This window comes from Burkholderia sp. MSMB1459WGS (assembly GCF_001534535.1).
Lineage (GTDB): Bacteria > Pseudomonadota > Gammaproteobacteria > Burkholderiales > Burkholderiaceae > Burkholderia.
Map to the genome: position 1 here is coordinate 166272 of NZ_LPMU01000064.1, position 55603 is coordinate 221874.

Genomic DNA, 55603 nt, shown 5'->3' on the forward strand with positions numbered 1-55603 from the left:
TGTGCCGCCGCTGGCAGCCCGCCATCTACAAGGGTTTCCAGAAGCGGGCGATGCACACCGCGCTCGCCGACATCCACGAGTCGATCGACGAGCTGAAGTACTATCGCGAGCATTTCCTGATTCCGGCCGCATCGGCGCCGGCAGGCGACTCCGTGCCGGCCGCCTGAGCGGGCCGGCACGCGCGCGGCGCGCGAGCCACGTTCAGCGCCGCGCGCTTTTCGGCCGGAACGCCGCGACCACTGCGGCGTCGGTCTCGATATACGGGCCGCCGATCAGGTCGATGCAGTAGGGCACCGCGGCGAAGATGCCGGGCACGGTCGATTTGCCGTCGGCATCGCGCAGCCCTTCCAGCGTCTCGCGGATCGACTTCGGCTGGCCGGGCAGGTTGATGATCAGCGCCGCATGGTCGGCCGTTTCGCGGATCACCGCGACCTGCCGCGACAGGATCGCGGTCGGGACGAAATTCAGGCTGATCTGCCGCATCTGTTCGCCGAATCCCGGCATTTCCTTCGTCGCCACGGCCAGCGTGGCTTCCGGCGTCACGTCGCGGCGCGCGGGACCGGTGCCGCCCGTCGTCAGCACGAGATCGCAGCCGGCGACGTCGACCAGTTCGGTCAGCGTGGCCGAGATCGTCGGCGCGTCGTCCTGGATCAGGCGCGTTTGCGCGCGCCACGGCGAGACGAGCGCGCCGGCGAGCCATTCCTGCAGCGCCGGGATGCCCTTGTCCTCGTAGACGCCCGTACTCGCGCGGTCGCTGATCGACACGAGGCCGACCACGAGCTCGTCCGGATGGTTACGCTTCGTCGTCATGGTCGTCTCCGGTGGCGTCGTCCCCTTCGTCATCGCCGCCGGGCGTGCCGCTCGCGGTCTTGATCCACTGGAACAGCTCGCGGAAATAGCGCGGGGGCTTGCCTTGCTGGGCTTCCTTGCGCGCGTTGCGGATCAGCGTACGGCCTTCCTGGATGTCGGCGTCGGGGTGCTGGCGCAGGAATTCGGTCAGCGCGTCGTCGCTCGCGAGCAGTTGCTCGCGCGTGCGCTCGATCCAGTGCAGCCGGGCCGTCGCGGCCTTGTTCACGCCGCGTTGCGCGTCGAGCGCGGTGCGCAGCGCGGCCGTTTCGTCGTCGGTTAGCGAGCGCATCACGCGGCCGACGTACTGGAGCTGGCGGCGCTTGCCTTCGTGATCGGTGATCCGGCGGGCCTCGCGCACGGCGTCCGCGAGATCTTCGGGCATCGGCATGCGCTTGAGCGCGTCCTTCGGCAGATCGACGAGTGCCTGGCCGAGTTCCTGCAGCGCGTGCATTTCGCGCTTCAACTGGGATTTGCTGGGGCGATCGTAGCCATTGTCGTCGTCCTCGACGGCATGTTCGATCGGCTGGATTCGGGTTTTGCGTGTCATGGACCGCATTGTATCGCGGCGCGGATACCCCAAGCTTGTCTGTGTCCGGCCCCGGACCTTGCTATGATCGCGGGATACGCAACATTTTGACCATGCGGGCGCCCGCCCGCCACCGGATACCAAGACGATGGCAGCCAATCTCGACGTACAAGCGCGCTATTTCCCGCACACGCAGGACCAGCTCAAAGAAATCGCATCGGACATCCTTCGCCATGCGAAGGCGCTCGGCGCGACGGACGCCGCGACCGAAATCTCCGAGGGCGACGGCCTGTCGGTGTCGGTGCGCCGTGGCGAGGTCGAAACGATCGAGCACAACCGCGACAAGATGGTCGGCGTCACCGTGTTCATCGGCAAGAAACGCGGCAACGCGAGCACGTCGGATTTCTCGCCGGCCGCGATCAAGGATACCGTCGCCGCCGCCTACAACATCGCGCGCTTCACGGCCGAGGACGAAGCGGCCGGTCTCGCCGAAGCCGAGCTGCTCGAAACCGACCCGCAGGACCTCGATCTGTACCATCCGTGGGCGCTGACGGCCGACGACGCAGTCGAGCTTGCCCGCCGCGCGGAAGACGCCGCGTTTGCGGTCAGCCCGCAAATTCGCAATTCGGAAGGTGCGAGCGTGTCGGCGCAGCACTCGCAGTTCGTGCTCGCGACGTCGCGCGGCTTCCTGGCCGGCTATCCGTACTCGCGCCACTACATCGCATGCGCGCCGATCGCGGGCAGCGGCCGCCACATGCAGCGCGACGACTGGTATTCGTCGAAGCGCAGCGCGATCGATCTCGCCGCGCCCGAAGCGGTGGGCCGTTACGCGGCCGAACGCGCGCTCGCGCGGATGGGCGCGCGTCGTCTCGACACGCGCAAGGTGCCCGTGCTGTTCGAGGCGCCGCTCGCGGCCGGCCTGCTCGGCGCATTCGTACAGGCGGTGAGCGGCGGCGCACTGTATCGCAAGACGTCGTTCCTCGTCGACAGCCTCGGCAAGCCGGTGTTCGCACCGCACATCCAGATCGTCGAGGATCCGCACGTGCCGCGCGCGATGGGCAGCGCGCCGTTCGACGAGGAAGGCGTGCGCACGCGTGCGCGCAGCGTCGTGAAGGACGGTGTCGTCGAAGGCTATTTCCTGTCGACCTATTCGGCACGCAAGCTCGGCACGCAAACCACCGGCAACGCGGGCGGCTCGCACAATCTCGCGCTGCGCAGCGCGAACACGCAGGCGGGCGACGACTTCGACGCGATGCTGAAGAAGCTCGGCACGGGGCTGCTGCTGACCGAGTTGATGGGGCAGGGCGTGAACTACGTGACGGGCGACTATTCGCGCGGTGCTGCGGGTTTCTGGGTGGAGAACGGCGTGATCCAGTATCCGGTCGAGGAAATCACCGTTGCCAGCACGCTGCAGGAGATGTTCCGCCATATCGTCGCGATCGGTGCGGATTCGATCGTGCGCGGTACGAAGGAAACCGGCTCGGTGCTGATCGAGCAGATGACGATCGCAGGGCAGTAAGCCGCACGCGGCGCAGGCCGCCAGAAAACGAAAGCCCGACCGGCGCGCGAAGCCGGTCGGGCTTTTTTCATCGTGCGGAAGAAGACGTCAGCCGCGCTTGCGTTCGTAGACGACGAACGCATAGCCGAACGTGTTCGGCGCGGCAGCCTGATGCGCGTCGCGCGAGATTTCCTGCCAGTGCGCGGCGTCGGGCGCCGGGAACGACGCGTCGCCGTCGAAGTCGGCGTCGATCTCGGTGACGACCAGCCTGTCGGCGAGCGTGAGACCTTCCGCGTAGAGTTGCGCACCGCCGATCAGGAATACCTCCGGCGCGCCGTCGCGCTCGGCGAGCGCCAGTGCGTCGGCGAGCGACGTGACCGTATCGCAGCCGTCGAAACGGCGCGTGGCATCGCGCGTGACGACGATATTGCGGCGGCCGGGCAGCGGCCGGCCGATCGATTCGTGGGTCTTGCGGCCCATCACGATCGGCGCGCCCATCGTCGTGCGCTTGAAGAACGCGAGATCCTCGGGAAGTTTCCAGGGCAACTGGTTGTCGCGGCCGATGATGCCGTTGCGGGCACGCGCGACGATCAGGGTCAACGTCGTCATGAAAGTCGGGAAAGAGGGGAACGGGGCCGATTTTACCGGAACGACGGCGTGCGCCGGATTCCGCCCGCCCGCACGGGGACCGGCGTTTCCGGCGTCGTGCGCCGCGACGCGCGATGCCCCGCGTCGCGGCGGCCCGTCCGAATAAAAAGAGTGCCCGCCGGGGGACGGAGCACCAAAACGTTTTATGTCGCGAGATCGGCGAAGCCGGTTCCGCTCGACGGCATCCCGTTCGACCGGCTCGTCAGTTCAATACGTTATCCTGATCGAATTGAAGAGGCACATGCATCAGGGATGCGTATTGCCTCGCGCATTGCCTTCCATCGCATGCCGGATGTCGCCCGGTTGCGGCGCCGGCAGCGGCATCGGCAACTGGGGCGGTGGCGGGATCTCGTCCCACAGCGTCACGGAGGCGCTGGCGGCCGGCAGCGATTGCGGTGCCGACACGGTCAGGATGCCGAACCCGTTGCCGTGCTGCCTGCTCGACGTGTTTTCGGCAAGCAGCATGGCGCGATCCGGCTGCATGCCATCGTCCGCGCATGCCGGAGCAGGCGGGCCGGCGGTCGAGAGCGCGAGCGCCATCGGCACGAAAGAAAGTAAACGAGGTTTTCGCATGGCGGATGTCTCCGATCGTGTACGTATTCAGCGAAATACATGCCACCGTACCGGGGCCATTGCCGCCATTGCGACTCGCGCTCGAGCGTTGCGAACGGTGGCCGAAAACGCCTGAAAATGTTTCAGGCCTGAAACGATGGGGCTCGGGAATACTGCTGATTCAATCGACACGCTTCAAGGATGAAAATCGGCGCGTGTGTCGATGACGAAACCGTTCCTGCGCATGTGCTATGTGCAGAGGATTGATCTGCATCGACTCCCGAGCGATTCGGCCGTGTCGCCATCGGCAATGAAACGGATTTGTCGTATTCGGTGCCTATAACCGGGTTGTCTCGATCAAAAAATTACTGGACGCGAGACAAGCGCCATCATGCGAGGCTGTGTCGTTGCCGCGCATCGGCATGGCGAATCGAGCCACCTCTGGCTGACCCGATTCGATCCTTTTGCACGCAATCCGACGTGTGCAGCAATCGTTGGACGGTTGATGAACGGGGTGAGCATATGGGAGCCGATCAGCGGCACGTGGTCTACTATTCGCGCGAACCGAACGACGCGTTGCGCGGCCATTTCGACGAATGCGGCTGGCGCGTCGACTTGGCCGAGACCGTGCGCGATGTGCGGCGCGTCGTGCAGCACGGCGTGGCCACCGCCGGCCTGCTCGATTTCTCGCCGGGCTTCAAGCCGTCGGACCTGCGCGAACTCGAATCCTGCCTGAGCATCCAGCACATCGGCTGGATCGCGGCGACGCGGCGCGGCCAGTTGCAGGACGCGACGCTGCGCCATCTCATTCGCGACTATTGCTTCGACTACGTGACGATGCCGTACGAAACGGCGCGGATCGTCGAAACTGTCGGTCATGCGCACGGCATGGTCGCATTGACCGATCCCGTTTCGCCGCCCGTCGGCGCGGGGCGCAGCGAAGGCGAGATGGTCGGCACCTGCGATGCGATGCTCGGGCTCTTCAGGACGATCCGCCGTGTCGCGGCGACCGACGCACCGGTGTTCATCTCCGGCGAGTCGGGCACGGGCAAGGAATTGACGGCGGTCGCGATTCACGAGCGCTCGGCGCGCGCGCAGGCGCCGTTCATCGCGATCAATTGCGGTGCGATACCGTCGACGCTGCTGCAGGCCGAACTGTTCGGCTATGAGCGCGGCGCGTTCACCGGCGCGAACCAGCGCAAGATCGGCCGCGTCGAGGCAGCCAACGGCGGCACGCTGTTTCTCGACGAGATCGGCGATCTGCCGCTCGAAAGCCAGGCGAGCCTGCTGCGCTTCCTGCAGGAAGGCAAGATCGAGCGGCTCGGCGCGCATGCGTCGATGCCGGTCGATGTACGCGTGATCTGCGCGACGCACGTGAACATGGAGGCGGCGCTGCGTGAAGGGCGCTTTCGCGAGGACCTGTTTCACCGGCTGTGCGTGCTGAAGATCGAGGAGCCGCCGCTGCGCGCGCGCGGCAAGGACATCGAGGTGCTCGCGCGCCACATGCTCGAGCGCTTCAAGGGCGATGCGCATCGGCGCCTGCGCGGTTTTTCCCCGGATGCGGTCGCGTCGCTGTACGGCTATTCGTGGCCCGGCAACGTGCGCGAGCTGATCAACCGTGTGCGCCGTGCGATCGTGATGTCCGAAGGCCGGATGATCACCGCCGCCGATCTCGAGCTGAACGACTATGCGACGCTCGCGCCGGTGTCGCTGCTGGAGGCGCGCGAGGCGGCCGAACGGCAGGCGATCGAGCAGGCGCTGCTGCGCCATCGCGGCCGTTTTGCGGATGCCGCGCGCGAGCTCGGCGTGTCGCGCGTCACGCTCTACCGGCTGATGTGCGCGCACGGCATGCGCGATCGTGGCGACACGCTGGCAGGGTTTTCGGCGCCGTTGCCGGAGCTTCCGCGCCACGCTTGTTAAAATCGGCGGGTACGGTCGCCTCTCGCGGCCGAAGGAACCCGCATGAAACAGTATCTCGATCTCGTTCGTACCATTCTCGATACCGGCGCCTGGCAGGAGAACCGCACGGGGATCCGTACCATCAGCATGCCGGGCGCGATGCTGCGCTTCGACCTGCAGCAAGGCTTTCCGGCCGTGACGACCAAGAAGCTGGCGTTCAAGTCGGCGATCGGCGAACTGGTCGGCTTCCTGCGTGCGTCGCGCAGCGCGGCCGATTTCCGCGCGCTCGGCTGCAAGGTGTGGGATGCGAACGCGAACGAGAACGCGCAGTGGCTCGCGAACCCGTATCGCCAGGGCGTCGACGATCTCGGCGACGTATACGGCGTGCAATGGCGCCAGTGGTCTGGCTACAAGGTGCTCGATGCGAGCGCCGACGCGCAGATCGCCGATGCGACACGCCGCGGCTTCCGGATCGTCACGCGTTTCGACGAGGATGGCGCGCCGAAGGTGCTGCTGTACAAGGCGATCGACCAGTTGCGCCAGTGCCTGGACACGATCATGGAGAACCCGTCCGATCGTCGTATCCTGTTTCACGCGTGGAATCCGGCCGTGCTCGACCAGATCGCGCTGCCCGCGTGCCATCTGCTGTACCAGTTCCTGCCGAACGCGACGAAGCGCGAGATCTCGCTGTGCTTGTACATCCGCAGCAACGACGTCGGTCTCGGCACGCCGTTCAACCTGACGGAAGGGGCCGCGCTGCTGTCGCTCGTCGGCCGGCTGACGGGCTACACGCCGCGCTGGTTCACGTATTTCATCGGCGACGCCCACATCTACGAGAACCAGCTCGACATGCTGCAGCAGCAGCTCACGCGCGAGCCGTACGAAAGCCCGCGGCTCGAGATTGCCGAGCGCGTGCCCGAGTACGCGAAAACGGGCGTCTATGCGCCCGAATGGCTGGAGCAGGTCGAGCCGTCCGATTTCTCGCTCGTCGGCTATCGCCACCACGAGCCGCTGACCGCACCGATGGCGGTCTGATCGCGCGGGCGAGCCCGCACGGTTTCATCGATCCGTACCCTGCAAAAAGGCTCGACCGGTATTAGCCGGTCGAGCCTTTTTGTTTCATCTTTGCTGCACTTACTGGCGATGCCGCTCGTCGTGGCCGCCCTGCGGCGGCGGATTGCCCGGATGCGGCGCCTCGACGTGCGGCGCCGGCTGCGGCCGCGGTTCCATCCGGGGAGCAGGCATCGACGGGCGCGGTTCCATGCGGGGCGCCGGCTGCGGTCGCGGCTCCATGTGCGGCGCCTGCGGCTGCGGACGCGGCACGTCGTGCACCGCGGGCGCGGGCGGACGGTACTCGTTCACGCGCGGCGGCGCGACCTCGCGATGCGGCGCCGGTTGAGCGAAGTCCGGGCGTGGTTGCGGCGCGGGGGCGGCCCGTTCCGGTTGCGGCTGCGCATGCCGGGCCGGCGTCTGGAAATCAGGGTGCGGACGCGGTTGCTGAATCTGCGCGGTATTGTCGACCCGCGGTTGCGGCCGCGCGCGCGGCGCTTCGTTGCGGCCGCCGGGCTGTACGCCTTGCGGCGCCGGCACGCCGTTCGGATGCGGCACCGCGGCGCTGCGCACGGGGGGCAGCGCATTCTCTCCTGCCGCATGCAGTGCGGTGGGTGAATCGGGGCGTTGACGCGCCATCGGCGTGTGCGGCTGCATCCACACGGGGGACGGCGCGTTCGCCGCGTGCGCGTTGCCGGTCCCTGCCGGAGCGTTGTTCGCGCCCGGTGGATGCGGGACGCCGTTGCCGGGCGCGAACGCCTGATGCGGCATCGGGTTGCCGGGTGCCGGCAGCGTGCCGCCGTTGGCGAATCGCGGTGCGTTGGGGCTTTCGCCGTTCGGCGGCCGCGCGACATTCGACATGCCCGGCGTCGGCGCGCCAGGCCGCGCGGCCTGCTCGCCGGCCGGCGGGCCTTCGCGCGACGCACGGGGCGGCTGCACGACGGGGCCGTGCGGATTCACGAGCTGCACGTTGTGCATCGCCCATGCGCCGCCGCCCTGCGACTGACCCGGAACGCGGACCGGGCGAGCCGTATAGTCGGCTGGCACGTTCGTCTTCACGACGGGCGCGCCGGCGCCCGGTACGCGCCCGCCTTGCTGCGCGAGGTGGGCGGCGGCCTGGTCGCGATACGCGGGCGGCACGGCCGGATTGCGCGTCGCGACGTACGGGTGCTGCGCGATCGCCGCCGGCGGGCGGTAGCTGGCATTGCGCAGCCCGCCGGTGAAGCTCTGGCGCACCGGCGCGATGCCGGGCGTGCCCGGCGTGACGTGCGCGTTGCGCCATTGCTGCGGATCGACGTGCTGCGAGAAATGCGCGACCGGCTGGCCGTGCACGAACGCGGTGGCCGGCACGGCCGTGATCGCGTGCGGTGCACGGAAGTTCACATATGTCTTGTTGATGTTGGTGATATTGGTGATGTTCGTCACGTTCACGGTCTTGTTCACGTTGACGTTGTTCACCACGATGTTGCGGTTGACGCGGTCGTAGTAGTGCGGGCTCCAGCCGCCCCAGCCCGGATGCCACGGTTCGCCGGGGCCGAGCGCGAACCATGCGCAACCGGCCGCGGCGACGCCGCCGACCGTGAGCGCAACGCTCCAGTCGGAACCGCCGCCGCCACCGCCGCCCACGAACGCGACGAGCGCCGGCGCATAGGCGGGCGGCTGGCTGACGACCATCGGGCCGGGCACCCATGCCCAGTTGTCGTCCACGTACGCCCAGCGGCCGTAGTGATACGGCGCGAAGCCCCACGGCGCGTCGTCGACCCAGGTCCAGCCCCACGGCGCCTGCCAGATCCAGTGGCCGTCGTGATACGGCGCCCAATCGGCCGGCGTGTCGTTCGGCACCCATACCGCGCCGTAATTCGGGGTTTCGCGCCACGTGCCGTTCGCGTCGAGATCCTGGTAGCCGGGAATGTCGCGGGACACGTAGCGGGCGGACACCGAGCGCGTTTCGGCCGCGTCGCGGCTGGCGGCCCACTGGTCGAGCGCGTCGGGGCCGGGTGCACCCGATTGCTGCGCGACCTGCAGGTCGGTGCCGGTGAACACCACCTGCTGCCCCGGCGACAGCGGATACTGCCCGTTGCTGCCGTACACGGTTGCGCTCCCGCTACGTACCGTCACCGTCGTGCTCGCGCCGTTCGGCGCCACATCGACGCGATAGTCGCCGGGGCCGGCGATGCCGAGCGCGAGGTTCGGCGTGTCGATTTCGTACGATCCGCCGGCCGGCAAGTCGCGCACGTGTGTCGACACGGTGCCGAGCCCTACCTTCAATTGCGTCGTCGTGTCGTCGAGGTTCAGCACCGACAGGCTCGTCGATTCGCCGAGCCGCACCGCGGTCGAGCCGATGTGCAGTTCCGAGCGCGCGCCGGCATCGTTCCAGAGCTGATCGCCGGTCGTCAGCGGCCGGTTCACCGCCGCATACGACCACGTATCGGTGCCGGCCGGTTCGGTCGTCACGGCACCCGACAGGTAATTGAGCCGCGCGACGCGGCCGGGCGGATCGCCGGCCGGTTGCCGTGCCGCGGCGACATTCGGCGGCGCATCGGCCGATTGCGCGAAGGCGGGCGGCAGCGTCGCCAGCGCGACGAACGCGAGCAGCGTGTAGCGGGCGGTGCGCTTGAGCGTGAAGAGGGAGGCCATGGTGAGCGTCATCGTTGTGATCGCGGCGCGTCGATTCGTGCCGTCCAGTTCACGATATCCGCTTGGCCTGTTTCAAGGCACGGTGTTTTGTAAGTCGAATGGCACGCGATGTAACAAAACCTGTCCATCGCGCGCTGTTGTCGTGCGGCTGCAATGCCGGCGTCAAGCGGACGTAAGCCACGCGTCGAAAACCTGCTGTCCGGGAACCGTGACGCGCAGCACGCGCGGTCGGGCAGCGCGCTCGATCCAGCCGTGCGCGCAGAAGCTTTCGAGCAGTGCCGCGCCGAGCGCGCCGCCGAGATGCGAGCGCCGCTCGCTCCAGTCGAGGCAGCCGCACGCGAAGCGTCGCCGGCGCGTGCGTTGCTGCGCGACGTCGATGCCCCATTGCGCGAGCGCCTGCGTGCCGAGCTCGGTGGTCTCGATCGCGTCGCCGTTCGCGAACAGCCAGCGGCGCGCGGTGAGGCCGTCGAAGATCCGTACCGCGAGCTCGCCGGCCATGTGGTCGTAGCAGGTGCGTGCATAGCGCAGTTCGGCCGGGACCGTGCGCGACGGCGGCGGGACCGGGCGATGCGGCGCGGCCGCGCGGGCGACGTTCGCCAGCGCTTCGAGCGAGGCCGCGATGTCGGCCGACGCAATGCGGTAGTAACGATGCCGGCCGCGCACGTCGAGGGCCAGCAGGCCGCCCTCGGTCAAGCGCGCGAGGTGCGCGCTGGCCGCGGACGGCGACAGCCCCGCGATCATCGTCAGTTCGCCGGCCGGTCGCGCGCTGCCGTCCATCAGCACCCATAGCATCGCGGCGCGGCCGGGATCGGCGATCAGCGCGCCGATGCGGCTCAGGCCCGGAAAATGGTGGTCGTCTTGATCGGTCATCGTCGTGTCTCGTCGAGCGGGATGAAGGCAGTGTAGTCCGTGCGCGCATTCGACGTTTCGCTTTCGGATGAAATGTCGGATGCAGCGACGGTGCCGCCGCGCGGGCCGGCCTGCAGCCCGTTGCAGGGCACGCGTAGAATGGCCGGACGCGGCGGCAGCGGGCCGCCGCATGAGACGCGATGCAACGATGAAGACGATTTTCTGTGTGTTGGCGGCGGCGCTCGTGTGCGCCGCCTGTGCACCCGGCGGCACCGGCGCGACCGGCGAGCGCGGCGGCAGTATCGAGATGTACGGAACGATCGACCAGGGTGTCACGGTACGCCGCTGAGCGGCGCTGGTCCGGCGCGAGCCGGCATGGTCGCCGCAGCCCCGCCACGCGGGGCTTGCCGCGCCGCGTTGCCGCAGTGCAACGTATAATGGCCCGATGACGGCGCCCCTGCCGCCTGGAGCCAGAACAATGCCTCAACCGTCCCCCGTGCCGGCTGCCCTCGACCGCACCGAAACCGTATTCCGCTTCCTTGCCGAGCCTTCGTCCGTGAATTTCGGCGGCAAGGTGCACGGCGGCGCGCTGATGAAGTGGATCGACGAGGTCGCGTATGCGTGCGCGGCCGTCTGGTCGAGCCGCTATTGCGTGACGGTCAGCGTCGGCAACATCCGTTTCCAGCGTCCGATCCTGGTCGGCAATCTGGTCGAGTTGAAGGCGCGCGTCGTCGCGACGGGCCGTACCAGCATGCACATCCATGTGTCGGTGCACGCCGGCGATCCGAAGGGCGGCGTGCTGCGTCAGACGACCGATTGCCTCGTCGTGTTCGTCGCGGTCGACGAGAACGGCAACCCGGTGCCGGTGCCGCCGTTCGTGCCCGAAACCGACGAGCAGCGGGTGCTGGCGAAATACGCGGCCGACGTGCGGGCCGCGCTCGACAAGATCGTCGAGATGAAGCCGGAAGAAGTCGCGAAGGGCACCGTCTGAGTGCCGCGGGCGCCGCGCCTTCCGCGCCGCGCCCGCCGTCCTGCCGTTACCGCGTGCCGATCATCTGCTCGGGACGCACCCATGCATCGAATTCCGCCTCGGTCAGGTAGCCGAGCGCGAGCGCGGCCGCCTTCAGCGTCGTGCCTTCCTTGTGCGCCTTCTTCGCGATCTGTGCGGACTTGTCGTAGCCGATGTGCGGATTGAGCGCCGTCACGAGCATCAGCGATTCGTTCAGCAACAGGTCGATCCGCGCGCGGTTCGGCTCGATGCCCACCGCACAGTGATCGTTGAAGCTCTGCGCGCCGTCGGCGAGGAGACGCACCGACTGCAGCACGTTGTGCGCGATCATCGGCCGGAACACGTTCAACTCGAAATTGCCGCTCGCGCCGCCGAAGTTGACCGCGACGTCGTTGCCGAACACCTGGCAGCACAGCATCGTCACGGCTTCCGACTGTGTCGGGTTCACCTTGCCCGGCATGATCGAACTGCCCGGCTCGTTTTCCGGAATCGACAGCTCGCCGAGCCCGCAGCGCGGGCCGCTCGCGAGCCAGCGCACGTCGTTCGCGATCTTCATCAGGCTGGCCGCCACCGTCTTCAGCGCGCCGTGCGCGAAGACCAGCGCGTCGGCGGCGGCCATCACCTCGAACTTGCTCGGCGCGGTCACGAACGGCAGCTTCGTCAGCCGGCCGATCTCGTCGGCCACGCGCACCGCGAACTCCGGATGCGCGTTCAGCCCCGTGCCGACCGCGGTGCCGCCGAGCGCGAGCTCGTACAGGTGCGGCAGCGACGATTCGACGTGACGGATGCCGTGGTCGAGCTGCGCGACATAGCCGGAGAACTCCTGGCCGAGCGTGAGCGGCGTGGCGTCCTGCAGGTGCGTGCGGCCGATCTTCACGATGTCGGCGAACGCCTTCGACTTCGCGTCGAGCGTCGCGCGCAGCGTGCGCAGCGCCGGCAGCAGGTGATTGACGATCGCGTACGCGGCCGCGACGTGCATCGCGGTCGGGAACACGTCGTTCGACGACTGGCCGCGGTTCACGTCGTCGTTCGGATGAACCTTGCGCGCTTCGCCGCGCTCGCCGCCCATCAGCTCGCTCGCGCGGTTCGCGATCACCTCGTTGAGGTTCATGTTGGTCTGCGTGCCGGAGCCCGTCTGCCACACCGCGAGCGGGAACTCGCGCGGATGCCGGCCGGCGATGATCTCGTCGGCGGCTTCGATGATCGCGCGCGCCTTGTCGTCGGCGAGTACGCCGAGCGACTGGTTGACGGCCGCCGCGGCACGCTTGACGATCGCGAGCGCGTGGATCAGCTCGGGCGACTGCTTCTCCGTCGAAATCCGGAAATTCTGCAGCGAGCGCTCGGTCTGCGCGCCCCAGAGCCGGTCGGCGGGCACGGCGATCTCGCCGAACGTGTCGCGTTCCATCCGAACTGCTTCGTTCATGATGCACTCCTCCAGGAAAGGGGAAAGGCCGCGCGTCGTCGCGCGGCGTCAGGCGTAATCAGACGTATCGTGAGGCAGTCGCGCCGCTGGCGCGGCGTCTCGAGGGGTTCCGATGGACAAGCATAGCGCCGGCTGCGATTTTGCGTCGTGTCGCGCCTAGCGGGCCGTCACGATGAGCGACGTGGTCTTGCGGTGAAAGCGCCATGCCATCAGCGCGGCGACACTCGCGAGCCCGGCCGCGAGCCCCCACCACAGGCCGCGCGCGCCCATGCCCGCGTGGAATGCGAACCAGTAGCCGGTCGGGAAGCCGATGCCCCAGTAGCCGAAGGTCGCGGCGAGCATCGGGATGCGCGTGTCCTTCAGGCCGCGCAGCGCCCCCGACGCGACGGTCTGCATGCCGTCGACGATCTGGAATACCGCGGCGATGCCGAGCAGCGACGCGGCGAGCGACACCGTGGCCGCGTTGGCCGGGTCGTCGAGGTGCAGGTACAGGCCGACGATCGTATGCGGCGCGACGATCATCACGAGGCCCGACAGCGACATGAAGCCGACGCCGAGCGCGAGCGCGACGAAGCCCGCGTGCCGTGCGGCGACGGGCGAGCCCGCGCCGATCCAGTAGCCGACGCGGACGTTGGCCGCCTGGCCGATCGCGAGCGGCACCATGAACGACACCGACGCGACATTCAGCGCGATCTGGTGCGCGGCGAGCGACGTCGCGCCCAGCACGCCGACCGTGAGGCCGGTGGCGAGGAACAGCATCGATTCGACCCCGTACGTGATCGCGACCGGCCAGCCGATGCCGATCAACTCGCCCATCACGGGCAGCTTCGGGCGCGCCGCGGTCACGAAATGGCGGAAGCGCTGCCGGCCGTGCAGCAGCCAGATCAGCGCGAGCGCGGTGAGCCAGATCGTGATCGTCGTCGCGACGGCCGAACCGAGAAAGCCGAGGCGCGGCAACCCGAAGGCGCCGTGGATCAGCCCGTAGTTCAGCACGCCGTTGACGCCGACGCCGCCGATCGACACCCACAGGAGCCGCCGCGCGGCACCGATCGCCGGCAGGAACGCGCGCATCAGCCCGACGCCGATCAGGCTGCCGAGCGCCGCGAAGCGCAGGATGCCCGTGTATTCGCCGACATGATGCGCGAGCAGCGGTGGCTCGTGGAACATCAGCAGGATCGGTTCGGCAAGCGACAGCGCGACGATGGCCGGAATCGCGAGCAGCACGGACAGCGCGAAGCCTGTCCAGTAGATGTGCGGCACGCGATCCTCGGCCTGGGCGCCGCGCGCATGCGCGACGCTCACGCTGACCGACGACAGCACGCCTTGCAGGATCGTCACGATGACGAAGAAGAAGTTCGCGCCGAGCCCGCCCGCCGCGAGCGAATCGGGGCCGAGCGAACCGAGCAGCACCGTGTCGGTGACGCTCATCGCCATCTGGGAAAGTTGCGCGATCGCGAGCGGCGCGGCGAGGCGCGCGGTATCGGCGGCATGACTGGATAGGGACGGCGGCGCGGCGGCCGTCCTCGTAAGACCGGAATGCGACATGGAATGGGCGCTCGCGCGGGTGCGGGCCCGCGCTATATGTATTTATTTTGAGAGACGGCTAGCTTACGGCTTTATTCGTACCGTGTCGAACGCGCGCGCCGATGGCCATGTCGCGGGCAGGGGGAACCCGCGCGGGCGCTAGGCCTCGCGCACCGCGATGCGCGTGTCGCCGAGCAGCACGACCTGGCCCGCGCGGATCTTGCAGGTCTTGCGAAGCTCGATCGCGCCGTCGACTTTCACGGCGCCGGACGCGACGATCAGCTTCGCGGTGCCGCCGCTGTCCGCGAGGCCGGTGATCTTGAGAAGGTTGTGCAGCTCGACGTATTCGCCGGTCAGCGTGAAATCCAGATTGGGCATAACGAGGAAGGTGCGCGACGCGCGGGAGGAAACGCTCCGCATCATACGGCACCGCGCGCCCGCACGCGAGCGCGGGCGGCCGCCGGCGGATGTAAAGGACTGTGAGCGATTCGTCAGCAAATGAAACGGTGGGTAACAGTCTGAGAGATTCGCGAACCGGCCGCGCGGGCGGCCGGTCTTCTGTCGTACCTGCTGCGCGTTGCGGCGGGGAACGCGCCGGACCGCTTCGCTGCGGCCCGGGCGCACAACTTCTTGAGGAGAATTGCCATGTCCAAGATTCGTACGATGCTGATCGGTGCCGCGCTGACGGCGTTCGCCACTTCGGCCGCATTCGCCCAGACGGGCACGACGGCGCAAGGCGCGGCCGGTGCCGGCGTGCAGGCGCAGACGCCGGCGGCAGGTGTCGGTGCGGGCGCGCAGGGCGGTGCCGGCGCGAACATGTCGGGCAATGCGACGGGCGGTGCGACCGATGCAGTCGGCGCGGCGGCCGATGGCGCGAAGGATACGACGTCGTCGGCCGTTCATTCGGCCAAGAAGCACACGAAGCATGCGGCGAAGTCGGCCAAGGGCCATGCGGGCTCGGCCAAGGCGAAGGCCGACGAGGCGACCGAAGGCGGCGCATCGGTCGGCGCGCAGGGCGGTGCATCGGCCCAGGGCGCCACGCAGTAAGCGTGCGCGACGCCGTCGCGACGCTTGCCTGGAACGGCGCGGCGCGACGGCAATCGTCAGGCGGCCCGGTTCGCTTCGCGCGACCGGGCCGTTTTCGTGGGGTGATGCGTTGCGCGGGACGAGCGCGCTCAGGGCCGGCGCTGGCCTTGCCCCTGTCCCTGGGCCGGCCGTACGGCGGCCGGCGTGAACACGCTGCGAAGCCACGCGGCCAGGCGCGCGAAGACGTCGTACGGTTCCTCGACGAAGATCTCCGGCTTCAGCAGCCGCAGGTATTCCATGATCTGCTGCGCTTCCTGCTTCTGGAACGAGCCGTGCGCGAGCCCGAGCCGCAGCAGCCCGCGCAGTTCGCCGAGCTTGTCGCGCGCGGTGCTGCCGACGCTCATCTCGCACGCGAGCTTGGCCTCGTAGATCCGCTGCCGCAGCGATTCCGCGAGCCGCCATGCAGGCGTCTGCATCTGTTCCTCGAGCGTCTGGATGTCCTGCGCCGCGCTCTTGATCTGCGACGCGAGCGGGTCGATCAGCGACGCGTCGCCCTGCGCTTCGGCGACGATCGCCTTCGCCCAGTCGCGGCATGCCTTCGCGAGTTCGTCGGGGGTCCATTCCGAGCGCGACGCGAAGCCGAAGCCGAATTCGCTCGCCTGCCGCATCAGGATCGCGACGACGTCCGGAAATTCCTTGTCGAGCGTGCGCTTGGCCCACGCGTACTGGCCGCCCTGCAGCATCCGCTGCACGGCGTGTTCGGTCAGCGGCACCATGTTGTCGAGCAGCTTGGCGCGCAGGAAATCCTCGAACGACGGCGTCGCGAATTGCGGGTCGAGTTTCAGCGACACGCGGACGAACGCATCGTAGTCCTTGCGCAGGGACTCGAGCGTGTCGTCCTTGAGGGAAAGGGTGATCTGGCCCATGAATCGTCTCGATGGCGGCCCGCGCAAGCCGGCGCCGGCGCGGTGCACCGGGGACGGGGCACGGCGTCGACTGACCGATGCGCGCCGGGGCCGGTGGCGGGTCTTCATCTCCTATATCGGCGCACCGGGCGGAAACTTGAGCGTGCGCGACGGAGCCTGCGCTCAGGCGGGCAGCCAGTGCGGCAGTACGACCCCTTGCCACAGGAAGAACACCGCGAGCCCGGCGGCGATCGTCACGAGCGGGCGGCGGGTCGCGGCCGATACGAGCACGGCCGCGAGCGCGCCGACGAGCTGCGGGTTTCGCCAGGTCAGCTCGGCCGTGCCGCCGTGCGGCGAGACGGTCATCGGCACGATGATCGCGGTCAGTACGGTGACCGGCACGAAGCCGAGCGCGGTCCGCACGAGCGGCGGGAACGTCAGCCGCTCGCCGAACAGGAACAGCGTCGAACGGATCGCATACGTGATGACGGCCATCCCGAGGATCAGCAGCGCGTAACTCACGACGCAGCCTCCGGGCGGGAGCCGGCGCGCGTGCGATCGTGCAGCAGCGTGAGCACGACGCCGATCGCGACGCCGGCGGCGACCGCGCCGAGCAGCCCGAGCTTGTACGGCCAGCCCTGCCAGAAGTACGCGAGCGTGCCGGCCGTGGCGGCCGCCGCGAAGTAGCGCAGCGTGCCGAGTTGCGGGACGACGATCGCGATGAAGGTCGCCGCCATCGCGAAATCGAGGCCGAGCGACTGCAGGCCCGGGAATGCCGTGCCGAAGCCGATGCCCGCGAGCGTCCAGACCTGCCAGTTCAGGTACATCGCGAGCCCGGAGCCGAAAAAGTAGTGGGGGCCGATCGTACCGGGCGGGTAGTGCCGGTAGTGTCCGTAGGCGACCGCGAACACCTCGTCGGTCATCAACGCGCCAAGCGTCGCGCGCCAGCGCAGCGGCAGGTGTGCGACATAGGGCGCGAGCGTCGCGCTGTACAGCAGGTGGCGCAGGTTTACGATCAGCGTCGTGGCGAGCACGACGGCGAAACCCGCGCTGCCGGCGATCAGGCCGAGCGCGATGAACTGCGCGGAGCCCGCGAACACTGCGAGCGACATCAGCGCGCCGTGCCATGCGGCGAGCGGGCCGCCGCCGACGAGCGTGCCGAAAATCACGCCGAACGGTGCCGCGCCGATCATCATCGGAATCGTGTCGCGTGCGCCGTCGAGCCATTCGTTGAGCGGGCGGCGCGGGGGCGATGCGGGTGTCTTGTTCAAGAAGCGCTCCTCCATGAGGGGGAGGATAGCGGGCCGGTGGCGAGCCGGCTTGTATGTTCTTGCGCTCGCCGGAGCGGCGCCGGTTCGCGTGCCGGCCGGCGCGGGTCGCGGCGCGGCCGACGGCCGCGGGAAGCCGCGCGTCAGCTTGCCTGCCAGCGCCCGGGCGGCACGCCGAACATCCGTTTGAAATGCCGCGTGAAATGGCTCTGGTCGACGAAGCCGCTGGCCGCCGCGACATCGGCGACGGGGATGCCCGCGCGCAGCGGCGCCAGCGCCCGCTGCAGCCGCAGCTGATTGCGCCACGCATGCGGCGGCATGTCGACCGTACGGGTGAACAGGCGCGCCGCGTGAAACGGCGACAGGCCGGCCGCCTGCGCGACATCGTCGAGCGTCACCGTGCACGTCAGATCGGCGGCGAGCCGCTCGCGCATCGCGTCGACGCGCGGTTCGTCGGCCGCGAGCGGCGCCGGCTGCGGCCGCACGACGGCGTGGCGCGCGATCAGCGTCGACAGCGCGTCGAGCATCGCGGTTTCGGCGGCGAGCGGATCGTAGATGCGCGGCGCGCCGGTGGCCGGACCGCCGGCCGCCGGCGCGTCGGCCGACTGCACGGGCGCATGCGACGACAGCGCTTGCTCGCTGCCGGCTTCCAGCATCCGGTGCGCGAGCGTGAGCCGGGCCGCGAGATCGGCGTCGCGGATCACGTCGGGCGCAAACCACGGCGCATCCTGCGGGCGGCCCGCGATCGAACTGGCGAGTTCGCGGATGAATTCGACCGGCATGTAGCTGACGCGATAGCACCAGCCCTCGTCTGCGGCACGCGACCCCGTATGGACTTCGCCGGGATTGATCACGGGCACGGTGCCCGTTTCGGCGACATGGCCGGTGCCGCGATAGGTGAAGCGTTCCGCGCCTTCGAGAATCACGGGGATCGTGTATGCGTCGTGCCAGTGAGGCGCGAACGCGTGATCGCGATAGGTGGCCGTGAGGAGATCCGCGTCCGGCACGAGCGGCGTGCGCCAGTAGCGTGCGGAATCGGGAAGGCGGGTGGCGGACATGAGCGGGCGCGGGAGCGGTCGAACCGACAGTGTATCGCTCGCGCGCCCGGCGGGAGCGGGCTTACTTGACCGGAATCGTCGTGCCGGCCGGCATCGGCACCGCGGTGACGGCGTTCTTCGGGCTGCCGCTGACGATGCGGTCGCTGTAGGTCAGGTAGACGATCGTGTTGCGTTTCTTGTCGACCACGCGCACGACGTGCAGCGTCTTGAAGATGAACGACATGCGTTCGCTGAACACGTCGGTCTGCTGCTTGAGCGGTTCCTTGAAGCTGATCGGGCCGACCTGCCGGCACGCGATCGATGCCTCGCTCGGATCCTCGGCCACGCCGAGCGTGCCCTTGATCCCGCCGGTGCGGGCGCGCGACACGTAGCAGGTCACGCCGTTCACGATCGGATCGTCATAGGCCTCGACGACCACGCGATCGGAGCCCGTGACGCGGAAATGGGTATTGACGCTGCCGACTTCCTCCGCCTGCGCGAACGGCGCTGCAGCGAACGCGGAGAGCAGGAGGGCGAGAGGGGCGGAGAGCAGTAGGCGATGCTTCATCGACGGAACCGGATGCGAATGCGGGACAGAGACTCTAGCATGCGCGTGACCGGGCCACGAAAAGCGGAAGGGCGGAACGGCGGCCGGAAAAAACAAAAGGCCCGTCGAATGACGGGCCTTTCGCTATTTGGCTCCCCGACCTGGGCTCGAACCAGGGACCTACGGATTAACAGTCCGGCGCTCTACCGACTGAGCTATCGGGGAATAAATCGGTACATCTGCGTGTTGCTTCGTTCAACAAAAAACCCGTCCACTTTCAACGGGCCTTTGCGTTTTTGGCTCCCCGACCTGGGCTCGAACCAGGGACCTACGGATTAACAGTCCGGCGCTCTACCGACTGAGCTATCGGGGAACAAACAACAACAGCAGAGAAACGAGATTGTATGGAGTGTTCGCTAACCTGTCAATACTTTGGAGCCGCAGCGAATAAAATTTTTTCAGTCGCCGTCGTGCGATCAGCGTTCGAGCAGGTGCAGCTTGTCCTGCACGTCCTTCCACTCGTCCGCGTCGGCGGGCGCCGGCTTGGTCTTCGTGATCGACGGCCAGTTCTTCGCCAGCTCCGCGTTCAGCGCGGTGAACTGCTGCTGGTCGCCCGGAACGTCTTCTTCGGCATAGATCGCATTGGTCGGGCATTCTGCGACGCACACGGCGCAGTCGATGCACTCGTCCGGATCGATGGCGAGAAAGTTGGGACCTTCACGGAAGCAATCCACCGGGCACACATCCACGCAATCCGTGTATTTGCACTTGATGCAGCCTTCGGTCACAACGTGAGTCATTAAAACGCTCCTGCTTGGCGGTATATATGGGGTGGCGTTTGCGCCAAAAGCGGCATTGTAACTGAAGCGCAAAACCCGCATGGCGTGGTCGGCTATCCGGCTTATATCGTTTCGTGATTAGTTTATGGTGGGCGCAAGACGGACACAACCGCGCGCCGGGCACGAGCGCGATGCGGCGTGGCGGGGGGCGGTTTCGCGATGGTCCGGCACGCATTCGGGTAACATGGTCGATAAACCGGGCGGCGCGCGGTGCGTCGGGGCCGGTCACGCTATTGGCGCTGCCGTCATCATGATCATCACTTCGCTGCTCGACACGGATCTCTACAAGTTCACGATGATGCAGGTCGTCCTGCATCACTTTCCCGCTGCAAACGTCGAATACCGTTTCCGGTGCCGCACGCCCGGCGTCGATCTCGTGCCGTACATCGACGAGATTCGCGACGAGGTGCGCGGCCTGTGCTCGCTGCGCTTTTCCGACGTCGAACTCGACTATCTGCGGCGGATGCGCTTCATCAAGAGCGACTTCGTCGACTTCCTCGCGCTGTTCCACCTGAACGAGAAGTACATCTCGATCACGCCGTCGCCGAAAGGCAACGGCGAGATCGACATCGTGATCGAGGGGCCGTGGCTGCATACGATCCTGTTCGAGATCCCGGTGCTCGCGATCGTCAACGAAGTCTATTTCCGCAACACGCAGCGCGAGCCCGACTATCGCGAAGGCCGCGAACGGCTGCGCGAGAAGATCAAGCTGCTCGGCGCGAAGCCCGAATTCGCCGACTGCAAGATCGCCGACTACGGCACGCGCCGGCGCTTCTCGAAGGTCTGGCACGAGGAAGTCGCGCTCACGCTGCGCGACGGGCTCGGCCCGCAGTTCGCGGGCACCAGCAACGTGCTGTACGCGATGAAGCACGGCATCACGCCGCTCGGCACGATGGCGCACGAATACCTGCAGGCGTGCCAGGCGCTCGGCCCGCGGTTGCGCGATTCGCAGATCTACGGCTTCGAGATGTGGGCGAAGGAGTATCGCGGCGACCTCGGGATCGCGCTGTCGGACGTCTACGGCATGGACGCGTTCCTGAACGACTTCGACATGTACTTCTGCAAGCTGTTCGACGGCGCGCGCCACGATTCGGGCGATCCGTTCGACTGGGGCGAGCGGATGCTGCGTCATTACGAGGCGAACCGGTGCGACCCGCGCACCAAGGTGCTCGTGTTCTCGGACGCGCTCGACATTCCGAAGGTCATGCAGCTGTACGAACGGTTCCGCGGCCGCTGCAAGCTTGCGTTCGGCGTCGGCACCAACCTCACCAACGATCTCGGCTACGTGCCGCTGCAGATCGTGATCAAGATGGTTCGCTGCAACGGCCAGCCGGTCGCGAAGCTGTCGGATTCGCCGGGCAAGAGCATGTGCGACGACAAGGCGTATCTCGCGTACCTGCGCCAGGTGTTCGGCATCGCGCAGCCGGTCGAGGAAGACGCGTCGAAGTAGGCGCCGGCCGTTCGGCCGAAGGTGTGTCGCAGCAGGGGTGGCCGGTATAATCCGACGTATTGCACGCAACGTCACGAGGACCGTTCATGGACACTTCCGCTGCCCGTCGCCAGATCCTCGCGCGCATCCGCGCGGCGCAGGGGCGCGCGGCCGAATCCGATGCAGCGGAGCGCGACGGCGTCGCCGACTACCTTGCCCGTCATCCGCAAGGCCCGCGCCCGCCGGTGCCGGCCGACCTCGTCGCCGCTTTCGTCGACGAAGCGCAGCGCCTGTCGACCACGGTCGACGAAGTCGCGACGCTGGCCGACGTGCCTGCCGCCGCCGCCCGCTATCTTGCCGCTCACGGCCTGCCGGCTCAGGCCATCGCATGGCGCACGCTGGCCGATCTCGACTGGGCCGCCGCCGGCCTGTCGGTCGAGTGCCGCAAGCCGCGCGACGGCGATCTCGTCGGCCTGACCGGCTGCTTTTGCGCGACCGCCGAAACGGGGTCGCTGGTATTGCTGTCCGGCCCCGACACTTACGCATCGGCTGGCCTGCTGCCGGAAACCCACATCGCGATCGTGCCGGCGTCGCGCATCGTCGCCGGTCATGAAGACGCGTTCGCGCTGATTCGCGCGGAGCGCGGCGAACTGCCGCGCGCGGTCAATTTCGTGTCGGGCCCGTCGCGCACCGGCGACATCGAGCAAACGATCATTCTGGGTGCACACGGTCCGTACCGCGTGCACGCGATCGTCGTACGGGGCGCATGACGCGCCCGCTGCCTTCACCCTTATTTCGAACAAGGAAGTTTCGCATGAAACGACATGCCGCCTGGGCGGGCATGGCGTCGGGAATCGCGCTTGGCGCCGCTCCCGCGCTCGCATCGGCCGCCACGCTCGACGGTGCCACGCTGTCGGCGCTCTGGGGGATCCCATTCGCCGGGATCCTGCTGTCCATCGCGCTGTTTCCGCTCGTCGCCCCCGTGTTCTGGCATCACCACTTCGGCAAGATCGCCGCCGGCTGGGCGATCGTGTTCCTCGCGCCGTTCGCGGTCGCGTTCGGCGCCGGCACCGCGTTCGGCACGCTCGTGCATGCGCTGCTCGAGGAATACATTCCGTTCATCGTGCTGCTCACCGCGCTCTATACGGTCGCGGGCGGCATCTGCGTGAACGGCAACCTGCATGGGTCGCCGAAACTGAATACCGCGATCCTCGCGCTCGGCACGCTGCTCGCGAGCGTGATGGGCACGACGGGTGCCGCGATGCTGTTGATCCGGCCGCTCCTGCGCGCCAACGACAACCGCAAGCATGTCGTGCACGTCGTGATCTTCTTCATCTTCCTCGTCGCGAACGCGGGCGGCTCGCTGTCGCCGCTCGGCGATCCGCCGCTGTTCCTCGGCTTCCTGAACGGCGTGAGCTTCTTCTGGACGACCACGCATCTCGCGCTGCCGATGCTGTTCATCTGCGTGGTGCTGCTGACGCTGTTCTTCGCGCTCGATACGTATTTCTACCGGAAGGGCGGCGAGGAGCGGCCGGCCGCGCTCGATCCGACGCCCGACGGTGCGGCGCTGTCGATCGACGGCAAGATCAACTTCGTGCTGCTGGCGGCCGTGATCGCGCTCGTGCTGATGAGCGGCGTGTGGAAGCCGGGCATCTCGTTCGACGTGTGGGGCACGCACGTCGCGTTGCAGAATCTCGTACGCGACGTCGCGCTCGTGGCGGTGACGCTCGTGTCGCTCGCGCTGACGCCGCGTTCCGCGCGCGAGGGCAACGCGTTCAACTGGGCGCCGATCGAGGAGGTCGCGAAGCTGTTCGCCGGCATCTTCGTGACGATCGCGCCGGTGATCGTGATCCTGCGCGCGGGGGCGGACGGCGCGTTCGCGCAGATCGTCCATCTCGTCACGGGGCCCGACGGCAAGCCGATCGATGCGATGTACTTCTGGGCGACGGGCATCCTGTCGTCGTTCCTCGACAATGCGCCGACCTATCTCGTGTTCTTCAACCTCGCGGGCGGCGATGCGCAGACGCTGATGACGACCGGCGCATCGACGCTCGCCGCGATTTCCGCCGGCGCGGTGTTCATGGGCGCGAACAGCTATATCGGCAACGCGCCGAACTTCATGGTGAAGGCGATCGCCGAATCGCGCGGCGTGAAGATGCCGAGTTTCTTTGCGTACCTCGGCTGGGCGCTCGTCGTGCTGATACCGGTATTCCTGCTGACGTCGTGGCTTTTCTTCCCGGCGTAAGCTGACGATTTTCAACCCCGAGCGGGCGGTCCCGGCGGCGCACGGCGCTACGACCCGTCCGCGGCATGCGGAGATGGCGATGCAGAAGATCCTGGTCGCGCGTCCGATCTTTCCGGACGTGATCGAACGGCTCGAGCAGTATTTCGAAGTCGACTGGAACGACGGCGACGTGCTCACGCCCGACGCGCTCGCCGCGCGTCTGGCCGACAAGGACGGCGCGCTGACGGCCGGCGACCCGGTCGGCGCGGCGACGCTCGCGGCCGCGCCGCGCCTGCGCGTCGTGGCGAACATGGCGGTCGGCTACAACAACTTCGACATGGCCGCGTTCAACGCCGCGAACGTGCTCGGCACCAACACGCCCGACGTGCTGAACGAGTCGACCGCCGATTTCGGCTGGGCGCTGATGATGGCCGCCGCGCGTCGGATCGCCGAATCCGAACACTGGCTGCGCGCCGGTCACTGGCAGAAGTGGGCGTACGACGGCTTCCTGGGTGCCGACATCTACGGCTCGACGCTCGGCGTCATCGGGATGGGCCGCATCGGCCAGGCGCTCGCGCGCCGCGCGCGCGGCTTCGGGATGCAGGTGATCTATCACAACCGGTCGCGAGTCGCGCCCGAGATCGAAGCCGAGCTCGATGCCGAATACGTGTCGAAGGATGCGCTGCTCGCGCGCGCCGATCATGTCGTGCTCGTGCTGCCGTACACGAAAGAGAACCATCACACGATCGGCGCGGCCGAGCTCGCGAAGATGAAACCCACGGCGACGCTGACCAACATCGCGCGCGGCGGGATCGTCGACGATGCGGCGCTGGCCGCCGCGTTGCGCGACGGGACGATCGCCGCGGCCGGCCTCGACGTGTACGAGGGCGAGCCGAGCGTGCATCCGGCGCTGCTCGAAGTGCCGAACGTCGTGCTGACGCCGCATATCGCGAGCGCGACCGAAAAGACGCGCCGCGCGATGGCGAATCTCGCCGCCGACAACCTGATCGCCGCGCTGGGCGAGGGGCCGCGTGCGGGGCAGCCGCCGAATCCGATCAACCCTGACGTGATCGGGAAGCCGCGCGCATGACGATGACGTTGTTGCTTGCGGCGGTCGTCGTGCTGGCCGTCGCGCTCGCGGTGGCGATCGTCGCGCTCGTGCGCGGCGGCGGCCGCCACGACGACGCGGCCGTGCTCGGCGACCGGATCGAGGATGCCGCGCATGCGCAGGCGCGCGCGGTCGAGCGGCTCGAACGCGAATTACGCGGCGAGATCGTCGAAAATGCGCGCGGGTCGCGTACCGAGCTGGCTGGCAGCTTTGCCCAGTTGCAGCAGACGCTCGCCGCGCAACTGACGAGCGTGGCGACCGTGCAGAACAGCCAGATCGAGGGGTTCGCGCAGCAGCTCGGCAAGCTCGTCGCCGGCAATGTGCAGCAGTTCGATGCGATGCGCGAGAGCGTGCAGCGCCAGGCCCAGCAGGCGCGCGACGAACAGACGGGCGCGCTGCGGCTGTTCGGCGACACGTTGAACCGGCAGCTCACGCAACTGACCGAGGCGAACGACCGCCGGATCGGCGAAGTGCGTGCGACGCTCGAACAGCGGCTGAAGGAAATCGAGACGAACAACGCGGCGAAGCTCGAGGAGATGCGCCGCACCGTCGACGAGAAGCTGCACGCGACGCTCGAGCAGCGGCTCGGCGAATCGTTCAAGCTCGTGTCGGACCGGCTCGAACAGGTGCATCGCGGGCTCGGCGAGATGCAGACGCTCGCGGCCGGCGTCGGCGACCTGAAGAAGGTACTGACCAACGTGAAGACGCGCGGCACCTGGGGCGAAGTGCAGCTCGAGGCGCTGCTGGAACAGATGCTGACGCCCGACCAGTACGCGAAGAACGTCGCGACGGTGCCGAAGAGTACCGAGCGCGTGGAATTCGCGATCCGGCTGCCGGGCCGCGCTGCCGGCACGCGCGACGCGCCGCCGGTGTGGCTGCCGATCGACGCGAAATTCCCGCGCGAAGACTACGAGCGGTTGATCGACGCGCAGGAGCGCGCCGATGCGGTGGCCGTCGAGGAGGCGGCGCGTGCGCTCGAGGCGCGGGTGCGGATGGAAGCGCGCACGATCGCCGAGAAGTACGTCGCGCCGCCGCACACGACCGATTTCGCGCTGCTGTTCCTGCCGACCGAGGGGCTCTATGCGGAGATCCTGCGCCGCCCGGGGCTGACCGACCTGCTGCAGCGCGACTATCGTGTGACGGTCGCCGGGCCGACCACGCTCACCGCCCTGTTGAACAGCCTGCAGATGGGGTTCCGCACGCTCGCGATCGAGCAGCGCTCGAGCGAGGTGTGGCAGGTGCTCGGTGCGGTCAAGACGGAGTTCGGCAAGTTCGGCGACGTGCTCGCGCGCACGAAGGCGCAGCTCGAAACGGTCACGCGTTCGATCGAGTCTGCCGAGCAGCGCACGCGTGTGATGAGCCGCAAGCTGAAGCAGGTCGAGGCGCTGCCGGGCGATGCGGCGGCCGGCCTGCTCGGCGCGGAAGGGGCCGAAGGCGCCGATGCGGACGACGCGTGACGCGCGTTGGCGGCTGATCTGCCCTAGCATTCCTGAACCGTCCAACTTCTGGGGTTCAGTTTACGCGGCGCCCGTTTTCGTTGGCGGCGGTCGCCGGCGCGGCCGGCTCGCGCTCAATGCGCGGCGAGCGTGCCCAGCGCGTCGCCCGTCACGCGCACGATGCGCCACTCCGGCAGCACGGTTGCCCCCATTTTTTCGTAGAAATCGATCGCCGGCTGGTTCCAGTCGAGGACCGACCATTCGAAGCGCGCGCAACGGCGCTCGACGGCGAGTGCCGCGAGATGACGCAGCATCGCGGTGCCGAGGCCCGTGCCGCGCTGCGACGGCTGCACGTACAGATCCTCGAGATAGAGCCCGCGGCGGCCGAGGAACGTCGAATAGTTGTGGAAGAACAGCGCGTACGCGACGATCGCGCCGTCGCGCTCGGCCACCAGCGCTTCGGCAGCGGGGTGCTCGCCGAACAGCGCGTCGGCGAGATCGGCTTCGGCCGCGACGAACAGATGCGCGAGCTTCTCGAACTCGGCCAGCTCGCGCATCAGCGCGAGGATCGCGCCGATGTCGCGCGGGTCGGCCGCGCGGATCAGCGGCGTGCCGCTCACGCTTCCTCCGGCGGATCGGACAGCACGATCTCGATGCCGCCGAAGCGCGACGCGACCCAGTTGTACGCATGGCACGCGATCCACAGCAGCACGAAACCGAGGATCGCGTTCAGCAGCAGTGCGCTCAGGATCGTGCTCAACTCGACCATCCCGTAACGGATATACGCGACGAGAATGCCGAGCAGCACGATCGGCACGCTGAACGTCAGGTAGACGAGGATCAGCGCCTTTGCGGTCTGCCCCGCGGCGATCGACGAGATTTGTTTCTTCATGTGCGGATTGCCCCCGTAGTGATATACCGATTGGAATTCAGACCAGGCCGTCGAGCGGCAGGATGTCGACCGGGGCGCCCGCGTCGACTGCCGCGGTATCGTGGCCCAGGACGATGAAACAGTTGGCGGCTGCGAGACCGCTCAGCGACGCGGAGCTTTGCGATCCGGCCGGTGCGACGTGCCATTGGCCGTCGGCGGCGCGCGTCGCGATGCCGCGCAGGTATTCGGTGCGGCCGGGACGCGTCTTCAACGGCTGCGTACTGAGCGCCGTGTACATGGCCGGCGGCGGCGTCTGCGCGCCGGCCAGCGTCAGAAGTGCGGGGCGCACGATCGCGTAAAACGTCACGGCGGAGGCGACCGGATTGCCGGGCAGCCCGAAGAACAGCGCGTGGCCGGCGCTGTCGCCCTCGCGTGCGAGCGTGCCGCACGCGAGCGGCCGGCCGGGCCGCAGCGCGAGACTGGCGAACGTCACGTCGCCGAGCCGCGCCATCACGTCGCGCGTGAAGTCGGCTTCGCCGACCGACACGCCGCCCGACGTGATGACCGTATCGGCCTGCGCGGCGATGGCGTCGCGCAATGCGGCCTCGAGCGCGGCCGGGTCGTCGCGGACGATTCCGAGATCGATCGTGTCCACGTGCAGCCGTTCGAGCATCGCGATCAGCATCCCGCGATTGCTGTCGTACAGCGCGCCGCGGCCGAGCGGTTCGCCGGGCTCGCGCAGCTCGTCACCGGTCGAGAACACGGCGACGCGCACACGCCGGCGCACCGTGACGTCGGTGACGCCGAACGACGCGAGCAGGCCCAGATCCGATGGCCGCAGGATACGGCCGGCGGCCAGCGCGCAGGCGCCGCGTGCGAGATCCTCGCCGGCCTTGCGGCAGTTCGCGCCGCGCGCGACGTCGCGCGCGGCGAAGCGAATCGTGTCGCCATCGACGCGTACGCGTTCCTGCGGAATCACCGTGTCGCATCCGGCCGGCATCGGCGCGCCCGTCATGATCCGCACGCAGGCATGGGCCGCCACGCCGCCGTCGAACGGATGGCCGGCGAACGCGGTGCCGGCGACCGTCATCGCGACCTCGCCCTGCGCCGATGCGAATGCTGCGCTGCTGCCGTCGAACGCATAGCCGTCCATTGCCGAGTTGTCGTACGCGGGAATGTCGAACGGTGCGCTCACGTCGGCCGCGAGCACGCGGTCGAGCGCATCGCGCAGCGTCACCGTGTCGTATGCGTCGACCGGCGCCGCGAAGCGGCACGCGAGCGCCTGTGCGTCGGCGAGCGACAGCGGGGCATCGGGGCCGGGTGCGGTTCGGGAAGCGGGCGAGGATTGCGTGATCATCAGTCGGACTGCGCCGCAAGGCGTATCGGGTTCGTGGCCGGTGGCGCGAGGAGGGTGCCTGGGCGCGGGTTTCGCGTGCGGCGGGCGCCGGGCGGGAACGGCGCGAGCCGTCAGCGGCGGGCTAGCGCGGCGAGTTCCTGCCAGGAGTTGGCATTGTAAAACGCACGCTCGTCGCGAAACTCGACTTCGACCGTCTTGTGGCGTGCGTACCACGCACGCACCTTGCGGTCGCCTGCCGCGAGCCGGGTGGCCAGGTCGTCGGCCAGCGACGTGCGCAGCAGTGCGAACGTCGGCTGCGGCGAGCGCATCTGCTGCGCGTCGACGGTAACCGCCATCGCGATGTCGGCCTGCTGCGCGTCGAGTGCCGCATGCAGCCGCGCGACGAGGTCGGCGGGCAGATAGGGCGTATCGCATGGCGAGCACGCGAGCAGCGGCGCGCGCGCCGCGCGCATGCCGGCAAGCAGGCCCGCGAGCGGCCCGGGGAAGTCGGAGGTTTCGTCGGCGACGATGCGCGCGTCGAACGGCGCACCGAGTTCGGCATAGCGATCGGCATGGCGATTCGCGCTGATCAGCGTCTCGTCGACCTGCGGCGACAGCCGGCGCAGCACGTGCAGCGCGAGCGGCGTACCGTCGAGCAGTTGCAGGCCCTTGTCGACGCCGTCCATGCGGGTCGCGCGCCCGCCTGCGAGCAGCAGGCCGGCGATCGACGGAGAGGCGGACGCGGGAGCGGACATCGGGCGCGGGCGGAAAGAGCGGCGTGCGTCAGCCGCCGATATACGACATTTCGACGCGCTTGCCGGCGCCTTCGGGCGCGGCGTCGGACGAGGCGCTGCCGCGCAGCTGCGAATAGCGGTCGGTGCGCGCCTGCCAGATGCGGGCGATCGCGGTCGCGATCTCGGCATCGCTTGCGCCGCCGCGCACGAGCGCACGCAGGTCGTGGCCGGTCGACGCGAACAGGCACAGGTACAACTTGCCTTCGGTCGACAGTCGCGCGCGCGTGCAGTCGCCGCAGAAGGCTTGCGTGACGCTCGAGATCACGCCGATCTCGCCGCTGCCGTCCGCATAGCCCCAGCGCTGCGCGGTTTCGGCCGCCGTGTGCGGCTCGAGCGGCACGAGCGGGAAGTGTTCGGCGATACGTGCGACGACGTCCGCCGACGGCAGCACCTCGGTCATGTTCCAGCCGTTCGACGTGCCGACGTCCATGTATTCGATGAAACGCAGGATCACGCCGGTGCCGCGGAACCGCTCGGCCATCGGCAGGATCTCGCCGTCGTTGGTGCCGCGCTTCACGACCATGTTGACCTTGACCGGCGCGAGGCCCGCGGCCTGCGCGGCGAAGATGCCGTCGAGCACGTCGGCGCTGGCGAACTCGGCATCGTTCATGCGCTTGAACAGCGTATCGTCGAGCGCATCGAGGCTGACCGTGACGCGCGTGAGCCCGGCGTCCTTCAGCGCGCGCGCCTTGCGGGCGAGCAGCGAGCCGTTGGTCGTCAGCGTCAGGTCGAGCGGGCGGCCGGCGTGCGTCGTCAGACGCGCGAGCCGCTCGATCAGGAATTCGAGGTTCTTGCGCAGCAGCGGCTCGCCGCCCGTGATGCGGATCTTCTCGACACCGTGTGCGACGAAGAGCCGCGCCACGCGCTCGATTTCCTCGTGCGTGAGCAGCGCGCTGTGCGGCAGGAACGGGTAGTCCTTGTCGAAGACCGCGCGCGGCATGCAGTACACGCAGCGGAAATTGCAGCGATCCGTCACCGAAATGCGCAGGTCGCGCAGCGGCCTGGCGAACGTGTCGGCCAGCGTGCCGTCGGGGGCATGCGCGACGCCGGAGACGTCCGGCATCCCGCTGACGTTGGCGAGAGGAATGATGCGTCGGGACATGTTGGAAGAAGTGCAGACCAGACTGCTATTTTAGCCGCAACCGGCCGGCGGGTCCGGTGGGCGGAAACCCGCAGCGCGGACATGAAAAAGCCCGCCGGAGGCGGGCTTTTCCTGGTCGTGCGATGCGCCGTTCAGTGGTGCGTCGTTTCGACTTGCTGCATCGGGGCCGTATCGACCGGCGGCAGCACCTTGCGCTCGCGCGGCACGCGGGCCGGGCGCGGGAGTCGCGACGCGGCTTCCTGCGCGGCCGCGAACTTGTCGGCGTCCGTGTTCACCCAGACGAGACCGGCCTGCTCCAGCACGGCATCCAGGCTCGCCGAAGCGGGCGCGGCTGCCGGTTGCGCGGGAGCGGCAGCCGGTGTCGGGGCGGGAGCCGGTGCCGGTGCAGCGACGGCCTCGGCCGGTGCTGCCTCGACCGGCGCCTCGACCGCCACCGGAGCGGCTTCGGTCGCGACGGCCGGTGCGGCTGGCTCGATGGGCGCGGCTTGCGGCGCTTCGACAGCGGCCGGTGCGGCTGCCGGCACTTCGAACGCATCGGTCGGCGACACCGCGACCGGCGCCGGGCCGGCTTCCGGGACCGCCGGTGCGACCGGTGCCGGTTCGGCTGCCTCGACGGCGACGACAGGCTCGGCCGGCGCGGCCGGTGCCGCTTCGGCTGCCGGTGCCGGCTGCGCTTCGACGGCGGCCGGAGCGGCATGCTGCTCGGCGACGGCTTCCGCGGCGACCGCACTTGCAACGGCCGCGGCGACTGCCGGTGCGGCCGTGTGGGCCGGCTCGGCTGCGACCGGTGCGTTCGGCGTCACGGCTTGCGCTGCGACTTCGCCTTCGGCGCCTTGCTCGGCCTGGTCGACTGCGCCATCTTCCTCGCGCTCGCGACGACCGCCGCGGCGGCCGCGACGGCGACGGCGGCGTTCTTCGCCGTCACGTGCGCCAGCTTCCGCATCGGCTGCCGGTTCCGCGCCGGGCAGGGCTTCTGCGACGGCCTTGTCGGTTTCCGGTTCCGGGTGGTTTTCGCCGCGGGTGACGGTTTCGAGCGTGGCCGCATGCTGGGTCGGCTTACGGCGTTCGCCGCGCTCGCGACGCTCGCCGCGTTCCTGTCGCTCGCCACGGCCGGCTGCTTCGACGCCTTCCGGCTGTTCGACACGCTCGCGCGGTTCGCGGTTTTCACGCGGTTCGCGCGGCTCACGGCCTTCGCGCGGCTCGCGGCCTTCGCGCGGGCCACGGCCCTCGCGACCCTCGCGGTTTTCCCGGCCTTCGCGCAGTTCACGACCCTCGCGCGGCTCACGGCCTTCACGCGGTTCGCGCACTTCCTTGCCTTCGCGTTCCTGGCGTTGCGGCTGGCCACGGCCCGCCGCTGCCTGATCGCGGCCGCCCTGCGCCTGCTGGGCGCCGCCGCGACGGTTGCGATTGCGATCGCCGCCGCGCTGCTCGGTCTTTTCGGTGCGCTCGCGAGCCGGACGGGCTGCCTGCTCCTTCGCCGGTGCCGGCGCGACCGGTGCGGGTGCCGGTGCCGGCGACACGCCGAACAGACCTTTCAGCCAGCCGATGAAGCCACCGCTTGCCGAGGCGACGGGCGCCGCCGGGGCCGCAACGGGCTCGACCGGACGCTGCGGGGCCGGGCTCGGCGCCGGACGCTCGGGCGTGATGCCCTTCACCGCGGCTTCCTGCTTCGGCTTCACTTCGGCCGCACGCTTGCTGTAGCCGGTTTCCGACTCGAGCTCGCGGGCCGCTTCCTCGGCCATCTTCCAGGACGCGCGCGGATCGTCGAGGCGCGCGTCGTCGTGACGCAGGCGCTCGAGCTTGTAGTGCGGCGTATCGAGGTGCTTGTTCGGGATCAGCACGATGCCGACCTTGAAGCGCGACTCGATCTTGTTGATTTCCTGACGCTTTTCGTTCAGCAGGAAGGCGGTCACCTCGACCGGCACCTGGCAGTGGATCGCCGCGGTGTTTTCCTTCATCGCTTCTTCCTGAATGATCCGCAGGACCTGCAGCGCGGACGATTCGGTGTCGCGGATGTGGCCGGTGCCGTTGCAGCGCGGGCACGTGACGTGACTGCCTTCCGACAGCGCCGGACGCAGACGCTGGCGCGACAGTTCCATCAGGCCGAAGCGGGAGATCTTGCCCATCTGGACGCGCGCGCGGTCGTGCTTGAGCGCGTCCTTCAGGCGTTGCTCGACTTCACGCTGGCTCTTCGCCGATTCCATGTCGATGAAATCGATCACGATCAGGCCGCCGAGGTCGCGCAGGCGCAGCTGGCGGGCGACTTCGTCGGCCGCTTCGAGGTTCGTGCGGGTGGCCGTTTCCTCGATGTCCGCGCCCTTGGTCGCGCGCGCCGAGTTCACGTCGATCGCGACGAGCGCTTCGGTGTGGTCGATCACGATCGCGCCGCCGGACGGCAGCGGGACCGTGCGCGAGTACGCGGTTTCGATCTGGTGCTCGATCTGGAAGCGGGAGAACAGCGGCACGTCGTCGTGGTAGCGCTTCACTTTCGCGACGTTGTCCGGCATCACGATGTCCATGAATGCCCGGGCCTGATCGTGGATTTCATTCGTATCGATCAGGATTTCGCCGATATCCGGCTGGAAATAGTCGCGGATCGCGCGGATCACGAGGCTCGATTCCAGATAGATCAGCATCGGCTGGCCGGCGTTGCCGCTTTGCGACGCGGCCTCGATCGCGCGCCACAGTTGCAGCAGGTAGTTCAGGTCCCACTGCAGTTCCTCGGCGCTGCGGCCGATGCCCGCGGTACGGGCGATCATGCTCATGCCGTCCGGAATCTGCAGTTGCGCCATCGTTTCGCGCAGTTCCTGGCGCTCGTCGCCTTCGATCCGGCGCGACACGCCACCGCCGCGCGGGTTGTTCGGCATCAGCACGAGGTAACGGCCGGCGAGCGAGATGAAGGTGGTGAGGGCGGCGCCCTTGTTGCCACGCTCTTCCTTCTCGACCTGGACGATCAGTTCCTGGCCTTCGCGCAGGGCATCCTGAATGCGCGCGGAGCGCATGTCGATGCCGTCCTTGAAGTACTGGCGGGCGACTTCCTTGAACGGCAGGAAGCCGTGGCGGTCTTCGCCGTAGTTGACGAAGCACGCTTCGAGCGACGGCTCGATACGGGTGATGACACCTTTGTAGATATTGCCTTTGCGCTGTTCGCGCCCGGCGGTTTCGATGTCGATGTCGATGAGCTTTTGCCCATCGACGATGGCGACGCGCAGCTCCTCCTGCTGCGTCGCATTGAACAGCATGCGTTTCATGAACGGCTCCAGGCGGCTCCGCTGCCGGCGCCTCGCGGTTGTCAGGCGCGAGGGCGGGAACGACGGCAGGCCGCACCTTGTTGTGTTGTCACGAGCACGCTGGAGCGGGAACGCTGGCGGGGAGAATTGCCTGAAGAGGCGCTTGGGCCCGAAAGACGGGGCCGGCGGCCATAGGGCACCTGCGAATACGGCTTCAAAGCACGGCGTTCACACACCGCACGCTGCAAAAGCGCGCTAAGCCTGTCCGGGCATTGCCACGGGCGCGCACAATGCGTCGCGCGCGCCGACGGGCGGCAGATGCTGCGGCTTTGGCCGCAGCGGGGAGTATCGAATCCAGCCCGACTTTCCCGCTTGGGGTGTACTTCCCTGGTTTGACGTCGCCAAGCCCCGCACGCTTCGCGGGGCCAAATCGGGCGCAACGCCGTAATTTTCGCAACCGGCAGCCTGCGGACGTACTTCGCGCCGCCGGGCTGCCGATCAAATTCTTTTCAACCAACTTTCCGTTACCGCGGCGCCTTGCCGACCGAATCCGCCTGTGGGCGCGATCCTTGCCGACGGGCGGCGCCGTGCGTGCAACTTGCTGCTTCTCTTTGATTAGGGGCGAGCAGCGGACCCCCGGCGCAAGTAAAATACCAGTTTGCGCTTGCGCCTTGCCCAATTCAGCCGGGGCCGGCCGATCAGGCCACCCACAACGTCAGGCTGGGCAAAATTATATTCAGTATGAATGAGTTAGGCAAAATATCCCAGAATTCGGTCGCAAGCGGCCAGGTATCGACGATCGAGATCGACGAAAACTCGGCCGGTCAGCGGATCGACAATTTCCTGTTGCGCGTCTGTAAAGGCGTGCCGAAAAGCCATATTTACCGGATCCTGCGCAGCGGCGAAGTGCGGGTCAACAAGGGCCGGATCGATGCGCAGTACCGCCTGGCGCTCGGCGACCTCGTCCGCGTGCCGCCGGTGCGCGTGGCCGCGGCCGATCTCGCGCGCGCCGACACGCCCGTCGTGCCGCCCGCGAATTTCGACGTGCTGTACGAGGACGACGCGATGCTCGTCATCGACAAACCGGCCGGCGTCGCGGTCCACGGCGGCAGCGGCGTCGCGTTCGGCGTGATCGAGCAGATGCGTCAGGCGCGCCCGCGTGCGAAATTCCTCGAACTGGTGCACCGGCTCGACCGCGAGACGTCCGGGATCCTGATGCTCGCGAAGAAGCGCACGGCGCTCGTGGGCCTGCACGAGCAGATCCGCGAGAACCGGATGGACAAGCGCTACTTCGCGTGCGCGCACGGCGAATGGCAGCCCGACTGGGGCCGGCGCCGCGCAGTGAAGGCGCCGCTGTTCAAGTATTCGACCCCGGAAGGGGAGCGCCGCGTGCGTGTGCAGGACGACGGGCTACCGTCGCATACGGTGTTCAACCTCGTCGACCGCTGGTCCGACTATGTGCTCGTCGAAGCGGAACTCAAAACGGGTCGGACCCATCAGATCCGGGTGCACCTCGCGCATCTCGGCCTGCCGATCGCGGGCGACGCCAAGTATGGCGATTTCGCACTGAACAAGGCGCTGGCGCGCGCGAATGCGCAGCCGTCGTTGAAACGGATGTTCCTGCATGCGCACCGGCTGCGGCTTGCTCATCCGCTGACCGGCGAGGCGCTGCAGTTCGACGCGCCGCTGCCGGCCGAATGCCGGCGCTTTCTCGACCAACTCAGCGCATTGCGCGATACCGCCTGAACCGCATGGCCCGACAGCAATTTGACCTGATCGTCTTCGACTGGGACGGTACGCTGATGGATTCGACTGCGCACATCGCGCACAGCATCCAGGCCGCGTGCCGCGATCTCGGCCTGCCCACGCCGTCCGACGAGGCTTCCCGCTACGTGATCGGCCTTGGCCTGCGCGATGCGCTGCGGATCGCGGCTCCGACCCTCGATCCGTCCGACTACGCGCGGCTGGCCGAGCGCTACCGCTACCACTATCTGCTCGACGACCAGCGCATCGAGCTGTTCGCCGGCGTGCGCGAGCTGCTCGCCGAGCTGCGTGACACGGGCTATCTGCTCGCCGTCGCGACCGGCAAGGGGCGGGTAGGGCTGAACCGAGTGCTCGACCAGTCGAAGCTGACGAGTTGGTTCGACGCGACGCGCTGCGCGGACGAGACGTTCTCGAAACCGCATCCGGCGATGCTGCACGAGTTGTCGCGGGAATTGGGGCAGGACCTGTCGCGCACCGTGATGATCGGCGACACCACGCACGACCTGCAAATGGCCGCCAGCGCCGGCGCGGCAGGCGTCGGGGTGTCGTACGGTGCGCACACGGCCGACGCGCTGGCGGCGCTCGCGCCGCGCTTCGTCGCGCCGGACGTCGGCGCGCTGGCCGCATGGCTGCGGGAGCACGCATGAGCGCGGCGCCGGACGCCGTGCGCGTGTGCGCATCGGACGCGCTGATCGACGGCGGCGCCGGCGTGCGCGTCGACGCGACGCTGCGCGGCGAGCCGGCCGTCGTGTTCTTCGTGCGCTACGATGGCCGCCCCTACGGCTACCTGAATCGCTGTGCGCATGTGCCGATGGAGCTCGACTGGGCCGAAGGGCAGTTCTTCGAGTCGTCGGGTCTCTATCTGATGTGCGCGACGCACGGCGCGATCTATGCGCCGGATACCGGCAAGTGCGTCGGCGGCCCGTGCCGCGGCGGCCGCCTGCGGCCGGTCGAGGTCGACGAGCGCGACACGCCCGACGGGCGTGCGGTATTCTGGGTGCCCGATGCCGATCTGCATCCTGCCACTCCCGCCACGACCGACTGACGACACCATTGCATGGCCGACCAACCGAATTCCCCGGATTCTTCCTCCCGTCCCGACGACCGTGAACCAGGCTGGGAGCGCGCGGCGCTCGAGCGGATCGCGCTCGCGGCCGTCAAGGAGCAGCGCGCGGCACGGCGCTGGAAGATCTTCTTCCGCTTCGCGTTTCTCGGCGTGTTCGTGCTGCTCGCGTTCGCGCTGATCGATTTCTCGAGCGATTCGAAGTTTTCGTCGAGCGGGCGGCATACGGCGCTCGTGACGATCGACGGCGAAATCGCGGCCGGCGTCAACGCGAACGCCGACGACATCAACACGGCGCTCGACGCCGCGTTCGACGACGACGGCACGGTCGGCGTCGTGCTGCGGATCAACAGCCCGGGCGGCAGCCCGGTGCAGGCCGGCATGGTCTACGACGAGATCCGGCGGTTGCGCGGCAAGTATCCGAGCAAGCCGCTGTACGTCGTCGTGACCGACATGTGCGCATCGGGCGGCTATTACATCGCGTCCGCGGCCGACAAGATCTTCGTCGACAAGGCGAGCATCGTCGGGTCGATCGGCGTGCTGATGGACGGGTTCGGCTTCACCGGGCTGATGGGCAAGCTCGGGGTCGAACGGCGCCTGCATACGTCGGGAGAAAACAAGGGTTTCTACGATCCGTTCTCGCCGGAAACGCCGAAGATGGATGCGCACGCGCAGGCGCTGCTCGATCAGGTGCATGCGCAGTTCATCAAGGCCGTGAAGGATGGCCGCGGCAAGCGGCTGCACGAGACGCCCGACATGTTCTCGGGCCTGTTCTGGACCGGCGAGAAGAGCGTCGAGCTCGGGCTCGCCGACGGCTACGGCACGACCGACACGGTCGCGCGCGACGTGCTGAAGGCGCCGGATCTGGTCGACTATACGGTGAAGGAAAGCCTGACGAATCGTGTCGCGCGCAAGTTCGGCGCGGCCGTCGGGGGCGCCGCGATGAAGGCGCTGACGGCCGGCGGCGCGTCGGTCAACCTGCGCTGACGGCCGCCGGCCGACGGCAGCAATCGGCGGGCCGCGATGGCCCGCCTTTCATTTTCATCGGTCGCGGCATCAGTTCGCGAGCAGCAGGAAGATCGCGGGGCGCTTGTGCAGATTCGGCGCGGGCGCCTTTTTCCAGTCCGCCACCGTGCGGCTCGCGATCGTCTCGGTCGCAAGGGTCAGATCGGCCGCCACGCAAATCTGCGTCGACGGCGCGCAGGTCGCGACCAGCGTGTCGAGCATCGCGTGATTGCGGTACGGCGTTTCGATGAAGATCTGCGTCTGGCGCGCCTTGCGCGACAGTTGCTCGAGTTCGCGCAGGCGCTTCGCGCGCGCGGCCGCATCGACCGGCAGGTAGCCGTTGAACGCGAAACTCTGGCCGTTCAGGCCCGACGCCATCAGTGCGAGCAGGATCGAACTCGGCCCGACGAGCGGCACGACCTTCACGCCGCGCTCGTGCGCGCGGCGCACCAGCAGCGCGCCGGGGTCGGCGACTGCCGGGCAGCCGGCCTCCGACACGAGGCCGGCGTCCGCGCCGGCCAGCACGGGCGCGAGCAGCCGGTCGACGGCACCTGCCGGCGTATTCACGTTCAGCTCGCTGATCTCGATTTCCTGGATCGGACGCGTCGTGCCGATCTTCTTCAGGAACGCGCGGGTCGTTTTCGCGTTTTCGCCGATGTAATAGCCGAGCGTGCCGGCGCGCGCCTGCACGGCCGCGGGCAGCACGGCGGCGAGCATCGATTCGTCGCCTTCGCCGAGCGTGTTGGGGACAAGATAAAGCGTGCCGGCGGTCATGCGCGGTCTCCTCGGGTGATGGCAAACAGCGGGTAGTCGGCGGCGCGCAGCATCCGCGTGAGGGCGATCAGCGGCAGGCCGACGAGCGCGGTCGGGTCGTCCGAGTCGATCGCGTCGAGCAGTGCGATGCCAAGCCCTTCGGATTTCGCGCTGCCGGCCACGTCGTACGGCGTTTCCGCGCGCAGGTAGGCGTCGAGTTCGGCTTCGGGCAGCGAACGGAAGCGCACGTGCGTGACGATGTCCTCGATCTGCGCGTCGTCCGTACGGCTGTCGTACAGGCAGAGCGCGCTGTGGAATTCGACTTCGCGGCCCTGCATCGACACGAGTTGCGCGAGCGCGCGCTCATGCGTGCCGGGCTTGCCGATCTGGCGCCCGTCGAAGGTCGCGACCTGGTCCGACCCGATCACGAGCACGCCGTCCGGCGCGTCGATCGTCGCGGCCACGGCGCGCGCCTTCGCGCCGGCGAGACGCAGCGCGGTCGCGGCCGGCGTTTCGCCGGCGAGCGGGGTTTCGTCGAGGTCGGGCGACACGACGTCGAACGGTACGCCGAGGCGCTCGAGGAGCGCGCGGCGGTAGCGGGAACTGGAGGCAAGAATCAGCCGCGGCGGGCGGCGAACGGTATCCGGCATGGTCGGTTGGATCGGTGAGTCGTCAGGTGTGGCGCGGCGTTGCGCGGACGCAAGCTTAAGTGATTGACCGCAAAAGGTAAAACAGGTATGCTTTCCCGCTTTTCATCGGCAGGCTTTCGCTGTGGTGGCGCCTGCCGGGTCTTCGGAAGTAAAGTACGGCATCCCTCGATGAGCCGTACGCGAGCGGTGCCAAGCCGGATCCCGCAAGTCAGCCTGTAGGCAGGAGCGCACATGAACACTTCTTCTGGCAAACCTGCAGCAGCCCTCGATCCGCATGCGGTCGACCTGTTCGAGTTCGCTCGCAGCGGGCGGCAGGCGGCCGGGGCAGTGCGCCTCTCGCAACTGCCGCGCATGTTAAACGAAGTGCCGACGGACGCGCCGGATCGCGACACGGTCTTCACGTGGCAGGCGGAAGGGTTCACGCAGAAAGAGTTGCAGGACGACGGCGCCGACGGGCAGCAGCCGTATCTGCGCCTCGCGGTGCACGGCCATGCATGGCTCACGTGCCAGCGCTGCATGACGCCGTACGATCAGGCGTTTGACGTCGACATGACGTACCGGATCGTCGCGACCGAAGAAGAAGCAGAGGAATTTCCGCTCGACGACGATGAAGCCGATGTGATCGTGGGCTCACGCCAGTTCGATCTCGTCGACTTGATCGAAGAGGAATTGCTGCTTTCGTTGCCGCTCGTGCCCAAGCACGAGGTTTGCCCGGCAGTTCACGAAAGCCTCGTGTCGGGCGCGAGCGGTCCCGCGGAAGAGTCGGACGAGGAGTCCGACGAAGCCGGGGACGAAGGCAAACGGCCGAATCCGTTCGCAGCGCTGCAAGCGTTGAAGAAGGACGGTGACGGCACCAAGAAACACTGAGCAGTTGTGGCGCGGGAAGGCGTAGGGCTTTGGGCCAGGGTAGTTAAGCGCCGGATCGGGCTGTGTTAGAATCCGGAAAATTATTTAGGAGTTAGTCATGGCAGTCCAGCAAAACAAGAAGTCGCCGTCGAAGCGCGGCATGCATCGTTCGCACGATTTCCTGACGGCAGCGCCGCTGGCAGTCGAGCCGAGCACGGGTGAAGTGCACCTGCGTCACCACGTCAGCCCGAACGGCTACTATCGCGGCAAGAAAGTCGTCAAGACGAAGAACGACTAAGCGTCAAGTCACGCGTTGCGCGCTACGCTCGCCGTTCGCGTGACAACTGGTTCGCTTGACACTTTCCTGGCTCAACAAAAAGGCGGCATTCAACTGCCGCTTTTTTGTGCCTGAAATTCGTCGCATTCCATGACCGTAAAGCTCACAATCGATTGCATGGGAGGCGACCACGGCCCGTCCGTGACCGTTCCCGCGGCAGTCAAGTTCGTCCGCGCGCATCCCGATGCGCACCTGATGCTCGTCGGCATCGAAAGCGCGATTCGCGCTCAGTTGAAGAAGCTGAAAGCCCTCGACGATCCCGCGTTGACCATCGTGCCCGCCACCGAAGTCGTGGCGATGGACGACCCTGTCGAAGTGGCGCTGCGCAAGAAGAAGGATTCTTCGATGCGCGTCGCGCTCAACCACGTCAAGGAAGGCGCGGCGCAGGCCTGCATTTCCGCCGGCAATACCGGCGCGTTGATGGCCGTTTCCCGCTACGTACTCAAGACGCTGCCCGGCATCGAGCGGCCCGCGATCGCGTTCGCGCTGCCGAACCCGACCGGCTACACGATGATGCTGGACCTCGGCGCGAACGTCGACTGCGAACCGCAGCATCTGCTGCAGTTCGCGGAGATGGGGCACGCGCTGGTGGCCGCGCTCGAAGGCAAGGAGCGCCCGACGATCGGCCTGCTGAACATCGGCGAAGAGGTCATCAAGGGCAACGAGACGATCAAGCGCGCAGGCGAGCTGCTGCGCGCCAGCACGCTCAATTTCCGCGGCAACGTGGAAGGCAACGACATCTACAAGGGCACCGTCGACGTGATCGTCTGCGACGGCTTCGTCGGCAACGTCGCGCTGAAGACGTCGGAAGGGCTCGCGCAGATGCTGTCGGACATCATCCGCGAGGAGTTCGGCCGTTCGCTGATGTCGAAGCTGATGGCGCTGCTCGCGCTGCCCGTGCTGATGCGTTTCAAGAAGCGCGTCGACCACCGCCAGTACAACGGCGCGGCGCTGCTGGGGCTGAAGAGCCTCGTGATCAAGAGCCATGGTTCGGCCGACGCCTACGCGTTTGAGTGGGCGATCAAACGCGGGTATGATGCCGTCAAAAACGGGGTGCTGGAGCGCCTCGCGCGCGCGATGGCGGATAATTCGGCGTCGCTCGGCGACGGCGAGCACGACGCGGGCGGCGCGGGCCATGCAAGCCCTGCCGCAGGCCATCACGCCGAACCTTCCGCTGCGCAATCCTCTAAAGCATAAATGGCCCAATCGACTCTCTATTCCCGCGTGCTCGGCACGGGCAGCTACCTGCCGCCCGACCGCGTCACGAACCAGCAGTTGACCGATCGTCTTGCGAAGGAAGGCATCGAGACGAGCGATGAATGGATCGTGGCGCGTACGGGCATCCATGCACGCCATTTCGCCGCACCCGACGTCACGACGAGCGATCTCGCGCTCGAGGCATCGCGTCGTGCGATCGAAGCGGCCGGTGTCGATCCGCAGTCGATCGACCTGATCATCGTCGCGACTTCGACCCCCGATTTCGTGTTCCCGAGCACCGCGTGCCTGCTGCAGAACAAGCTCGGCATCAAGAACGGCGGCGCGGCATTCGACGTGCAGGCCGTGTGTTCGGGCTTCGCATACGCGATGGCGACGGCCGACAGCTTCATCCGCAGCGGCCAGCACCGTACGGCGCTCGTGGTCGGCGCGGAGACGTTCTCGCGCATTCTCGACTTCAAGGACCGCACGACCTGCGTGCTGTTCGGCGACGGCGCGGGCGCGGTGATCCTGTCCGCATCGGAAGAGCCGGGCGTGCTCGGCAGCGCGCTGCACGCGGACGGCAGCTACTCGAACATCTTGTGCACGCCGGGCAACGTCAATCGCGGCGTGATCGACGGCAGCGCGTTCCTGCACATGGACGGGCAGGCCGTGTTCAAGCTCGCGGTCAACGTGCTCGAAAAAGTCGCGATCGAAGCGCTCGCGAAGGCGAATCTCGCGCCCGAGCAAATCGACTGGCTGATTCCGCACCAGGCCAACATCCGCATCATGACCAGCACCTGCCGCAAGCTCGGCCTGCCGCAGGAGCGCATGGTCGTGACGGTCGACCAGCACGGCAACACGTCGGCCGCGTCGATCCCGCTGGCGCTCGACGTCGCGGTGCGCGACGGCCGCATCCAGCGCGGTCAGCACGTGCTGATCGAAGGCGTCGGCGGCGGCTTCACCTGGGGCGCGTCGGTCTTCCGCTTCTGATCCGCGGCGCGCGACAAGCCGCGCGCGGATCTCCAACCGGCGCGCCGCTCTCGTGCGCCGTTCGAATCGATTCAATTGGGGACGATATGAAATTCGCATTCGTTTTTCCGGGGCAGGGCTCGCAGGCGATCGGCATGCTCAACGCATTCGCCGATCTGGCCGTCGTGCGCGAGACGCTCCAGGAAGCGTCCGACGCGCTCGATCAGGATCTCGGCAAGCTGATCGCCGAAGGTCCGGCCGAAGAGCTGAACCTGACCACCAACACGCAGCCCGTGATGCTGACCGCAGCGTACGCGTGCTACCGCGCGTGGCAGCAGGCAGGCGGCCCGGCGCCGTCGATCGTTGCTGGCCACAGCCTCGGTGAATACACGGCGCTCGTCGCGGCCGGCGCGATCGCGTTCAAGGACGCGGTGCCGCTCGTGCGCTTTCGCGCGCAGGCGATGCAGACGGCCGTGCCGGTCGGCCAGGGCGGCATGGCCGCGATCCTGGGCCTCGACGACGACGCGGTGCGTGCGGTATGCGCCGAAGCCGCGGAAGCGGGCGTCGTCGAAGCGGTGAACTTCAATGCGCCCGCGCAGGTCGTGATCGCAGGCAGCAAGGCCGCGGTCGAAAAGGCATGCGAAATCGCGAAGGCGAAGGGCGCGAAGCGCGCGCTGCCGCTGCCGGTGTCGGCGCCGTTCCATTCGTCGCTGCTCAAGCCGGCGTCGGATCAGTTGCGCGACTATCTCGCGAACGTCGACGTGAAGGCGCCGCAGATTCCGGTCGTCAACAACATCGACGTCGCGGTGACGAGCGATCCGGCTGCGATCAAGGATGCGCTGGTGCGCCAGGCCGCGGGCCCGGTGCGCTGGGTCGAGTGCGTGCGGCACATCGCGGGCACGGGCATCACGCACGTGATCGAATGCGGTCCGGGCAAGGTGCTCGCCGGCCTGACGAAGCGCATCGACGGCAATCTGACGGGGGCGTCGGTGTTCGATCCGGCTTCGCTCGACGAAGCGCTCAAGCTGGTGACCGCCTGACGCGGCGCCTTTTCCCAAGCAACGGATATTCGATCCATGGACAAGACTCTCGATAAACAGGTTGCGATCGTGACCGGCGCGTCGCGCGGCATCGGCCGTTCGATCGCGCTCGAACTCGCGCGTCTGGGCGCGACGGTGATCGGCACGGCGACGAGCGAATCGGGCGCCGCCGCGATCACCGCGGCGTTCGCGGAAGCAGGTGTCGCGGGCCGCGGCGCGGTGCTGAACGTCAACGACGCGGCGGCTGCCGAAGCGCTGATCGACGCGACCGTGAAGGAATTCGGTGCGCTGAACGTGCTCGTCAACAACGCGGGCATCACGCAGGACCAGCTCGCGATGCGGATGAAGGACGAGGACTGGGATGCGGTGATCGACACCAACCTGAAGTCGGTGTTCCGTCTGTCGCGTGCGGTGCTGCGCCCGATGATGAAGGCGCGCGGCGGTCGTATCATCAACATCACGTCGGTGGTCGGCTCGGCCGGCAATCCGGGTCAGGTCAACTATGCGGCCGCGAAGGCCGGCGTCGCGGGGATGACGCGCGCACTCGCGCGCGAAATCGGCAGCCGCGGCATCACCGTGAACTGCGTGGCGCCGGGCTTCATCGACACCGACATGACGAAGACGCTGCCGGAAGAACAGCAGGCCGCGCTCAAGACCCAGATTCCGCTCGGCCGCCTCGGCAGCCCGGAGGACATCGCCCATGCCGTCGCGTTCCTCGCATCGCCGCAGGCCGGTTACATCACCGGCACGACGCTGCACGTGAACGGCGGCATGTACATGTCGTAACGGTTTTCGTTTACCATCCGCGCCGTATCCCGTTTTTCAGGCGGATCGGCGCTTGATCGACCATCAAGCCAACGCGCGTTTTGGCGTCAGCAAACCTGATAAAATGCGCGCACTTGTAAATCTGAACTTTCCCTCGGAGGGGTAATGGACAACATCGAACAACGTGTCAAGAAGATCGTCGCTGAACAACTGGGCGTCGCCGAAGCCGAGATCAAGAACGAAGCTTCGTTCGTGAACGACCTGGGCGCCGACTCGCTCGACACGGTCGAACTGGTGATGGCGCTCGAAGACGAGTTCGGCATGGAAATCCCGGACGAAGAAGCAGAGAAGATCACGACCGTTCAGCAAGCGATCGACTACGCTCGCGCAAACGTCAAGGCGTAAGCGCCTTTCGCGCTTGTCCGCCACGTCGCCGCGATCTTCGCGATTGACGCGCCATCCTGCCGGCTTCGCGCCGGACGGACTAACAGCCACAGGGCTCGCAGGGCTGATTCCTGTGGCCACTGTGGCTTTTGTTTTTGTCATCCAATAATGGAAAAGAGGTTACCGTGAGCCGCCGTCGTGTTGTCGTTACAGGCCTGGGGCTGATTTCGCCTGTTGGCAATAATGTTGCCGACGGCTGGGCCAATCTCGTCGCCGGCAAGTCCGGTATCGCCACCGTCACGAAGTTCGATGCGTCGAACCTCGCGTGCCATTTCGCGGGCGAAGTGAAGGGTTTCAGCGCCGAGGAATACATCCCGGCGAAGGAAGCCCGGAACATGGATACGTTCATCCATTACGGCATCGCCGCCGGCGTCCAGGCCATCCGCGACAGCGGGCTGGAAGTGACCGAAGCCAATGCGGAACGCATCGGTGTGCTGGTCGGTTCCGGCATCGGCGGCCTGCCGATGATCGAAGACACGCACCAGACCTACGTCGATCGCGGCGCGCGCCGCATTTCGCCGTTCTTCGTGCCGGGTTCGATCATCAACATGATCTCCGGTCACCTGAGCATCATGTTCGGCCTGAAGGGCCCGAACCTCGCGGCCGTGACGGCCTGCACGACCGGCCTGCACAGCATCGGCCTCGCCGCGCGCCTGATCCAGGCCGGCGACGCCGACGTGATGGTCGCGGGCGGCGCCGAATCGACGGTGTCGCCGCTCGGCATCGGCGGTTTCGCGGCAGCGCGCGCGCTGTCGACCCGCAACGACGATCCGGCTACCGCGTCGCGTCCGTGGGACAAGGACCGCGACGGCTTCGTGCTGGGCGAGGGCTCGGGCGTGATGGTGCTCGAAGAGTACGAGGCGGCGAAGGCGCGCGGCGCGAAGATCTACGCGGAAGTCGCGGGCTTCGGCATGACGGGCGACGCGTACCACATGACCGCGCCGAACATGGACGGCCCGCGCCGCTGCATGGTCGCGGCGCTGCGCGACGCCGGCATGAACCCGGACGAGGTCCAGTACCTGAACGCGCATGGCACGTCGACGCCGCTGGGCGACAAGAACGAGTCCGACGCGGTGAAGGCGGCCTTCGGCGAGCACGCGTACAAGATGGTGGTCAACTCGACGAAGTCGATGACGGGCCACCTGCTGGGTGGCGCGGGCGGCCTCGAATCGGTGTTCACGGTGCTGGCGCTGCACAACAACGTGTCGCCGCCGACCATCAACATTTTCAACCAGGACCCCGAGTGCGATCTCGATTACTGCGCGAACACCGCGCGTGACATGAAGATCGACGTGGCCGTGAAGAACAACTTCGGCTTCGGCGGTACCAACGGCACGCTGGTGTTCAAGCGCGTCTGACGTCGAATCGCTTGACGAGTCCATTCGATGCTCCGGCCGGGCGCCCGCAGCGCTTTGCGTTGCGGGCCTCGGCCGTGTCGTATCTCGTGCTGGCCGTATTCGTCGCGTCGGCTGCCGCGTCGGCGTACCTGTTCTGGGCGCCGCGCGCGGGCGTTGCCGCCGGCGCGGGCGTGTCGGCCGCGACGGCGGCCCTGCTGGCCGTATGGGCGGTGCGGGCCTGCGCCCGCCGGCTGCCGGCCGAGCTGCGGATCGATGCCTTCGGGGAGATTGCGGCGTTTGGCCGCACCGGGCAGTTGTTGGCCCGCGGCCGCGTGACGGGCCACGCGCACTGGAGCAGCCTGCTGCTGGTGCTGTCGGTCGGGCAGGGTGCCCGGCGGGCCCGGCCGCTGCTGATTCCGGCCGACGCGCTCGACGCCGCATCGTTCAGCGCGCTGTCGGTGCTGGCGAGGACGGCCGGGGCGGCGGGGCGGGCATGACGGCGGCGCGGTTACCGGCCGTAACCAGCGCCCGGCGCCGGAACGCTACAATAACGCTCCGCGTTGCATCCCTAGTTAACGGATTTGTCAGGTGAGTGAAAAAGAAATCGATCAGGCTCTGGTCGAGCGCGTACAGAAGGGCGACAAGGCGGCGTTCGAACTCCTGGTCTCCAAATACCACCGCAAGATCATTCGGCTGATCTCGCGCCTCGTGCGGGATCCCGCCGAGGTCGAGGATGTGGCCCAGGACGCGTTCATCAAGGCGTATCGTGCGTTGCCGCAATTCCGCGGCGAATCGGCGTTCTATACGTGGTTGTACCGAATTGCCGTCAACACGGCGAAGAACTACCTTGCGACGCAAGGCCGCCGGGCGCCGACCTCGACCGAGGCCGATGCGGAGGAAGCGGAAACTTTCTCCGACGCAGACCAACTAAGGGATATCAACACGCCTGAGTCGATGTTGATGAGCAAGCAGATTGCCGAGACGGTCAACGCTGCAATGGCTCTGCTGCCCGAAGAACTGCGCCAGGCAATCACGCTGCGCGAGATCGAGGGCCTGAGCTACGAAGAGATCGCGGAAATGATGGGCTGTCCGATCGGGACGGTCCGATCGCGGATCTTCCGCGCGCGCGAAGCAATCGCTGCCAAATTGCGTCCGCTGCTCGATACGCCCGAAGGCAAGCGCTGGTAAGCGCGACGGGCGGAACGACGCGGGTCGGGGTCTAGTAACGGATAGAGTCGTGAAGTCACGACGGGGTGTGCAAGATGGGGAGCATCATGGGGTCGGTCAATACGCAATCGCAGGCGTGCTCGCGCGGCGAGCGCATTTCCGCGCTGGTCGACGGCGAAATGTTCGACGGCCCGGATCACGGGCAGTTTCTGGCTGAACTCGACCGCGCGGATCGCGCCGTATGGGCCCAGTACCACTTGATCGGCGATGCGCTGCGCTCGGACGAGCTCGCGCTGTCGCCCGCGCTGAGCGTCGCGTTCACCGCGCGCATGTCGGCTGCGCTCGAAAGCGAGCCGCACCTGCTGGCGCCGGCGGCCGCGCCGGTCGCACGCAAGCTGCTGTCGCTGCGCCGCCGCGTCGTGCCCGCGTTCGCGGTGGCCGCCGCGGCCGCCACGCTGACGTGGATCGTCGTCCCGCAGATGCAGACGGCCGGCGCCCCGGGCGCCGTCCAGGTCGCATCGGCAGGCGCGCCGCAGAACGGCAACCTGCAGCGCGTGACGGTTGCGCAGGCATCGACCCAGCCGGGCCTGCAGGACGTCAACATCATTCGCGACGCCAGCCTCGACCAATACCTTGAAGCGCACCAGCAATTCGCGCAGCAGCCCGTCGTCACGGGTTCGATGCCGCTGATCCGCGCTGCCGTGACCACCACGCCAGGCCAATAACCCCGATGCGGACATTGCAGTTGAATCACGCCATCTCCGGATGGAAGCGGCTGCCGGCCCTTTTGCTTTGCGCAGCCGCCCTGTTGTCCGTTCAATCCCTTCCCGCCAGCGCCCAGCAACCGGACGATCCCGTCGCGACCCGCAAGGGCGCCGCTGACTGGCTCGACCGCGTCCAGCAGGCGGCGCAGCAGCAGAGCTACGAAGGTACGTTCGTCTACCAGCGCGGTGGGTACGTGCAGTCGTCGCGTATCGCGCACGTCTCGTCCCGCGACGGCGAGTTCGAGCGGATCGAGACGCTCGACGGCAAGCCGCGCAAGCTGCTGCGGCACAACGACGAGCTGTATACGTTCGTGCCCGAGCGCAAGCTGTGCGTGGTCGAACGCCGCCAGACGCGCGACTCGTTTCCCGCGCTGCTCGGCGCGAGCGGCGAGCACGTGATGTCCGTCTACGATGCGAAGTCGCTCGGCAAGGACCGTGTGGCCGGGATCGACGCGCAGGTCGTCGAGCTCGTGCCGAAAGATGCGTATCGTTTCACGTACAAGCTGTGGGCCGACCCGCGCACCGGGCTGCTGCTGCGTTCGCAGACGCTCGACGCGAACGATCACGTGCTCGAACAGATCGCGTTCTCGCAACTGCAGACGGGCGGCGCAAGCGGCGACAAGGCCGCGATTGCAGCCGGCATGCGCAATCTGAGCGGCTGGACGGTCGTGCGCCCGCCGGTCGCGGCGGTCGACATGGAGGCGCAGGGCTGGCAGCTTGCGCCGAGCGTCGCCGGCTTCCAGAAGATTCGTGAAGTGCGCCGGCCGATGGCCGCGCGCGATGCGGGCGATCCGCCGATCCCGGTCGATCAGGCCGTCTTCACCGACGGCCTCGCGACGATCTCGGTTTTCATCGAGCCGGCCGAAAAGAATACGCGCAAGGAAGGCGCGGGCAGCACCGGTGCGACGCACGTTCTCGTGAAGCGCCGCGGCGACTACTGGATCACCGTGCTCGGCGAAGTGCCGCCGGCCACGTTGCAGCAGTTCGCGTCTGCCATAGAATACAAGGCTTCCAAGTAACGCTACGGCTTCCGACATGATGAAACTCACGCTGCGCAAATGGCTCGCGGCGGCGGCGCTGTCTGCCTGCCTGCCGCTCGTGCCGCATACCGCGTTCGCTGTGACGGCTCCCGCTGCCAGCCTGCCCGACTTTGCCGATCTGGTCGAGAAGGTCGGCCCGGCCGTCGTGAACATCCGGACCACCGCCAACGTGCCGACGAGCGGCCCGCGCGGGATGCTCCCGCCCGGCTTCGACAACGGCGACATGTCCGAATTCTTCCGGCGCTTCTTCGGCATTCCGCTGCCGCAGGCGCCCGGTAACGGCGGTAACCCGAAGAACGCGCCGGCGCCGGACAATCCGCCCGACACCGAGCAGAACCGCGGCGTCGGCTCGGGCTTCATCGTGTCGGCCGACGGTTACGTGATGACCAATGCGCACGTCGTTGACGATGCGGACACCATTTACGTGACGCTGACCGACAAGCGCGAATTCAAGGCGAAGCTGATCGGCGTCGACGACCGTACGGACGTCGCGGTCGTCAAGATCCAGGCGTCGAACCTGCCGGTCGTCGCGATCGGCGATTCGAACAAGGTGCGCGTCGGCGAATGGGTCGTCGCGATCGGGTCGCCGTTCGGCCTCGACAACACGGTCACGGCCGGCATCGTCAGCTCGAAGAGCCGCAACACGGGCGACTACCTGCCGTTCATCCAGACCGACGTCGCCGTGAACCCCGGCAACTCGGGCGGCCCGCTGATCAACATGCAGGGCGAGGTGATCGGCATCAACTCGCAGATCTACAGCAGGACCGGCGGCTTCATGGGCATTTCGTTCGCGATTCCGATCGACGAGGCGATGCGCGTGGCCGACCAGCTGAAGGCGACGGGCAAGGTCACGCGCGGCCGGATCGCGGTGGCGATCGGCGAGGTGACGAAGGACGTGGCCGACTCGATCGGGCTGCCGAAGGCCGAAGGCGCGCTCGTCAGCAGCGTCGAGCCGGGCGGCCCCGCCGACAAGGCCGGCATCCAGCCGGGCGACATTATCCTGAAGTTCAACGGCCGTCCGGTCGATGCGGCGTCGGATCTGCCGCGCATGGTCGGCGACACGAAGCCTGGCACGAAGGCGACGGTCAGCGTGTGGCGCAAGGGTCAGGCGCGCGATCTGCCGATCACGATCGCCGAGACGCCGGCCGAGTCGACGGCGAAGGCCGAGCAGCGCAAGAATGCACCGCAGAAGCCGCGCCAGACCAATTCGCTCGGCCTGACGGTCAGCGACCTGACGGCGGAGCAGATGAAGACGCTGAAGTTGAAGAACGGCGTGCAGATCGACGGCGTCGACGGGCCGGCCGCCCGTGCGGGCCTGCAGCGCGGCGACATCGTGCTGCGGGTGGGCGACACCGACATCACGAGCGCGAAGCAGTTCGCGGACGTGACCGCGCAGCTCGATCCGCAGAAGGCGGTCGCGGTGCTCGTGCGGCGTGGCGACAACACGCAGTTCGTGCCCGTGCGGCCGCGCCAGAAGTAACGCGCCGATGTTCACGCTCTACGGCCGCGGCTGGTGCCACCTGTGCGACGACATGCGCGACGCACTGGCGCCGGTGGCGGCCGAATTCGGCGTCGCGGTCGACTACATCGACATCGACACCGATGCTGCGCTCGTCGCGCGTTACGACGAGGACGTGCCCGTGCTGCTGCTGGACGGCGCGGAAGTGTGCCGCCACCGGTTCGACGACGCGCGGGTGCGCGACGCGCTGGCGGCCCGGCGCTGAACCGGGCCCGCCGCGGGCTGGCGCCGCTTCGCACGGGGCACGATCCGGCGGTCGGCTCGGCCGGGCTCCCGCGTGGCAGAGCGTCCGAAATCCCGCCCGGCGTAAGCCTTTTCGGCTAAAATAAGCCGTTTTTTCACCGACTTACAAGGCGTGCTCCGCAGTCGTGAGCGCGCCTTTTTCGCTTGATCGGCACTGAATGGATCATATTCGCAATTTCTCGATCATCGCCCACATCGACCATGGCAAGTCGACGCTCGCGGATCGCATCATCCAGGTATGCGGCGGCCTCGCCGACCGTGAAATGGAAGCGCAGGTGCTCGACTCAATGGATATCGAGCGCGAGCGCGGCATCACGATCAAGGCGCAGACTGCCGCGTTGTCCTATCGCGCACGCGACGGCAAGGTCTACAACCTGAACCTGATCGACACGCCGGGGCACGTCGACTTCTCGTACGAGGTCAGCCGTTCGCTGTCCGCGTGCGAAGGCGCGCTGCTGGTCGTCGACGCGAGTCAAGGCGTCGAGGCGCAGACGGTCGCGAACTGCTACACGGCGATCGAACTCGGCGTCGAGGTCGTGCCCGTGCTGAACAAGATCGACCTGCCGGCCGCGAACCCCGAGAACGCGATCGAGGAAATCGAGGACGTGATCGGCATCGACGCGACCGACGCGACGCGCTGCAGCGCGAAGACGGGCCTCGGCGTCGAGGACGTGCTCGAGTCGCTGATCGCGAAGGTGCCCCCGCCGAAGGGCGATCCGGCCGCGCCGCTGCAGGCGCTGATCATCGATTCGTGGTTCGACAACTACGTCGGCGTCGTGATGCTCGTGCGTATCGTCAACGGCACGCTGCGTCCGAAGGACAAGATCAAGATGATGGCGACCGGCGCGCAGTATCCGGTCGAGCACGTTGGCGTGTTCACGCCGAAGTCGCGCAATCTCGAGTCGCTGTCGGCCGGGCAGGTGGGCTTCATCATCGCGGGCATCAAGGAACTGACGGCCGCGAAAGTCGGCGATACCGTCACGCACGCGACCAAGGCCGCTGCCGAGCCGCTGCCGGGCTTCAAGGAAGTGAAGCCGCAGGTGTTCGCGGGGCTGTATCCGGTCGAGGCGAACCAGTACGACGCGCTGCGCGAATCGCTCGAGAAGCTCAAGCTGAACGACGCATCGCTGCAGTACGAGCCGGAAGTGTCGCAGGCGCTCGGTTTCGGGTTCCGTTGCGGCTTCCTCGGGCTGCTGCACATGGAAATCGTACAGGAGCGGCTCGAGCGCGAGTTCGACATGGATCTCATCACGACCGCGCCGACGGTCGTCTACGAGGTCGTGCAGAGCGACGGCTCGACGATCATGGTCGAGAATCCGGCGAAGATGCCGGAGCCCGGCCGCATCGCCGAAGTGCGCGAGCCGATCGTCACCGTGAACCTGTACATGCCGCAGGATTACGTCGGCTCGGTGATCACGCTGTGCGAGCAGAAGCGCGGCTCGCAGATCAACATGCAGTATCACGGCCGCCAGGTGCAGCTCACGTACGAGATCCCGATGGCCGAGATCGTGCTCGACTTCTTCGATCGCCTGAAGTCGGTATCGCGCGGCTATGCGTCGATGGATTACGAGTTCAAGGAGTACCGTTCGTCGGACGTCGTGAAGGTCGACATGCTGATCAACGGCGACAAGGTCGACGCGCTGTCGATCATCGTGCACCGGTCGCAATCGCAATATCGCGGCCGCGAAGTCGCCGCGAAGATGCGCGAGATCATCCCGCGCCAGATGTACGACGTGGCGATCCAGGCCGCGATCGGTGCGCACATCGTCGCGCGCGAGAACATCAAGGCGCTCCGCAAGAACGTGCTCGCGAAGTGCTACGGCGGCGACATCACGCGGAAGAAGAAACTGCTCGAGAAGCAGAAAGAAGGTAAGAAACGCATGAAGCAGGTGGGTTCGGTCGAGATCCCGCAGGAGGCGTTCCTCGCGATCTTGCGCGTCGAAGACAAATAACAGGACTGATCCTTTATGAATTTTGCGCTGATTCTTTTTGTGCTCGTCGTCGTGACGGGCGTAGCGTGGGTGCTGGACAAACTGGTGTTCCTGCCGCGGCGTCGCAAGGCGGCCGACTCGGCGATCGAGGAGTTCGATCGCCAGCAGTCGCGCATCGACAAGCGTTTCGCGGACGAAAACGCAGCGCAGACGCGTTCGAAGCTGCGTGACGAAAAGCTGCGCCAGCCGTGGTGGCTCGAGTACACGGCGAGCTTCTTCCCGGTGATCCTGGCCGTGTTCGTCGTGCGTTCGTTCGTCGTCGAGCCGTTCAAGATTCCGTCGGGCTCGATGGTGCCGACGCTGCTCGTCGGCGACTTCATCCTCGTCAACAAGTTCGAGTACGGGCTGCGCCTGCCGGTCACGAACACGAAGATCACGCAGGGCAGCCCGCTGTCGCGCGGCGACGTCGTCGTGTTCCGCTATCCGAAGGACGAGTCGGTCGATTACATCAAGCGCGTGATCGGCCTGCCGGGCGACACGATCGCGTATCAGGACAAGCAGCTCACGATCAACGGCCAGCCGGTGCCCGAAACGCCGCTGCCCGATTTCTTCGACGACGAGCGCCAGAATTACGCGAAGCAGTTCGAGGAAACGATCGGCAACAAGAAGAACGCGATCCTCAACAACCCGGCCGTGCCGCCGTTCGTGATGGGCGCATACGACTATCCGTATCGCGACAACTGCACGTACAACAGCCGCGGCGTGATCTGCAAGGTGCCGCCCGGTCACTACTTCATGATGGGCGACAACCGCGACAACAGCGCGGACAGCCGCTACTGGGGTTTCGTGCCGGACCGGAACATCGTCGGCCGCGCGTTCTTCATCTGGATGAACTTCGGCGACCTGAAGCGCATCGGTTCCTTCAACTGATCGCATTCGATTCACACGCAATACGCGACGCACGGGCCGCGTCGCGTATTGCCGAACTACTTTAAGAACCGGCGGTAACACCGCCTCGACACGCCTTTTCGCGTCCGGCCGTGCCGTTTCGGCCCGACCGGGTGCCCGCGTTATACTCCTGCACATGCCCCTATCCCAGTTGGAAAGCCGGCTGCGCTACGAATTTCGCAATGCGGAATTGTTGCGCCAGGCTTTGACCCATCGCAGTCACAGCGCCACGCACAACGAACGGCTCGAGTTTCTCGGCGATTCCGTTCTGAATTGCGCGGTGGCCGCCCTTTTGTTCCAGCGTTTCGGCAAGCTGGACGAAGGTGATCTGTCGCGCGTACGCGCCAACCTCGTCAAGCAGCAGTCGTTGTACGAAATCGCTCAGGCCCTGAATATCTCGGACGGCCTGCGGCTCGGCGAGGGCGAGCTGCGCAGCGGCGGATTCCGCCGCCCGTCGATCCTCGCGGACGCGTTCGAAGCCATCATCGGGGCCGTATTCCTCGATGGCGGCTTCGAAGCCGCCCAAGGGGTCATCAAGCGGCTCTACATCCCGATTCTCGACCACATCGATCCGCGCACGCTCGGCAAGGACGCGAAGACGCTGCTGCAGGAATACTTGCAGGGGCACAAGATCGCGCTGCCGACCTATACGGTCGTCGCGACGCATGGTGCGGCGCACAATCAGCAGTTCGAGGTCGAGTGCACGGTGCCGAAGCTCGACGTGAAGGTATCGGGTTCCGGCGCGAGCCGGCGCGCGGCCGAGCAGGCCGCTGCGAAGAAGGCGCTCGACGAAGTGATGGCGGCCGCGCCGATGCTGGCCGCGAAGCCGAAGCGCTCGAAAAACGCACGCGGGTCCAAGCATGTCGAACCCGAGATCGTGCCGGGCGTGAAGGGCGTGCAGGAAGCGCTCGACCTGCGCTCGCCGGAGCGCAAGGAACGTGCGGCGGCGCGCGAGGCCAGGGCGGCCGGCGCGGCGCCGGCTGCAACCGCTGCGGCTGCGGCCACGGGCGAGCCGGCCGTCGCGCCGATGGCGGCGATTCGCGCGGCGCATGTCGAGCCTGCCACGGATAAGGGCGAGCGGGCGGCGAAGCCGGCGACCGACAAGGTGGCCGACAAACCGGCCGAGCGGCCCGACAAGGCTGCAGAAAGACCTGCCGAAGCCGCGTCGCGCGCAGCCGACAAGCCGGCCGGCCATGCAGCCGATTTGGCAGCGTCGTCGGCCGATAAGCCTTCCGCGAGTGCCGACTCCGCCGCGCGCACGCCGGCACGCGCACGCGATGCCGCGGCGCCCGACGCCGATGCGCCGCTTGGCGGCGCGAGTCTTGCTGCCGCGCAGGCGCGCGTGGCCGATGCCGGCCACTGAATTGCCCATCGATCGTGCCGCGCGCCGCGCGGCCGTTTCCGAACCTGTCTCCCAAACGATATGAACACTCCCGCTCCTACCGGTTTCCGTTGCGGCATGATCGCGATCGTGGGCCGCCCGAACGTCGGCAAGTCGACGTTGATGAACGCACTCGTCGGCCAGAAGATCAGCATCACGTCGCGCAAGGCGCAGACGACCCGTCACCGCATCACCGGCATCAACACGTTCGACGACGCGCAATTCGTGTTCGTCGACACGCCTGGCTTCCAGACGCGTCACAGCACCGCGCTGAACCGTTCGCTGAACCGCGCGGTCACGTCGACGCTGACGTCGGTCGACGTGATCCTGTTCGTGATCGAGGCCGGCCGCTTCGGGCCCGATGACCAGAAGGTGCTCGACCTGATCCCGCCCGGCATGCCGACGCTGTTGATCGCGAACAAGATCGACCGCGTGAACGACAAGGCGTCGCTGTTCCCGTTCATGCAGAAGGTGAGCGAACTGCGCGAATTCACCGAACTCGTGCCGCTGTCGGCGCAGCGGCCGGAAGACATCAAGCGCCTGCTGGATACGATCAAGCCGTACCTGCCGGAAGGCGAGCCGATCTACGGCGAGGACGAGCTGACCGACCGCAGCTCGCGTTTTCTCGCGGCCGAAATCCTGCGCGAGAAGGTATTCCGCTGGACCGGCGACGAACTGCCGTACACGAGCACCGTGCTGATCGACAAGTTCGAGGAAGAGGGCCGCCTGAAGCGCATCTTCGCGACGATCCTCGTCGAGCGCGATTCGCACAAGGCGATGGTGATCGGCAAGAAGGGCGAGAAGCTCAAGCAGATCAGCACCGA

The 55603-nt window shown here is 67.5% G+C and carries 57 protein-coding genes and 2 tRNA genes (2 of these 59 only partly in view); 34 read left to right on the forward strand and 25 right to left on the reverse strand.

From position 1 onward, the window contains the following. Window positions 1-167 carry the final stretch of an oligoribonuclease gene (gene orn, locus WT97_RS25580; RefSeq protein ID WP_059501648.1) on the forward strand. The gene continues 454 nt to the left of window position 1, outside the view, so only the last 167 of its 621 coding nucleotides appear in the window; the start codon falls outside the window, past its left edge; its stop codon occupies window positions 165-167. 34 nt (window positions 168-201) lie between these two features. Here the strand turns inward: orn and mog are convergent, their stop codons facing one another. Next, complete coding sequence (mog, locus tag WT97_RS25585) at window positions 202-810, reverse strand: molybdopterin adenylyltransferase (RefSeq protein ID WP_082720383.1); 609 nt, start codon at window positions 808-810, stop codon at window positions 202-204. Beyond that, on the reverse strand, window positions 794-1396 hold the full coding sequence (gene yjgA, locus WT97_RS25590) for a ribosome biogenesis factor YjgA (protein ID WP_306453343.1): 603 nt from the start codon (window positions 1394-1396) through the stop codon (window positions 794-796). Before yjgA ends, mog begins: the two co-directional genes overlap by 17 nt. Before the next feature lie 127 nt (window positions 1397-1523). Here yjgA and pmbA point away from each other — a divergent pair, with 127 nt between their 5' ends. Next, window positions 1524-2894 carry a metalloprotease PmbA gene (pmbA, locus tag WT97_RS25595; RefSeq protein ID WP_059501644.1) on the forward strand — a complete coding sequence of 457 codons (1371 nt, stop codon included), beginning with the start codon at window positions 1524-1526 and terminating at the stop codon, window positions 2892-2894. A gap of 87 nt (window positions 2895-2981) precedes the next feature. Here pmbA and WT97_RS25600 read toward each other — a convergent pair whose 3' ends face one another. Next, the gene (locus tag WT97_RS25600) at window positions 2982-3482 is read right to left on the reverse strand and encodes a dihydrofolate reductase (RefSeq protein WP_060033595.1); all 501 of its coding nucleotides are present in this window, start codon (window positions 3480-3482) and stop codon (window positions 2982-2984) included. Between the two features lie 285 nt (window positions 3483-3767). Then, window positions 3768-3986: a hypothetical protein gene (locus WT97_RS25605; RefSeq protein WP_257127472.1), complete on the reverse strand. Its 219-nt coding sequence runs from the start codon at window positions 3984-3986 to the stop codon at window positions 3768-3770. A gap of 609 nt (window positions 3987-4595) precedes the next feature. Between WT97_RS25605 and WT97_RS25610 the strand changes: the two genes are divergently transcribed. Both WT97_RS25610 and WT97_RS25615 read left to right on the forward strand, forming a co-directional pair. Continuing rightward, the gene (locus tag WT97_RS25610) at window positions 4596-5993 is read left to right on the forward strand and encodes a sigma-54 dependent transcriptional regulator (RefSeq protein ID WP_059501638.1); all 1398 of its coding nucleotides are present in this window, start codon (window positions 4596-4598) and stop codon (window positions 5991-5993) included. Window positions 5994-6035: 42 nt separating this feature from the next. Next, window positions 6036-7007 carry a thymidylate synthase gene (locus tag WT97_RS25615; RefSeq protein ID WP_060354626.1) on the forward strand — a complete coding sequence of 324 codons (972 nt, stop codon included), beginning with the start codon at window positions 6036-6038 and terminating at the stop codon, window positions 7005-7007. Between the two features lie 99 nt (window positions 7008-7106). Here WT97_RS25615 and WT97_RS25620 read toward each other — a convergent pair whose 3' ends face one another. Beyond that, entirely contained in the window at window positions 7107-9671 is a 2565-nt protein-coding gene (locus WT97_RS25620) for a DUF6600 domain-containing protein (RefSeq protein WP_257127281.1), read from the reverse strand. 150 nt (window positions 9672-9821) lie between these two features. Continuing rightward, window positions 9822-10529, reverse strand: coding sequence for a helix-turn-helix transcriptional regulator (locus WT97_RS25625; protein ID WP_059501635.1), 708 nt, complete (start codon window positions 10527-10529; stop codon window positions 9822-9824). Window positions 10530-10716: 187 nt separating this feature from the next. On the opposite strand from WT97_RS25625, the gene WT97_RS34675 reads away from it, so the two are divergent. Together WT97_RS34675 and WT97_RS25630 are read left to right on the forward strand one after the other, a co-directional pair. Then, complete coding sequence (locus tag WT97_RS34675; RefSeq protein WP_179949338.1) at window positions 10717-10857, forward strand: hypothetical protein; 141 nt, start codon at window positions 10717-10719, stop codon at window positions 10855-10857. 129 nt (window positions 10858-10986) lie between these two features. Next, on the forward strand, window positions 10987-11499 hold the full coding sequence (locus WT97_RS25630) for an acyl-CoA thioesterase (RefSeq protein WP_023475851.1): 513 nt from the start codon (window positions 10987-10989) through the stop codon (window positions 11497-11499). A 46-nt stretch (window positions 11500-11545) separates the two neighbouring features. On the opposite strand, the gene fumC is transcribed toward WT97_RS25630, so the two are convergent. The 3 genes from fumC to WT97_RS25645 all read right to left on the reverse strand — a co-directional run bounded on the left by fumC (window position 11546) and on the right by WT97_RS25645 (window position 14842). Then, a complete protein-coding gene (gene fumC, locus WT97_RS25635; protein WP_060354627.1) occupies window positions 11546-12940 on the reverse strand; it encodes a class II fumarate hydratase in 1395 nt (464 codons plus the stop codon). A gap of 156 nt (window positions 12941-13096) precedes the next feature. Beyond that, window positions 13097-14485 carry a multidrug efflux MATE transporter NorM gene (gene norM / locus WT97_RS25640; protein WP_059501630.1) on the reverse strand — a complete coding sequence of 463 codons (1389 nt, stop codon included), beginning with the start codon at window positions 14483-14485 and terminating at the stop codon, window positions 13097-13099. A 138-nt stretch (window positions 14486-14623) separates the two neighbouring features. Beyond that, window positions 14624-14842 carry an RNA-binding S4 domain-containing protein gene (locus tag WT97_RS25645; RefSeq protein WP_027783904.1) on the reverse strand — a complete coding sequence of 73 codons (219 nt, stop codon included), beginning with the start codon at window positions 14840-14842 and terminating at the stop codon, window positions 14624-14626. Between the two features lie 267 nt (window positions 14843-15109). On the opposite strand from WT97_RS25645, the gene WT97_RS25650 reads away from it, so the two are divergent. Continuing rightward, window positions 15110-15511: a hypothetical protein gene (locus tag WT97_RS25650; RefSeq protein WP_059501628.1), complete on the forward strand. Its 402-nt coding sequence runs from the start codon at window positions 15110-15112 to the stop codon at window positions 15509-15511. A 128-nt stretch (window positions 15512-15639) separates the two neighbouring features. Here the strand turns inward: WT97_RS25650 and WT97_RS25655 are convergent, their stop codons facing one another. The 8 genes from WT97_RS25655 to fdxA all read right to left on the reverse strand — a co-directional run bounded on the left by WT97_RS25655 (window position 15640) and on the right by fdxA (window position 20047). Beyond that, window positions 15640-16416 (reverse strand): DUF4088 family protein, encoded by a 777-nt coding sequence (locus tag WT97_RS25655; RefSeq protein WP_059501626.1) that lies wholly within the window; start codon window positions 16414-16416, stop codon window positions 15640-15642. A 162-nt stretch (window positions 16417-16578) separates the two neighbouring features. Beyond that, window positions 16579-16917: an AzlD domain-containing protein gene (locus WT97_RS25660; protein WP_043181927.1), complete on the reverse strand. Its 339-nt coding sequence runs from the start codon at window positions 16915-16917 to the stop codon at window positions 16579-16581. Then, the gene (locus WT97_RS25665; RefSeq protein WP_059791500.1) at window positions 16914-17681 is read right to left on the reverse strand and encodes an AzlC family ABC transporter permease; all 768 of its coding nucleotides are present in this window, start codon (window positions 17679-17681) and stop codon (window positions 16914-16916) included. Before WT97_RS25665 ends, WT97_RS25660 begins: the two co-directional genes overlap by 4 nt. Before the next feature lie 125 nt (window positions 17682-17806). Further along, complete coding sequence (locus tag WT97_RS25670; RefSeq protein ID WP_060354628.1) at window positions 17807-18721, reverse strand: AraC family transcriptional regulator; 915 nt, start codon at window positions 18719-18721, stop codon at window positions 17807-17809. A 61-nt stretch (window positions 18722-18782) separates the two neighbouring features. Beyond that, window positions 18783-19268, reverse strand: coding sequence for a CreA family protein (locus WT97_RS25675; RefSeq protein WP_060354629.1), 486 nt, complete (start codon window positions 19266-19268; stop codon window positions 18783-18785). A gap of 128 nt (window positions 19269-19396) precedes the next feature. Then, window positions 19397-19472: transfer RNA gene (locus WT97_RS25680), tRNA-Asn, on the reverse strand. A 72-nt stretch (window positions 19473-19544) separates the two neighbouring features. Then, window positions 19545-19620: transfer RNA gene (locus WT97_RS25685), tRNA-Asn, on the reverse strand. 103 nt (window positions 19621-19723) lie between these two features. Beyond that, window positions 19724-20047: a ferredoxin FdxA gene (gene fdxA / locus WT97_RS25690; protein WP_009688972.1), complete on the reverse strand. Its 324-nt coding sequence runs from the start codon at window positions 20045-20047 to the stop codon at window positions 19724-19726. A gap of 289 nt (window positions 20048-20336) precedes the next feature. Here fdxA and pncB point away from each other — a divergent pair, with 289 nt between their 5' ends. From pncB to rmuC, 5 genes are all read left to right on the forward strand, one after another. Then, window positions 20337-21536 (forward strand): nicotinate phosphoribosyltransferase, encoded by a 1200-nt coding sequence (gene pncB, locus WT97_RS25695; RefSeq protein ID WP_034206754.1) that lies wholly within the window; start codon window positions 20337-20339, stop codon window positions 21534-21536. Between the two features lie 86 nt (window positions 21537-21622). Next, window positions 21623-22285: a lactate utilization protein C gene (locus WT97_RS25700; protein ID WP_060354630.1), complete on the forward strand. Its 663-nt coding sequence runs from the start codon at window positions 21623-21625 to the stop codon at window positions 22283-22285. A 44-nt stretch (window positions 22286-22329) separates the two neighbouring features. Next, window positions 22330-23760: a sodium:proton antiporter gene (locus WT97_RS25705; RefSeq protein WP_060354631.1), complete on the forward strand. Its 1431-nt coding sequence runs from the start codon at window positions 22330-22332 to the stop codon at window positions 23758-23760. 79 nt (window positions 23761-23839) lie between these two features. After that, a complete protein-coding gene (locus WT97_RS25710; RefSeq protein ID WP_059501719.1) occupies window positions 23840-24829 on the forward strand; it encodes a D-glycerate dehydrogenase in 990 nt (329 codons plus the stop codon). After that, entirely contained in the window at window positions 24826-26304 is a 1479-nt protein-coding gene (rmuC, locus tag WT97_RS25715) for a DNA recombination protein RmuC (protein WP_060354632.1), read from the forward strand. The genes WT97_RS25710 and rmuC overlap by 4 nt, the downstream gene beginning before the upstream one ends. Before the next feature lie 113 nt (window positions 26305-26417). Here rmuC and WT97_RS25720 read toward each other — a convergent pair whose 3' ends face one another. From WT97_RS25720 to WT97_RS25745, 6 genes are all read right to left on the reverse strand, one after another. Then, window positions 26418-26903: a GNAT family N-acetyltransferase gene (locus WT97_RS25720; protein WP_059791490.1), complete on the reverse strand. Its 486-nt coding sequence runs from the start codon at window positions 26901-26903 to the stop codon at window positions 26418-26420. Then, a complete protein-coding gene (locus WT97_RS25725; protein ID WP_006476519.1) occupies window positions 26900-27175 on the reverse strand; it encodes a hypothetical protein in 276 nt (91 codons plus the stop codon). Before WT97_RS25725 ends, WT97_RS25720 begins: the two co-directional genes overlap by 4 nt. 37 nt (window positions 27176-27212) lie before the next feature. After that, window positions 27213-28511 carry a gephyrin-like molybdotransferase Glp gene (gene glp, locus WT97_RS25730; RefSeq protein ID WP_060354633.1) on the reverse strand — a complete coding sequence of 433 codons (1299 nt, stop codon included), beginning with the start codon at window positions 28509-28511 and terminating at the stop codon, window positions 27213-27215. 110 nt (window positions 28512-28621) lie between these two features. Beyond that, window positions 28622-29245: a molybdenum cofactor guanylyltransferase MobA gene (mobA, locus tag WT97_RS25735; protein WP_060354634.1), complete on the reverse strand. Its 624-nt coding sequence runs from the start codon at window positions 29243-29245 to the stop codon at window positions 28622-28624. A gap of 28 nt (window positions 29246-29273) precedes the next feature. After that, window positions 29274-30386: a GTP 3',8-cyclase MoaA gene (gene moaA / locus WT97_RS25740; RefSeq protein WP_059791486.1), complete on the reverse strand. Its 1113-nt coding sequence runs from the start codon at window positions 30384-30386 to the stop codon at window positions 29274-29276. A gap of 131 nt (window positions 30387-30517) precedes the next feature. Beyond that, window positions 30518-33637, reverse strand: a complete 3120-nt coding sequence (locus WT97_RS25745; protein ID WP_060354635.1) for an Rne/Rng family ribonuclease — start codon at window positions 33635-33637, stop codon at window positions 30518-30520. Between the two features lie 720 nt (window positions 33638-34357). Here WT97_RS25745 and WT97_RS25750 point away from each other — a divergent pair. The 4 genes from WT97_RS25750 to WT97_RS25765 are packed head-to-tail and all read left to right on the forward strand — an operon-like array spanning window position 34358 to window position 37430. Then, window positions 34358-35362, forward strand: coding sequence for an RluA family pseudouridine synthase (locus tag WT97_RS25750; RefSeq protein ID WP_034206763.1), 1005 nt, complete (start codon window positions 34358-34360; stop codon window positions 35360-35362). Between the two features lie 5 nt (window positions 35363-35367). Then, a complete protein-coding gene (locus WT97_RS25755) occupies window positions 35368-36027 on the forward strand; it encodes an HAD-IA family hydrolase (RefSeq protein ID WP_034206764.1) in 660 nt (219 codons plus the stop codon). Next, the gene (locus WT97_RS25760) at window positions 36024-36425 is read left to right on the forward strand and encodes a Rieske 2Fe-2S domain-containing protein (protein WP_060354644.1); all 402 of its coding nucleotides are present in this window, start codon (window positions 36024-36026) and stop codon (window positions 36423-36425) included. The genes WT97_RS25755 and WT97_RS25760 overlap by 4 nt, the downstream gene beginning before the upstream one ends. Before the next feature lie 12 nt (window positions 36426-36437). After that, window positions 36438-37430: a S49 family peptidase gene (locus WT97_RS25765; RefSeq protein ID WP_059501600.1), complete on the forward strand. Its 993-nt coding sequence runs from the start codon at window positions 36438-36440 to the stop codon at window positions 37428-37430. Between the two features lie 69 nt (window positions 37431-37499). Here WT97_RS25765 and WT97_RS25770 read toward each other — a convergent pair whose 3' ends face one another. After that, a complete protein-coding gene (locus tag WT97_RS25770) occupies window positions 37500-38222 on the reverse strand; it encodes an SAM-dependent methyltransferase (RefSeq protein ID WP_059501598.1) in 723 nt (240 codons plus the stop codon). Continuing rightward, complete coding sequence (locus WT97_RS25775) at window positions 38219-38851, reverse strand: Maf-like protein (RefSeq protein WP_060354636.1); 633 nt, start codon at window positions 38849-38851, stop codon at window positions 38219-38221. Before WT97_RS25775 ends, WT97_RS25770 begins: the two co-directional genes overlap by 4 nt. A gap of 231 nt (window positions 38852-39082) precedes the next feature. Between WT97_RS25775 and WT97_RS25780 the strand changes: the two genes are divergently transcribed. From WT97_RS25780 to era, 18 genes are all read left to right on the forward strand, one after another. Beyond that, window positions 39083-39718, forward strand: coding sequence for a DUF177 domain-containing protein (locus tag WT97_RS25780; protein WP_034206769.1), 636 nt, complete (start codon window positions 39083-39085; stop codon window positions 39716-39718). A gap of 97 nt (window positions 39719-39815) precedes the next feature. Next, window positions 39816-39995 (forward strand): 50S ribosomal protein L32, encoded by a 180-nt coding sequence (gene rpmF, locus WT97_RS25785; RefSeq protein WP_006051932.1) that lies wholly within the window; start codon window positions 39816-39818, stop codon window positions 39993-39995. Between the two features lie 129 nt (window positions 39996-40124). Next, window positions 40125-41231 (forward strand): phosphate acyltransferase PlsX, encoded by a 1107-nt coding sequence (plsX, locus tag WT97_RS25790; protein WP_034206770.1) that lies wholly within the window; start codon window positions 40125-40127, stop codon window positions 41229-41231. Continuing rightward, the gene (locus WT97_RS25795; RefSeq protein ID WP_059501594.1) at window positions 41232-42221 is read left to right on the forward strand and encodes a beta-ketoacyl-ACP synthase III; all 990 of its coding nucleotides are present in this window, start codon (window positions 41232-41234) and stop codon (window positions 42219-42221) included. Between the two features lie 86 nt (window positions 42222-42307). After that, window positions 42308-43240: an ACP S-malonyltransferase gene (fabD, locus tag WT97_RS25800; RefSeq protein ID WP_059791474.1), complete on the forward strand. Its 933-nt coding sequence runs from the start codon at window positions 42308-42310 to the stop codon at window positions 43238-43240. Window positions 43241-43276: 36 nt separating this feature from the next. Then, window positions 43277-44026: a 3-oxoacyl-ACP reductase FabG gene (gene fabG, locus WT97_RS25805; protein WP_034206773.1), complete on the forward strand. Its 750-nt coding sequence runs from the start codon at window positions 43277-43279 to the stop codon at window positions 44024-44026. A gap of 144 nt (window positions 44027-44170) precedes the next feature. Next, complete coding sequence (acpP, locus tag WT97_RS25810) at window positions 44171-44410, forward strand: acyl carrier protein (protein WP_004197638.1); 240 nt, start codon at window positions 44171-44173, stop codon at window positions 44408-44410. A 164-nt stretch (window positions 44411-44574) separates the two neighbouring features. Next, window positions 44575-45807, forward strand: a complete 1233-nt coding sequence (gene fabF, locus WT97_RS25815; protein ID WP_059501592.1) for a beta-ketoacyl-ACP synthase II — start codon at window positions 44575-44577, stop codon at window positions 45805-45807. Between the two features lie 11 nt (window positions 45808-45818). Next, on the forward strand, window positions 45819-46283 hold the full coding sequence (locus tag WT97_RS25820) for a protein YgfX (RefSeq protein ID WP_059501591.1): 465 nt from the start codon (window positions 45819-45821) through the stop codon (window positions 46281-46283). Window positions 46284-46374: 91 nt separating this feature from the next. Beyond that, window positions 46375-46974, forward strand: coding sequence for an RNA polymerase sigma factor RpoE (rpoE, locus tag WT97_RS25825; RefSeq protein ID WP_006490873.1), 600 nt, complete (start codon window positions 46375-46377; stop codon window positions 46972-46974). An 86-nt stretch (window positions 46975-47060) separates the two neighbouring features. Next, entirely contained in the window at window positions 47061-47678 is a 618-nt protein-coding gene (locus WT97_RS25830) for a sigma-E factor negative regulatory protein (protein ID WP_059501590.1), read from the forward strand. 5 nt (window positions 47679-47683) lie between these two features. Further along, complete coding sequence (locus WT97_RS25835) at window positions 47684-48736, forward strand: MucB/RseB C-terminal domain-containing protein (RefSeq protein WP_060354637.1); 1053 nt, start codon at window positions 47684-47686, stop codon at window positions 48734-48736. A 16-nt stretch (window positions 48737-48752) separates the two neighbouring features. Beyond that, a complete protein-coding gene (locus WT97_RS25840) occupies window positions 48753-50237 on the forward strand; it encodes a DegQ family serine endoprotease (RefSeq protein WP_059779754.1) in 1485 nt (494 codons plus the stop codon). Window positions 50238-50244: 7 nt separating this feature from the next. Further along, entirely contained in the window at window positions 50245-50481 is a 237-nt protein-coding gene (locus WT97_RS25845) for a glutaredoxin family protein (RefSeq protein ID WP_006476497.1), read from the forward strand. 196 nt (window positions 50482-50677) lie between these two features. Further along, entirely contained in the window at window positions 50678-52471 is a 1794-nt protein-coding gene (gene lepA / locus WT97_RS25850; RefSeq protein WP_059501585.1) for a translation elongation factor 4, read from the forward strand. A 15-nt stretch (window positions 52472-52486) separates the two neighbouring features. Further along, window positions 52487-53380 (forward strand): signal peptidase I, encoded by an 894-nt coding sequence (gene lepB / locus WT97_RS25855; RefSeq protein WP_059501582.1) that lies wholly within the window; start codon window positions 52487-52489, stop codon window positions 53378-53380. A 154-nt stretch (window positions 53381-53534) separates the two neighbouring features. After that, window positions 53535-54761 carry a ribonuclease III gene (rnc, locus tag WT97_RS25860; RefSeq protein WP_060354638.1) on the forward strand — a complete coding sequence of 409 codons (1227 nt, stop codon included), beginning with the start codon at window positions 53535-53537 and terminating at the stop codon, window positions 54759-54761. A gap of 60 nt (window positions 54762-54821) precedes the next feature. After that, on the forward strand, window positions 54822-55603 hold the 5' portion of the coding sequence (era, locus tag WT97_RS25865; protein ID WP_034206782.1) for a GTPase Era. The gene runs 118 nt beyond the window's last position; the window shows 782 of its 900 coding nt (coding positions 1-782); its start codon is at window positions 54822-54824; its stop codon lies off the right edge, out of view.

Bases quoted from the DNA above. Each gene is read 5' to 3' on its own strand.
- WT97_RS25765 (WP_059501600.1), top strand. From the start codon at position 36,438: ATGGCCGACCAACCGAATTCCCCGGATTCTTCCTCCCGTCCCGACGAC.
- WT97_RS25750 (WP_034206763.1), top strand. From the start codon at position 34,358: ATGAATGAGTTAGGCAAAATATCCCAGAATTCGGTCGCAAGCGGCCAG.
- WT97_RS25655 (WP_059501626.1), bottom strand. From the start codon at position 16,416: ATGGGCCAGATCACCCTTTCCCTCAAGGACGACACGCTCGAGTCCCTG.
- WT97_RS25705 (WP_060354631.1), top strand. From the start codon at position 22,330: ATGAAACGACATGCCGCCTGGGCGGGCATGGCGTCGGGAATCGCGCTT.
- WT97_RS25795 (WP_059501594.1), top strand. From the start codon at position 41,232: ATGGCCCAATCGACTCTCTATTCCCGCGTGCTCGGCACGGGCAGCTAC.
- lepB (WP_059501582.1), top strand. From the start codon at position 52,487: ATGAATTTTGCGCTGATTCTTTTTGTGCTCGTCGTCGTGACGGGCGTA.
- WT97_RS25650 (WP_059501628.1), top strand. From the start codon at position 15,110: ATGTCCAAGATTCGTACGATGCTGATCGGTGCCGCGCTGACGGCGTTC.
- WT97_RS25760 (WP_060354644.1), top strand. From the start codon at position 36,024: ATGAGCGCGGCGCCGGACGCCGTGCGCGTGTGCGCATCGGACGCGCTG.
- WT97_RS25755 (WP_034206764.1), top strand. From the start codon at position 35,368: ATGGCCCGACAGCAATTTGACCTGATCGTCTTCGACTGGGACGGTACG.
- glp (WP_060354633.1), bottom strand. From the start codon at position 28,511: ATGATCACGCAATCCTCGCCCGCTTCCCGAACCGCACCCGGCCCCGAT.
- WT97_RS25845 (WP_006476497.1), top strand. From the start codon at position 50,245: ATGTTCACGCTCTACGGCCGCGGCTGGTGCCACCTGTGCGACGACATG.
- WT97_RS25830 (WP_059501590.1), top strand. From the start codon at position 47,061: ATGGGGTCGGTCAATACGCAATCGCAGGCGTGCTCGCGCGGCGAGCGC.
- WT97_RS25625 (WP_059501635.1), bottom strand. From the start codon at position 10,529: ATGACCGATCAAGACGACCACCATTTTCCGGGCCTGAGCCGCATCGGC.
- WT97_RS25775 (WP_060354636.1), bottom strand. From the start codon at position 38,851: ATGCCGGATACCGTTCGCCGCCCGCCGCGGCTGATTCTTGCCTCCAGT.
- rmuC (WP_060354632.1), top strand. From the start codon at position 24,826: ATGACGATGACGTTGTTGCTTGCGGCGGTCGTCGTGCTGGCCGTCGCG.
- mobA (WP_060354634.1), bottom strand. From the start codon at position 29,245: ATGTCCGCTCCCGCGTCCGCCTCTCCGTCGATCGCCGGCCTGCTGCTC.
- WT97_RS25710 (WP_059501719.1), top strand. From the start codon at position 23,840: ATGCAGAAGATCCTGGTCGCGCGTCCGATCTTTCCGGACGTGATCGAA.
- WT97_RS34675 (WP_179949338.1), top strand. From the start codon at position 10,717: ATGAAGACGATTTTCTGTGTGTTGGCGGCGGCGCTCGTGTGCGCCGCC.
- WT97_RS25665 (WP_059791500.1), bottom strand. From the start codon at position 17,681: ATGGAGGAGCGCTTCTTGAACAAGACACCCGCATCGCCCCCGCGCCGC.
- mog (WP_082720383.1), bottom strand. From the start codon at position 810: ATGACGACGAAGCGTAACCATCCGGACGAGCTCGTGGTCGGCCTCGTG.
- WT97_RS25840 (WP_059779754.1), top strand. From the start codon at position 48,753: ATGATGAAACTCACGCTGCGCAAATGGCTCGCGGCGGCGGCGCTGTCT.
- fabD (WP_059791474.1), top strand. From the start codon at position 42,308: ATGAAATTCGCATTCGTTTTTCCGGGGCAGGGCTCGCAGGCGATCGGC.
- WT97_RS25670 (WP_060354628.1), bottom strand. From the start codon at position 18,721: ATGTCCGCCACCCGCCTTCCCGATTCCGCACGCTACTGGCGCACGCCG.
- WT97_RS25675 (WP_060354629.1), bottom strand. From the start codon at position 19,268: ATGAAGCATCGCCTACTGCTCTCCGCCCCTCTCGCCCTCCTGCTCTCC.
- yjgA (WP_306453343.1), bottom strand. From the start codon at position 1,396: ATGACACGCAAAACCCGAATCCAGCCGATCGAACATGCCGTCGAGGAC.
- WT97_RS25835 (WP_060354637.1), top strand. From the start codon at position 47,684: ATGCGGACATTGCAGTTGAATCACGCCATCTCCGGATGGAAGCGGCTG.
- pncB (WP_034206754.1), top strand. From the start codon at position 20,337: ATGATCATCACTTCGCTGCTCGACACGGATCTCTACAAGTTCACGATG.
- WT97_RS25630 (WP_023475851.1), top strand. From the start codon at position 10,987: ATGCCTCAACCGTCCCCCGTGCCGGCTGCCCTCGACCGCACCGAAACC.
- acpP (WP_004197638.1), top strand. From the start codon at position 44,171: ATGGACAACATCGAACAACGTGTCAAGAAGATCGTCGCTGAACAACTG.
- fumC (WP_060354627.1), bottom strand. From the start codon at position 12,940: ATGAACGAAGCAGTTCGGATGGAACGCGACACGTTCGGCGAGATCGCC.
- WT97_RS25600 (WP_060033595.1), bottom strand. From the start codon at position 3,482: ATGACGACGTTGACCCTGATCGTCGCGCGTGCCCGCAACGGCATCATC.
- norM (WP_059501630.1), bottom strand. From the start codon at position 14,485: ATGTCGCATTCCGGTCTTACGAGGACGGCCGCCGCGCCGCCGTCCCTA.
- WT97_RS25620 (WP_257127281.1), bottom strand. From the start codon at position 9,671: ATGACGCTCACCATGGCCTCCCTCTTCACGCTCAAGCGCACCGCCCGC.
- pmbA (WP_059501644.1), top strand. From the start codon at position 1,524: ATGGCAGCCAATCTCGACGTACAAGCGCGCTATTTCCCGCACACGCAG.
- fdxA (WP_009688972.1), bottom strand. From the start codon at position 20,047: ATGACTCACGTTGTGACCGAAGGCTGCATCAAGTGCAAATACACGGAT.
- WT97_RS25615 (WP_060354626.1), top strand. From the start codon at position 6,036: ATGAAACAGTATCTCGATCTCGTTCGTACCATTCTCGATACCGGCGCC.
- moaA (WP_059791486.1), bottom strand. From the start codon at position 30,386: ATGTCCCGACGCATCATTCCTCTCGCCAACGTCAGCGGGATGCCGGAC.
- WT97_RS25700 (WP_060354630.1), top strand. From the start codon at position 21,623: ATGGACACTTCCGCTGCCCGTCGCCAGATCCTCGCGCGCATCCGCGCG.
- WT97_RS25610 (WP_059501638.1), top strand. From the start codon at position 4,596: ATGGGAGCCGATCAGCGGCACGTGGTCTACTATTCGCGCGAACCGAAC.
- fabG (WP_034206773.1), top strand. From the start codon at position 43,277: ATGGACAAGACTCTCGATAAACAGGTTGCGATCGTGACCGGCGCGTCG.
- WT97_RS25745 (WP_060354635.1), bottom strand. From the start codon at position 33,637: ATGAAACGCATGCTGTTCAATGCGACGCAGCAGGAGGAGCTGCGCGTC.
- plsX (WP_034206770.1), top strand. From the start codon at position 40,125: ATGACCGTAAAGCTCACAATCGATTGCATGGGAGGCGACCACGGCCCG.
- WT97_RS25605 (WP_257127472.1), bottom strand. From the start codon at position 3,986: ATGCTGCTTGCCGAAAACACGTCGAGCAGGCAGCACGGCAACGGGTTC.
- WT97_RS25725 (WP_006476519.1), bottom strand. From the start codon at position 27,175: ATGAAGAAACAAATCTCGTCGATCGCCGCGGGGCAGACCGCAAAGGCG.
- rpmF (WP_006051932.1), top strand. From the start codon at position 39,816: ATGGCAGTCCAGCAAAACAAGAAGTCGCCGTCGAAGCGCGGCATGCAT.
- lepA (WP_059501585.1), top strand. From the start codon at position 50,678: ATGGATCATATTCGCAATTTCTCGATCATCGCCCACATCGACCATGGC.
- WT97_RS25770 (WP_059501598.1), bottom strand. From the start codon at position 38,222: ATGACCGCCGGCACGCTTTATCTTGTCCCCAACACGCTCGGCGAAGGC.
- WT97_RS25780 (WP_034206769.1), top strand. From the start codon at position 39,083: ATGAACACTTCTTCTGGCAAACCTGCAGCAGCCCTCGATCCGCATGCG.
- WT97_RS25645 (WP_027783904.1), bottom strand. From the start codon at position 14,842: ATGCCCAATCTGGATTTCACGCTGACCGGCGAATACGTCGAGCTGCAC.
- rnc (WP_060354638.1), top strand. From the start codon at position 53,535: ATGCCCCTATCCCAGTTGGAAAGCCGGCTGCGCTACGAATTTCGCAAT.